This window comes from Planococcus sp. YIM B11945 (genome assembly GCF_050864155.1).
Lineage (GTDB): Bacteria > Bacillota > Bacilli > Bacillales_A > Planococcaceae > Planococcus.
The window spans coordinates 229,275-286,945 of record NZ_JBOZWR010000007.1; the positions used below are offsets into that span (position 1 = coordinate 229,275).

The following is a 57,671-nucleotide window of genomic DNA, read 5'->3' on the forward strand; positions in this document are numbered from 1 at the left end:
AAACTATGATTTGTGGCTCTTCCTTGAGCCGGATGTGAAATGGGTCGATGACGGCACCCGCTCATTTGGCGAACAGCAGATTCGGGAGCGCAACAACGAATACTTAAAAGCCATACTTGACCGGCAAAATATTCCTTATCATTCCATCCGCGGAAACTACAACGAACGGCTGGAGCAGGCGATCGAACTGGTAGACGAAGTGTTGGAAGAAAAGCTTTATAGCGATAGATTGGAATAAAGAACTTCCACTAAAGAAGCAGTTAAACGGTAAAAAAGGCGCTGATTTCTCTTTTTGCTTGAGAAATCAGCGCCTTTTTATTATAGTCCTACTTCACCGGCGGCATAAGTGGCATCTGCGTTACTGAACCCTTCAAATTCCAATTGTTCGATCAAACCGGATCTTGAAAAAGAAGAATAGTCCAGATAATCTTCCGCTTTTTTGACGGCTTGTTCTCTCCAATCGACACTGATGTTTTCCACTGCATAGGCAGCATCCGCATTGCTGAAGCCTTCGAATTCCAACTGTTCGATCAACCCGCTCTTAGAAAAAGCCGTGTACTCGAGGTAATTCTCAGCCATTCCCACCGCCTGGTTCTGCGATTCCGTTTCCGCATCTTTCGCAGCTTGCGCTTTTGCTTCTGCATCCGCTTTTGCCTTCGCTTCTTTCTCGGCTTTCTCTTTCTCTTTTTTCTCTGCGTCTGCTTTTGCTTTCGCCTCAGCATCTGCTTTTTCTTTAGCTGCAGCTTCTTCAGCAGCTTTTTTTGCTTTTTCTTCCTCTTCTTTTTTCTTCAGTTCCGCTTCTTTCGCTTTTCTTTCTTTTTCTTCCAACAAGAAAAACGGTTCCGCTTCTTTTACTTTGGCTTCCAATTCTTTAATTTTTTCTGTTGATTCTTTGTTCGTTGACTCAATTGTTGCGATTTCCAGAGCCAGTTCCTTATTTTCGGCTTCAAGTTTTTCCTGTGTCTTTTGATTTTCACCGGCAGAGGCATCGACTTCTGACTGCGAAGGGCCAAAGCTCGCTCCAATGATCAAAGCAATCACTGCCACGACGATGTACTTCCACTTGCTCTTAATAAACACTGCAAACTTGTCCATTTTTAAATTCCTTCTTCCTACTTCTTTTATTCATCATAGTTTATTTGTCGTTAAATTAATACAGTTATTTACAAATAAAGAGACTAATAACTCAGTAAATTATTATCTTCTATAGAAAGAAGTCATCGCGCGGCCAAAAAAAGGCAGTTATCCTGAATCTACTATTCATAGGACTCATCTATATAAGAACGCAAAAAGCTCCCTGGCCATTTTCAGCCAGAGAGCTTTCTTAATTCTTATTTGTTAGTTAACGTCAACTTCTTCTTCAATCTCCACCATTTTGTACATGGACATCAACTGCCAAAGAGGTCCCGGAATATCGAGCTTGCCGATCCGCTCTTGTGGTATGTTCTCAAAGATCTCGTCTTCTTTGCTGAGTTTCACTTTTGTCGTCCATTCCGGATCCACGAGCGCTTGGCGTCCCATTACGACGATGTCGGCGCCTTCTTCGAGTGCGGCCACTGCGTCCTCCGGTTTTTTGATGCTTCCAACAACGACGAATGCCACGCGTCCTGCAATTTGCTGGGACAGGATTTCGACGATGCTGCCGTTTATCTCTTCGTTATGAGGGCGCTTTTTGAAATCCATTAGCGACACGTGAAGATAATGGATGCCGCCTTCGATCAATTTCTCAGTCAGGATTTTTGTTTCTTCAATCGTGTAGCCGACGCCCAGTTCGCTGTATTCTTCTGGGGACACGCGGTAGCCGATGATGAATTCTTCCGTTGCAAGTTCTGCCACTACTCGTTTCACTTCTGCAAGCACAGCAAGCGGGAATTTCAAGCGGCTTTCCAAGCTGCCGCCCCATTCGTCTTCCCGGCGATTCGTCATTTCCGATACGAATTGCTGGATCAAGTACGTGTTGGCCCCGTGGATTTCGACTCCATCAAACCCGGCTTCAATCGCACGCTGCGTTGTTACGCCGAAGTCGCGGATAATATCCGTGATTTCTTCTGCTGTCAATGCGCGTGGTCCCGGCTTATCAGCAGCCCCTCCGATTGCACTCGGTGCAACCGTTTCATGCGCTGCAATCAGTTCCGGCTGCCCTTGGCGTCCGCCGTGCTGCATTTGCAGGATTGCTTTGTTGCCGCCTGCTTTCATCTCGTTCGCCATTTGCGTCAAACGGGGCAGTACGTCTTCTTTGAACGCAACAAACTGGTTCGGGAACGCGATGCCGTTTTCAGAAACCGCGATGCACGCAGAGATAAACAAGCTGCCGATGTTTGAACGGCGGCGGTAATAGACCAGTTCTTCGTCGGATACGGTTCCATCCGGATTCCCTGAATAAGTTGTCATTGGTGCCACGCCTAAACGGTCGTTCAACACGACGCCATTCGGCAATGTAATTTCTTCAAATAAAGCATTAAATTCTGATTTCATTTCGTATTCCTCTTTTCTTTTTGGCTCATTTATCCAAATTAGCATAAGCTTCCAGCGACTACAAGAATTCTAGCTTGCACGTCAGAAGGGGAACAATAAAAAAGCACGCCTGGCCAAATGCCAAGCGTGCTTCTAGATTTTATTTCCCAGGAAATAGTATATCCTGCTTTCCTGTTGTCTATTCCACCCGAAACCCAGCCGCAAATGCCTGCAGAATCCCAATCAGCTCTTCGGTTACTTCACGCGGCGATTTCAAATACCCCTTCTCTGCCCAGTCCAAAATTAGCCCAGCTGTTCCATGTGCCATATACAGCTTGAACTGCGAAGAGTTGATGTCGTGATTGCCGATCGGCGTGAATGTGAACTGTTCGTTCAGCAGTTCAAAAATCGCACGCGGCAAGTCCTTATACAGCCCGGGAATTGTATCTTCTTTCAAGTACAGGTTGAAAAACGAACGGTTGTCGTAAATAAACGTAATGAGCTCGAACGAATCCGAATCCATCGATTTCGTCGCAATTTCCTTGCCGGGCACGTAGCGCTCCATGCTCGTCCGTTTGATCTGTTCGAACATTTCGGCTTTCAGCTCTTCAGTGAGATCCGGTTTATCCAAATAGTAAAGATAAAACGTCGCCCGGTTATACTGTGCGCGCTGCACGATATCTGTTACCGACACATGGCTAAATCCTTTTTCATTGATCAGCTCGGTGAATGCCTGTTTAATCTGGTGCTTTGTCCGTTCTGCTTGTGGAGACAGCTTTCCCGCCTTGTCTTCCATCATTTCTTCCTCCAAACTCGACACTTCTTCTCGAACTGTCGAATTACTCAACAAACTCTATTTTTTTACTGATTGAGCCCTTTTCTGTAAAGGCTTACACTTAATTTGTACATTAAATCCAGTTTAGCACACGAATATAAAAGGAGAGATACCAGAATGATTAATTACACAGATAAAGTCATTATCATCACAGGCGGAGGCTCCGGGCTCGGACGCGCAGCAGCTGTTGCAATCGCCAAACAAGGCGGCAAACTTGTGCTTGTTGATATGAATAAAGACGGGCTTGAAGAAAGCAAAAACGAAATTTTGGCTGCGGCTCCAGAAGCTGTAGTTGAATTGGTCACTGCAAACGTAACAAGTGAAGAAGAAGTGAAAAACTACGTTCAATTTACGTTGGACACATTCGGCAAAATCGACGGCTTCTTCAACAACGCCGGCATCGAAGGCAAACAAAACCTGACTGAAGATTTCGGCTCGGAAGAGTTTGAAAAAGTCGTCAGCGTCAACTTGAACGGCGTTTTCTACGGCATGAAACACGTACTGAAAGTCATGAAAGAACAAGGCTACGGCTCGATCGTCAACACTGCATCCGTCGGCGGCATCCGCGGCGTCGGCAACCAATCCGGCTACGCAGCCAGCAAACACGGCGTTGTCGGCTTAACCCGCAACTCCGGCATCGAATACGGCCAGTTCGGCGTCAGCATCAACGCCATCGCACCAGGCGCTATCATGACACCAATGGTTGAAGGATCTCTTAAACAATTAGCTGGCGACAACTGGGAAGCAGCCGGCACTGAATTCGTCAGCGTCAACCCGATGAAACGCTTCGGCAAACCGGAAGAAGTCGGCAATCTAGTTGCATTCCTATTGTCGGACGCAGCGAAGTTTATCAACGCTTCGGTTATTCCGATCGACGGCGGTCAGTCTTACAAATACTAATAAAATCAGACACATTAAAGGCGCACTCTTTTTTAGCAGAGTGCGCCTTTTTGCTATAGATCTAATCGGAATTTATATTTGTTTTCTTTTGCTTTTTTCGCATTGAAAGAAACCATCCTTCAATGAAACGCATCTCCATATGCAATGTAAGGCATATATCAAAACCTTATAAGTTGTTTCTTTCCGCTAGTAAGCAGTGTCATTTCGGCACATAAGCATACACTTTCTCTTCCTCTGCAAGTTCAAACAACAACTCCGTAGGAATTTCCTGAGACGCCGCTGTTTGCTGGCTAATTCTCAGAGGAATGACATCTTTCAAGCTCTCGAGATTTCTGTATTTCAAGGCTTTTACGCCGAAGTTCAATCGGACTCGGTAGTTTTCTTCCACCTTTTCCACTTTGTTTTCAATGCCCGCGACCACTTGATTGTTCTCGGCAATCACATCCATTAAGGCATCGGATTTCAAAGCCGTGTGCTCGTAATTTCTTACGGTCGTCAAATACGGCGCGTAGCATTCTTCGATGAATTTGATGTTCAGCAGCACCAGTTCCTGTTTGCTGTTGAATGCCTCGATCAGTTTCTTATAATCCTTAACAACGGCGGCTTCCCCCCATTTCCGGATCGTTTCATGCTCTTTCAAACGGTCGATGCTTTCGCCGATGCCTTTCAGGTCTTTATTCAGCACCTTCAGATCTTGAAGGGCAGCCGCATAAAAATCTTCAATTTTTTGATCTTCCACACCGCCGAGCAGGATGCCGTTGCTTCTGAACCGGCCAATGATTTCGCTGAAATAAAGAAAACGCGATTCGGTCCTGCCGAAAAAGTCGTTATCCCGGTGCTGAATGAGCGTGTCCAATTTTTCTTCCATGTTCTTTAACGAACGTTGAATTTCAATCAATTGCTGCTGGCCAACCACAGCCGTCAGCAAATTTGCGCTTGCGTGGACGACGAGTGCCGGATTAACGTTCTTTACAAGCACCGCCTGCTTATAAATGCCTTGCGCACCTTCTTTTCGCACTGCCGGAAGAAACCCCTTGCCGTCCACTCTTTCCATCAGCGCCATGCTTTTCTCCTTCAGCCCCTTTACCACTTCGGGACTAAATTCCACCTTGTATGTTTTACTGTCCCGGATGACCATTGCCCCGGCCGATAAGGTTTTCAAAATATCGGATTTCAGAATGGACGGGACTTCAATTCTTCGATAACCGCTTTTCACGCTTTCTTCGTTTTCCATTTCCGAAACATAGGGCATAAATTCAACATACGGATCTTCCACTGGTTCCGGTTCGCTTTCAGGGATTTCTGCTGCGTGATCCTCATCTGCTATTTTTTCATCAGCTATTGATACTGCTTTTTGCCTGTTGAAATAAACCAACAGACCAACTGCCACAAGCAATAAAAAAGCTAATAGAAGAATGGTTTCTAAAGTCATATCCTCATCTCTTTCTTGAAGTCTTTTTTCAACGCTTATTAGGGATTGTTTCAATTCACCATACCCCTTTTCACCAATCATCAGCCCAGTCAGAAGCAGAAATAACAAGAGCCCAACCTGGAAGGTCGGGCTCTTTTTTTTATTTACTGGGGATTTGAAACGCACTCTTACCCCGTATGTCTAAGAAAAAGTGAATTCCCGTTTTTAACAAACCGCCACACAACCGCAATCAGGAAGATCGCGATTCCAGCTAGTAGAACGCCTTGTATCGCCGTAGACAAAGCAGGATCGAACCGTCCGCTTCGATCCGAACTGAAGATGCCAAAGAACGCCCAGGCTAACGGAATCGGAAAGGCTGCATTTTTGTAACGAGACAAGTAAAACAGGACGAATGCGATAGCCACCAGCAAAATGATGATGGTCCAGACGGAATCCGAAATCCCAAATCCGTTCCATTCCTGTTGCACCAAAAACAACGAAATATTGACGATCGTCGCAATGAAAACCCACGCCCCGTAAAAGGTGAAACTAAGTCCTGCAAGCGTTGAAGGAAATTCAAAGCGATGTTTATAAATTCTTTCCACGATGATCAGCAGCGAGAACAGCATGCCAAAAATCAGCAGCGTCGATAAGCCGAGTTGTTCATAAGAAAACGCCACAATCCAGCTCATATTGCACAAACAACTCACGATAAATAACGGTGAAATCAATAAAATCAGCTTGCTGATCTTCTGGTCTTTTCTTTTCACAAACAAGTAAACCAACGTCATCAGCAGCAAACTGTAAATGACGCCCCAAATCGAAAAAGTAAAAGGTGCAGGCGATATAAGTGTCATGTATTTGTCCGAGATATCTTTCTGACCCATCCCGTTAAAAAATCCGGAAGATCCGAGGTAATTGACGCCGAGCGTTAAAAAATAAAACACCAGATTTAACAAAGTGAAGATGTTTGTTTTCTTCAACGTCGCTTCATCCATAGCTGCCTCATCCTCTCAGGTATTTTTTTCTACACTCTAACACTTCACAATTGTGCGCCCCAGATGCTCGCCCTTTTTGATGGCATCTATTGTGCTGGGCACTTCTTCAAGCGAAATCTCATCTGCCAAAGTCGTCCCCGCAATGTTCCAGTCGGTCGCCATTTTCGCCCAAATCGCCGGGCGTTTGTCGATTGGCACATTCACGGAATCGATGCCGAGCACGTTCACTCCGCGCAAGATAAACGGCAGTACCGTTGCCGTCAGCCCAATGCCGGCCGCATTTCCACACATGCTCATGCTGCCGCCGTAGGAAATCTGCGGAATCAACACAGAAGCGACGTCTCCTCCGACTGTATCCACTACATAGTCAAACTTTTGTTTGTTCAACGGCTTTTTCAACTCGCCCAAATCGTCCGGGAAAATGACGGCATGCGCGCCGAGAGATTTCGCCACTTCCACTTGATGTTCTTTGCGTACTAACGCCGTGATATTCCCATAGCCGATTTTATTCAGCATCTGAACCGCAATGCTGCCGACTCCGCCTGTCGATCCGGTTACTAAAATCTCGGGATTGTTTTTCGGATCCATGCCGCTTTTCTCTAATGCCAAAATGGACAGCGCGGCCGTGAATCCGGCTGTTCCAAAGACCATTGCGTCCCGCAAGCTTAACCTCTCCGGCAACGCAACAACCCAATCCGCAGGCACTCGTGCATATTCGGCGAACCCGCCTGTATGGCTCATGCCCATCGCAAAACCGGTGACGACGACTTCCTGCCCTTCCTGAAAACGAGAATCTTTCGACTCGACAACCGTGCCGCTCAAATCGATTCCCGGAATCATCGGATAGTCCCGGATCACGCCGCCTTTTTTCTGCACCGCCAACATGTCTTTGTAATTGATCGAAGAGTACGCCACTTTGATTAAGACATCACCATCTGACAGTTTGTCTTCCCCTATTTGTTCTACTCCGTAAATAATATCGTCTTCCTGCTCTTTAATAACAATCGCTTTAAATGAATTCATGCCTTTATCCCTCCTTCGTTATCTCTTCCCGAATTGGCTTAGCGGCAAAACGGTTTTCCAGCAATAGCCTGCTGATGGGAATAAAAAAACGTTCTCAATGAAATTGTTTGATTTCATTGAGGACGTTTTTGTTTCTATGCAATTGTAGTAAATAAACCAAATTGTGTCTGACACAGGGCCCAAATTTCAATTCCTCATACAAAAGCGAGATTTTTGATTTTATGCTCATTACTTACCAATTTTTTTTGGAATCATTTCAATACCCTTTTTTAACAACTCAGGATTTTTGGTAGCTACTGTTACTGCGCCTCCAATTACTACAGCACTAACTGTAGCAGTCATCACGCCTAAATTTGTAAATATATTAGTTCTCCGATCTGCCTCATCTTTCATTCGGTCTAATACTTTATCGATTTTTATCCAAATGCGCTCTTCTTCCTCTACTGTTATGGCCTCTTTACTCTGCACTCTTAAGTCATCTATTAAACTCTGTAACACATCAGTATATTTATTACTTGAATAGTTACCTTTTTCAAAAAAGCTATCTAGTCCGTTTACAAAAGTTTGAAAAGCAACATTAGCTCCTTTCATATATGAGATTAATTCTTCTGTTCCAATATCATCTTTTATATAATGTTCTACTAAGGAACTCACATCTTCATTATTAATATTATTAGTATCGATATTCTTTTTCTTTATTATTTTTGTAAGTTTACTATTTTCCATATATATATTCCCCTCTGTTGTTATATAGTAAATTTCTTATACAGTATTTGATTTCTATTTTCAGCATATTGGAAAAAGAATCGGCCTAGCTACTAAGATATCCCTATATTGTGTAAAAGAAATCCACTTTATAATTAATTAGAACAGATTTCTTAAGTGAAATCACTATATGGCTTAGATTATATTCGACGCACGAGGCAATTCAGTTCCCCAAAGCAATTTTGATATGTTCCAAATGATGCTCTTCGTGCCAACACAGCTTCGCCAGTTTTGTTGCGACGCTGACTTCGCCGTTCACTTCGTGGATAAAGACGCGGTCCAATTGTTCGTCCGTCACGTGCTGGCCAAGTGCAACAATCCGTTCGTTCAAGCCTTCCAGTATCCGGATCGAACTTTCCACCGGCAGTTCATTGTCCGGCAGCGCCGCCCATTTTTCCTGATCAAAAGCGGGAATCGTCGGATTGTCCTCTGTCAACGCCAATTTTAGGCGCTGGTACATATTGAGCTGCGAATCCGCAATATGATGTACAAGCTGGCGCACAGTCCAGCTGCCTTCTCTGTACTTTTTGTCCAATTGCTCATCACTCAATCCATCGACCGCATCCCGCAGCCGTGTCGTGTAACTCTTAATTTTTCCGAGCCATTCCTGGATATGTTCAGCTTTCACGGTTTCAGGAACTTCTAATTGTCCAATAGGAAATCTCACATCCATTTTCCCAACCTCTTTCCCTTATGCGTATTTGGTGACTATCCTGTTCACGCTCAATATACCAATGCCCCTGGGTTTTGTAAACCAGGGCACTGTACAAAAATTTCTTAGAATAGCGCTTTCCCTGGAAAGCAATTTTACAGGCAGATGACATGAATTCCATATGCTGGACTGCTATACTCCTTAATGTGCAAACGTGCTATATAAGAAAGGAAGTTACATATATGAAATTAAGCGTATTGGACCAAGCTCCCGTCACAACCGGAAACACAGCAGAAGACGCCATGAAAAAAGCGGTAGAACTTGCGGTTCTTGCCGACAAATTAGGCTACAGCCGGATGTGGATGGCGGAACATCACGGCTCGGGCGCCTTTTCCAGCTCCGCTCCTGAAGTCACTGCCGCTTACTTGAGCGCCAAAACTGAGAACATCCGAATCGGCACAGGCGGCGTGATGATGATGCATTATTCGCCGTTGAAACTCGCTGAAGTGTTCAAGACATTGAGCGCACTTGCACCGGGACGCATCGATTTCGGTGTGGGACGCGCACCAGGCGGCGATCATCACTCTATCTACGCCCTGTCTCAAGGACGCCAGGCCATGACCAATAATATGTACGAAAAGTTTGATACGGCGCTGAAACTGATCAACGACGAAGTGCCAGAAGACAAACTTTACAATAAAACAATCGCGGCTCCGACACATATCCAACTGCCGGAAGCTTGGCTGCTCGGCTCGAGCGGCGACAGCGCATTGCAAGCTGGTCGAATGGGCGTCGGCTATTCGTTTGCCCAGTTTTTCAATGGCGGCATGACAAAAGACATCTTAGACTCTTACCGGACAAATTTCGTAGCTTCCGATTTTATGGAAAAACCGGAAATCTCCGTGTCGTATTTAGTGACAACGGCTGAAACGACCGAAGAAGCAGAATACGAAGCCCTGCCGCAGGACATTTCGCGCCTGATGTTAACGCGCGGCCGCATTATGCCGCTCATGACACCGGAAGAAGCACAAAATTCCGCGTTGACGGAAATGGACCGCATGCAAATCAAGGCAAGCCGCAAAATCCATTTAGTCGGCTCCGCCAAAGACGTGGCAGATCAATTGCAGCGGGAACAAATGGAATATGGTTTTGAAGAAGCCATGATCTGCAGCATTCCGCATTCCCAGGAAAAACGATTGGATGTCTACCGGTTGCTGGCACAGCAGTTGTTGTAAAAACGACTTATACTTTAACTGAATTTGGCCAGCCGCGCTTTTTCGGCGTGTACTGCAAAGACCAGGTGTTATCCGCACCTGGTCTTTTTTCTATCTATTGATTATCTTCCTTATTCAAACGCATACACTTTCTCTTCAAAATAGCTTGATGATTCATTAGGTGAATCCCCTTGCACTTGCATTCAAATCATTCTTCTAAACCTTAGTTTAAAATTCCTCATGAGTAGCCGGGTCCATATCATTCAATCTGCCATCCGACTTGGACAGCTCAGCTATTGCACTCATTTCGGTTTCGCTTAAAGCAAAATCGAAAATCTTCAGGTTTTCCCGCTGCCGCTCTGGAGAAGTGGAGCGCGGAATCGAAACAGAGCCGATCTGATAATGCCAGCGCAACACAACCTGGGCAATGGTCTTATTGTGGTGCTCAGCAATCTTGCTGATTGTTTCATTCGATAGAATGTCTGACGCCTTGGCAAGCGGGCTCCATGACTGCGTTTGGATGCCGTATTCCTCATGCACTTTCCGCTGCTCTTCCTGGTTAAAGAACGGATGCAGCTCCACCTGGTTTATGCTCGGCGTTATCCCGGTCTCTTTGACAATGCGCTCCAGATGCTCAGGCAGGAAATTGCTCACGCCAATCGACCGGACCAGCCCCCATTTCTTCGCATCAATCAGCGCCTGCCACGCTTCCACGTAATGGTCCTGCTTTGGAAGCGGCCAGTGAATCACATACAAATCCAGGTAATCCAGCTTCGAACGGTAGAGCGATTCCTGAATCGCCACCAAGGCTTTTTCGTACGTATGATAGCGGCCTAGCAGTTTGGACGTAATCCACAATTCCTCGCGGGAGATGCCGCTGCGTTTGATGCCCTCGCCGACCGCTCCTTCGTTCTCGTAGTTATACGCCGTATCGATCAACCGGTAACCTGCATTGATTCCGCTGCTTACTGCGTCTGCTCCGGCATTGCCCCAAAGCCCGTATGTACCCAACCCGGTAACCGGCAGCATTGTCCCATCGTTCAGCGTCACTTCTGGTATTGCTTTTTCCATTGTGTTCCACTCCTCTCGTTTCTGATTTCAAGGTTACTCTTGCCCAGTGGTAAAATCAAACAATTCTGTCATCCGACTTCATATTTGATTTCGGCTTCTTTCCCTGAGACCGCATTTTTTTTCCGTACTGCCTAAATACGCGTTTAACTTACGTATTGCGAGGTAGATAAGTGGCAAATAAGTACTCAGGAGGAATCAGGCATGAAGAAATGGATTCCAATGTTGCTGGCATTCGGGTTATTGGCTGCATTTCCCCTCTCCTCACAGTCGGTGGAAGCTGTAAGCAACGCGTCTGCAGTTCAGGAAGAGAAACTGCCGGAAAGCCTTAGGAATCTTATGGACATTGCGCCCGAGCATCAGTTTATTCTGCGCAAAGGAAGTGTGCGCATTGAAGTGAAACTCCTCCAATGGACATTGAATCAGTATGGACTGAAAACAGCGGTTGACGGAAGCTTTGGACCTAAGACAGAAAAAAATGTCCGGCAATACCAAAAGGATAAAGGCTTGAAAATCGATGGCATTGTCGGTGAGAAGACATGGACGGCAATTTACGGGGAATATTAGATAACGGTACTTCCATAGCATCGCTCATGAATAAAGTCATTTAAGCTTTATACGCTAGGTGGCCATAATAAAGCATGCCCATCCGGAAAGCGGATGGGCAAAATAAATAATACAGAAAGTAATGTTAAAATCATTTATAGGCGTTTCTTTCCTAAGAATACAATCTCTCAAGACATTCTTTCCATTATTTTCTTTCCTTTCACTAACAACCAAATGCCGAATGCCAATTCCGCTATAACAGCTAATACAAAGACAATCAGTGAAAATATTGCCATAAGATCGGTATCGTTAGCTAACAGTACCCACAGGATATTGTCGATAAAGTAACCCAGTCCTGAAAGCAGCATCAAAATCCCGAATACTTTAGGAATAAATCCAGACTTGAAAATGAGGTAACCAAGCAGGAGCAAATGCACGCTGAAAAAAACAAGGCCGATGGTTCCTGCATTGTTGATCGCATCAATGAACGCCATCACTTCAAGGCCTATCTGATTTGTTTCATTGGCCTCCAAAGGGGCATCATTACTCAATACTTGCAAAACACTTAAAAAATTGAAGAGGGAAGCGGAAGATATTGCCGCAAAGACGATCCTGAACAAGATCGCCAGCAATGCAACATTCTTATTTACTTGTTTTAGCAAAACATAAAGGGCCCAAGCTATAACAATATCCAAAATGCACATAATGATAAAACTGAGAATCCCAAAGCGAAAGAGCAACTCATTGGCTGTAATATTATTTACGGTTGCTGCTGCATCATCCGGTATCCACAATCCTCCCATGACGAAAACATTAGCAAATAGCCCGGCCACCACCACGAGCAATAAGCTAAACCCTGCAACTCTTGCATAAAAAGCTAATGGTTTTTCAGCACTGCTGCTGGCCATCCTTCTCCCTCCGATTTTCGTATTAGATTCAATTCGTGTGCCCGGAATTAAGAGTGTTCTATGTAGAATGAAAGAGCAATAGAAGGATTAGGCATGGCTCGTTTTTAAATTTATCAGATTTTTCTGAATTATTATAATTCCATTTTATATCCATTGGGTATTTTTAGCAATCCCAAATATTTCTCTATGCCATACACACGAACGTTAAATATTCATACAAAAAACCCGCCCTATTGTTGAATAGGACGGATTTTTCACTTGGCATCGCGAAATCTGTACAAAGATTCATAAGACTGGGTGCGAGATTCAGTTTCAAAAGAGGAACGGCTCCAGATGCTCGCCTGATCCGACGTTTCTTCCGTCTCGACCAGCTTTAATTCGCCTGGTCCCAGCGTCATGACATCCGACTCCACTTCTTTCAGTTCGTTTTGTTTGGCATCCAGAGCTCGAATGCGTACTTGGACCTCTTTTTGGATGTCTAAATTGTTTTTAAGAAAAAAAGCGTTTTTGTATGTCACATTGTTGCAATTTGACGATGTGGCCCGGAAGCAGTTTTTTTCGGAGCTCATAAACACGACGGTGATTTCCTCATCGGTTTGCTGCTGTTCGGCTGCAGTTAACGCATGTTCCACTTTTTGGACATAAGAGGTTTTCTCCGCCAACGGGTAAACCCACATGGTGAAAAACAGGATCGTTGTGCAGAGCACCGCTGTGATCATCCACACCACTTTAGGGTTATGGAAAGATTTCGGGGCGCCTTTGAAAATTTTGCTTACGATCACGTTGACGATAACAATCACCAGCAGAAACGCTGCAGTAACAATGAGTGCAACGGTGCTTTCAAATCCATTCTGAAAAAAAGAAAGCTGATAGGCATTGGAAATATAATAATTAAACACAAAGCTGCCGAGGACCAATGCCGCAAAGGCAGCCAAGACTATTTTCCAATGCGGTTTCCCGATCTTCCCGCTTTTCACACTCAAGCTGGACCAGACAAACCAGGCGTACGGAATAAAAAAGAGAAAGATGATAAGTGCAACAGTGCTCATTAAATCATGCCTTTCGTAGAGAGTTAGAGAGAAATGAAACGTTAAAAAGTCATTGAATCAGGTCGGAATTTTTAAAGGTGCACTTTCGTAATACGGGCACTTTTCCTATCTTACTATAATTATACGAAACACCTTTTAAAAAGACTCAAAATTTCGTGTAAAGTTTTTGGAATAAGCATCACCTCAGGGATTTCCCTGTAAAGCTGATTATACTATTCCCTCTCATAAACCGCGCTTTCCGTTTCTCCCAAATCCACCGGTGTAATCGTGATGGTTCCGCCTTCTTCAATCATTCCATCATCGCTAAATTCAGTTCCTGGATTCAAAGTGATGCTAAGCGTCGGTTTTGTGTCGTCTCCTAAGATGACAACGGAATAAATCCCAAACTGCTCTGTGTTTCTAATATTGTAATAATGCAACTCGCCACCTTTTACATAAACCAGTTCATTATTATCCGACATGAAATAGTTTTCCTGGTTCCCCTGTTCGATCCATTTGCCGATCAAGCTGACGGCGACATTTTGGTAACGGACATAATCACTGCTTCTGAAATTGAAAAGTTGGTGCCCCAATGCCCCATGAGGACCGGTTTCATACGTTAAAGCGGCAATATCTTCCGCGGTCCATTCGATTTTATACCGCTCTTCTTCCAATGACTTGTAATCCGAAGTGCCTCCAAGGACGCTGTCTTTCCTGCCAAAAAGGACGCCTCTGCGTTTCATACGGACTGTTTCCTTCATTATGTTCGGATATTCTTTGATGATCACTTCGTGCTGGCCGTCTTCCGATTCCGCTATCAGCAAATTCACGTCACCTATGTAATAGAAGAAAGTCGTATTCACTGTCAGCAAGACAATCCCAATCAGCACCAACCCCCATTTCACATAACCGCCTGCAAAAATCAAGGCACCGGCAAAAAACAAGGTAATAATGATTCCATAATTCACGGCATAAAACTGCCATTCATGAATCAGCCAATACCCTTTAGGAGCAGCAACTCCGATCAACAAAGCCTGAAAAACCACCAGGACGACTCCTAAGGCGATTAACATAGTCCCCAGAATTCTTCTTTTATTCATGCGGCGTCCCCTTCAATTCAAAATGCGACATAATTTCCTCGTAAAGCGCATCATTCGCGGAAACAGGATCCCATGTCACACCGGTGTTGACGCTCCGGAAAGCAAAAATTTCTTCGTTCCGAATCGCTGCCAGATATCCGGTCTGCCCCCCATCGATAAAATCGATATGCATTTTCTCGTAGCCCTTTTCAAGGTCATGTGTGGCGGTGCGGGAAATGCTGCCGACACTCCACGCCTGTCCCCGGGCGTCTGTCCTCAGTATGCTGATGTTCTCCGGTCCCCGGCCACCATAGACAATGGAAACTTTCTCACCGGATATGTAAATATTGTCTCTTGAAATGGTATCGATATAGTCGCTGATGCGCGCATATCCCAACTCGGTGTCATCCGGCACAGGAATCCAGGTCTCGCCTTCGTTGACGGTTACAAAAAGTTCCCTTTCATAAATCACAAAATCCTCTTCAGTATCGACCGGCAAAACCGTTTCCTCCGTTGTAGGCGCCGTATGTGAAATCGTCCGGTCGATATCCGGCGGCATCTCTGCATCAGCCATAGGCGTCTTCGGACTCGCCGGGTTCTCCGCCTCGTATTGCGCATTGATGTTTTCGATTGTCCCCACGCTAGCCTTGAACGCGGCGTAACTCAACACAATAGCGGCTGCGCAAAAGAAAAGTACGTTTGAGATTTTCATAGCATTTCCTTTCTTTATATATGGATTTGGTCATAGTTAGTTTTATACTACCATTATTAAAGAAAGAGAAATAATTTGGAAATAAATGTTTGGTTTTTTCCAGAAATCCCTCCCATTATCATGAAAATTAAACAAAACAAGATAGAGGCGATTTATTAAAATACTCAAAAAAATTGATAGATTCCAGCACATTTAGATGTTAATATATAGAAAACTTAACAGAAATTCTTTAATACTGCTACTCATCATCAGCAGGTTTACAGAAGTTACCCATGGCGAAAAAATGGACCAGAGCGATGTTTAACGAACTCCTTTCCTTTTGATCCGGCGGTTATTTAGTTTGAATCAATTTCAAAAGGAAAGTGGAGAATGACATGAAGTTTCTGGCAAAAGCACTAATTTTACTCCTTATATTTATTGGACTGAGCATCGGCAGTTATTGGCTTATATTTAGCCAAGGCCTGGCAGCAGGAATTGGGATTGCTTTTGTGCTGCTGCTCCTTTGCTTAGCAATACTTGCTTTTAGCCTCTATGGCATCGAAATTGGGCAGCTCAAGAAAATCTGGTTGATCAGCCGGATGGAAGTCGCGAGTCTTCTAATCTTGACCGTTTACCTCAGTTCGGCAATCGGCTTGTTTGCTATTGCCAATACATTTTTGGAAACCAAAGAAAACTCAGGAAATTTCACAGCTGCTGAAAAAACCCAAACACTGGCTTCTTCACTTTGGAGCAGCAATACGAATAACACGGCAGGCACGTTGGAGAAAAATGGCGTAACTTATTCGTACACTGCTTCGACGAAAGATGAAATCGATAAGATTGATGAGCTTTTGGAACAGGAAAAAGGGCGGATTGCTGATTTTTTTGGCAATGAAACCACGAGCAACTTGACGATCGTCTTCCATGATGAGGTTGATACATTGGCAGAAGCGACCGGTTTTGATGAAGCACTGGGCTATTATGATTATCACACTCAGGAAATCCATCTGGTTCCTGATGATTATTCTTGGGACATTACCTTACTTCACGAATATAGCCACCACCAAAGTGATCTCTATTCCCGAAAGCATGGATTGGCTGATACCCGATTACCGGCTTGGTTTGAGGAAGGGATTGCTAATTACCTGGCTGGCGAAACGAGTGACTGGTATGAGTTGGAAGACGTTGAAATTATCGATTTCCATTTATTGGATCAATATTATCAATTCCCTGATACATTTACCCGGAATTTTGACCCTTATGCCCAAAGTTTTTTAGCGGTCGAATCGCTTGTTCGTTCATACGGAGAAGAGGTCCTGAAGACATTTCTGCCTGCAAAATTGCCAAGTGAATTCTATGATCTGCTGAAAGAAATAACAGGCATGACACTAAGCGATTTCCAGGCAACTTTCCTTGATGAGATGATTGAAGAAAACAAAACGGAACAAAACAAGTATGACACGGCTTATGAAGCGATGGAAAAAGGCAACTACGAAGAAGCCCAGAACCTCATTGATGAGCTCGCCATTTCTACATCAGAAGAGGATTTAGGTCACCTGGCATGGATGCAGACCGATCTTTATCTAATGCAAGGGCAATTTGATGAAGCGATAGACTTTATGGAGAACCAGCTTGAAAATGGTGATGCTGAAAACCGGATTGATGATTTGATGACTCTTGCGGAAATTTACGTGCTGATCGATCCCGAGAAATCATTGGAATTGATTCAACTAGCTGAGGAGGAATCATCGAAGGCGGAGGAATTGTACGATTTAGAGGCTTATCTTGAAGCCTATGAACTGATCAGTTCCTCTTCACCATACGAAGGATATATGCTTCTTTTGGATGAAGAGCTCGTCTACAATGAAACCATTATCAAGAAACTGACAGAGAAGGTAGAGAAAGAACTTCCGAAAGCCAGTTGATGCTTGTTAAAAAAGAGCTTTCGCATTCGCGGAAGCTCTTTTCATTTTATATGAAATCCTTTAAATTTTGATTAACTTCGGGAATATCTTATAAACGAATCCATAAGTTAACTCGTTCTGGCAATGTTCCAGTCCGTCGCCTGCTCAAACGCATAGGCATACTTGAGTAACGTTGGATCACTGAATGCCGGCCCCATGAACGTGATGCCGAACGGACCGTTTTCTTCTTCGAAACTATACGGCACGGTGATGACCGGCATTCCTTAAACGGAGCCCACACTGCCCCATCTTCCGCTGCTTTAGTGTTCGCTTCCCTAGCGGGGAATCTTGTCTTTACCGCAAAATCTCTTTTTCTTTCGCTTCCTTCAGCCACATTGGAAATTCATTCAGCAGCTGATCATACAATTCTTCATCCGATACTTGGCTGATGTCTTCGAGATGGAAGAAGTTCGCGTTGTCGACCACGCGCCCTGCCATCGTGTCGAGTTTCCGCAGTACATCAAAATTCGAGTCGCCAATTCCGACAAACTGCCAGAAAATCGGTTGATTTGATGATTCCACGATGAACTTCTTGATGCCCGGTTTGCAGCCGCCGTCATTGATGAAAACAAGAAACACCGGCTCATCGCCCGGCTCTTCTTTCGTATACTTGCGAATAACGTCTTCCATCACTTTCGGCTCGTCGTTTCGCCCGAATTTATGGACGCTCTCATTCGACAAGATGTTTTTTTCCACATAGCCCATGAATGTCGCTTCGGTTGCGCCCGGCAACCGGGAAAATTCGTTGTCGTAGATCCAGACATCCAGCTCGCCGTCATCATCGAACTGGCTCGCAACGGCCAGCACCCGCTCCACCACTTCCTGTACGACCCCTTCCTTATACAGCTTTCTCATGGAACCGGAAATATCAAGGACAACGCCGACTTTGGCATTGACACCGGTCAGTTTCTTCTTCTCCAGCACGATTGTAGCTGCTTTTTTCTTTAATTCAATGCCGCTTAAATCCGCTGTTTTTTCCGGCTTCTTAAAAATCTTATCGAATAAACCCACTATGTACGCCTCCTGTATTGTTGTTTTTTAAAGTATAACTGCTTGTCAATTGAAATGACAGCGTTTTCCTATAACTGTAAAGTATTAGAAATTAATAACAGAGGCGTACTTTTTATATTTCATTGCCTCCCCATTCCCTTCCCTGAACGCAAAGTGTATGTTCCCTATGTTGCATATACCCTATAAAATTTATACAGATGAATAAAAAAACACCCACTATGTTGATACAGCGGGTGTGACAATGTGGGGAATATAAATCGTCATGTGCTATTTAGAATCGTTTAGAATTATTTTTAACACAGGGTCGCGCCAATTAATTATTACAAAATTCCCCCAAGAGGTTTTGCCCATATCAAATAGATATTGCCCGCCATATACCGTTCTTCCTTCACAAGCTGCAGCTTAGAATTTTTTACAATTCCGCTAATATCTCGATTTGCATGGCAGCCTGCCATTTTCACTGCCAGTGGATCCAAAGATTTTTGCAGCCATCCCAAGGGTTTGTTGGAACTGATGCCATGTTCCAATAATAGGATTTTACCATCCGGCTTACACCATAGTTGAAAGTTGTTTAAAACTTTTACCGGATTTTGATAGGCACATAACGTTCCCGAGGAAACAATTGTGTCAAAAGTGTTTTCCTCAAACTCACTGGTTTCGACATCCGCCTGAATGAAAGTGGCTTTAAAAGGATATCCTCTTGCGGCAGCTTTTGCCTTTTTCAGCATTTCAGAACTAAAGTCCACTCCGGTCAATTCGATATTTTCCTTGTACAAAGGGAAATTAAGCCCTACACCAATGCCCACTTCCAGAACCTTGCCTCCAGCCTCCCCGAAAATTCGCTGGCGGTACTTATACGTGCTGTCGTCTTCCCGCCGTCTGTTGTATTTGGCCGCTTGTTTATCGAACTTCTTAATCAAGGTATTGTGCATTGTACCTGCCTCTTCCCTATTGAAAGTTCTGTGATTGGTACTTCTTGTTTACCCAAAAAACAGGAGTTCTTCGAGTAGTTGTCTATCTTTTTTAAAAAACTGTTGGGTTCTTTTTGACAGTACTATATCGATGAATAAAATAAAAAACACGCCCGCAAAGTTGTTGCAACGGGCGTGCCATATATCCACAAGTATTTCGTTTCTGTGTTCCATTCAATGATGACTATTTATGTTAAGACATAAAAAATATATGAAGAATCATTTTCGTCTATTTTCTTAACGTGAGTCGATTTTCAACTTCATTACTCATTTATGAACTCCGGTTATCTGCTGCATTAATTCAATCCAGTCTTCCCTTTTAAAATCATAATAGTCTAACTCTGTTTTCCGTAGAACCAGGTGGAGGCTGTCAAACTTCTCATCAGAGCGGAATCTCCACCAGCTTTTCACAGTAGATGCCTTAGGACCGGGCGGATAATAAGTCAAAGTCTCCTCGGGATCGATGATTTTTTCCAACTCCTCAAGTTCTAAGAAATCATGCGGAAAATCGATGTAAAGGCCAAGCGCTGCTTTGTGAGGGCGAATATAGCCAATTTTATACGTTGATTCCGCACCGCTCTTTTCGAGTGAGCCGCTCCAAGGAACTGGGTTATGACTGGCTATTAAATACCGGCCGTCTGCATTCTTTTCAATTTTACAATCAGGGAGACTTTCGAACACTTCAAGCATCTCGTTCAATTGTTCTTCTACTAATTTGTTCATTATGCCACCTCTTTACATTTACCTGCTTTTTCTATTCCTACTTATGATACTACTATTCTGTAGAATTGTTTCTTTCTGTGGGTCACTATCTTTTACTCTACTCGATCTTCCCCAACTCATCCAACAGTGCGGTCCGTTTCGGATACATAAACTTCAGCTCTTCAATCAGTACGGCGGCAGGCTCAGCTCCGAGCGCTTGCTTGTAATCTTTGATTTTTTGACAGGCAGTCCAGTACGCCTTGCGGTTGGAAGCCCGTTCGATCTCGCGGTAAATATAGTTTGTATAGATTTCGTTCACTTCATGCGGATAATCAGCCACCAGATGCGGATGCAGCTGTTCGATTGCAGAGATATTGGCCCGGCAATAGTCCAGCAGCTCTTCGAATCTCTTTTCATCAATCAGAATCTTGAGATACAAAGGCAGCCTCCTTGGATTGTTTTTCATTTCCGCAAGAAGCGCTTCCAATATCTCTGGCCATTGCTCCACATCCACGAAACTTTTCAGCTTGAAGTAATATTCTTCCTCCCCGTTCAGCGCAAACTCAAAGCTGAGGTCGATCATTTCGGCAATGTTGACCATTCCTTCGTAAGCTGCAAAACGCAGCTCCTTCCAGTCGCGCAGGAGTCCTGGTAGGTTCGCATCCAGCCCTTCCGATTCGGCGCACAACTCGATCACCCGCTCAAACTCACCGGCATCCAGCGCCTGCAGGGTCTGTGCTTTACGGATTGCCGGAAAGTGTCGGTACTTCGCGTAAAACGCTTCAACCAATTCCTGCTTCCCTTGTTGCAATAGCTTCAGCTGATACATATGGAACCGCTCTTCTGTGTACGCGTATGTTTTGCTTTGCATCTCGTCACTGGCAATCAAATCAGCGATGTAATTATAGAACTTCTCGGTGAAATCGCCTCTTTCATTCCATTGCAGCACCGCTTCCACCAAATAACTCGCTGCATCTGTGATGTCCTGTTCCAGCGCGAAAAGGATATGCGGATAAAGCAGGACAAGCATATTGTCGACTGTCGCTTCATCCAGTTCTTTCGGCCACTGCGCCAGCGTTTCGCTGATTTCCTCCAGGCTTTCGTAGATCTCTCCACTAATGTCGCCAGAGGAATCATCCGCTATTTGCAGCATTCCGGTACATTCCTCGATGATAATCAAACTGAGGCGAATAATCTTCTCAGCGTCCTGCTGCGATTTCAATCCCTCGATATACTTTAAGACTTCCCAAACCCCTTCGAGTGCCTGGTCCGTCCGGTCCCATTCGATATATCCCATGCGGCTGGCGCGATTTGACGACTTCCGGATAATCCGGCGCGCCATGTTTTCATCCATGCCGCTCAAATCTGCGAACTTCTCTGTCAAATAGAGGTGAACGGTTGGCTGCTTCTCCACCAGCTCCTCCAGAATTTCCAGCAGCTCCGCTTTTTTCAGCGTCTTTAATTGCGTCAGCACATCTATAGCCGGCGAACGGTTTCCTTCCTTATATTCACGAATCGCCAGGCACACCGCCACTTCATGCTTGCACAGCGAATCCGGTTCGAACGGGCAGGTGCAATAAGACTCCGCAATCGTTCCATCTTTCGTCAAATTGATTGCCACCCCGTAATCCTTCGTACCCGCCACAACCGCATAAAAGCGATTCGGTGCGTCTTCCTTCAGACCCTCAACAAAACCCTGCTCAAAATAATCAAGGCCCCGCTTATAAAGTTTTGCCGGCACGGATGTTTTCAGGTTGTTTAAGTTCATGAGAATTCCCCCTGGGTTGATTATAACCTGTGGGGTATTGGGGTTGAATAGGGAGTTCTTTTTAGGAGTACGGTAGTTTTGATCGCGATGATAACTCGACTCCTATTGCCGAGTACATTATCCCCAGTAGTTCTCAATCGTTCCCTTTATCGCGCGCAACTATGAATATTTAACTTTACACTTATAAATATAAAAGCCCTATTCGGTAACCCTTGAGGGCATTGGATACGGCTTCTTCTAGATGTAATTGTAGTTAATAAACTGAGTTAGTTTTGAAACAGGGAGACAATTTTCACAAAAATTAAATTGCGTTGTTACTCAATTTTCAGTAGAGAAATACATGTGATAAAATATTCAGTAAAGGAGGTGTAAATATGGCGTATAAGATATTTATGAAAAATAAATTTGATGGAAGTCTTGAAGAGGCTGATGATGAAAAATATTACAGTAAAGAAGATGCTGAAGTCGCTTTAGACGAAGCAATTAACAATTTTATGACAGGAGCAGAAGTACTTGAACTGTCCGGAGATAGCCATGAAGATTCAAATGATTATGAATTCATGATAAAGGAAATTTAACGTTAGGTAATGAACTAAACCCCAAATGGGGTCACTTTTTAAAGTGTCTACCATTTGGGGTTCAGTTTACTAGCGGGTGTGGCAATGTATAGTGAATAAATTGTGATGTACTTTCAGCATCATTTGGAATTTATTTACACTGGGTGGCAATTTTTTTAAATAAGGAGCTTTTGAATAGTTATTACTTTGTATTTGTTAATTCTAATAAATTTCCACTAATATTCGAATAGTCCGGCTTAATATTCAGCAAACTATAAACCTCAGCAGCAAATTCATAAGCTGTTGTTAGCGCCCACTTAGTACTCCCATATCCTAAACATTTGTCTGGATAGAATGGGTTACTTGTGTATTCAAAAAACTTACTTGGCTTTATTCTATCCCGCAATTCATCTTGAAACTTCTGTGGAGAGACCTGGATGTCATCTATTTCAGATTCTGTAGTATTCCATTCTGGTTTATAATGTGTAAGATCGTTTTTCAATCGAATTAGCAAATTTATACTTATAAACAGTTCACTATTTTTTTTAACTGTTCCCTTTTCACATAGTTTCAATAGTTGAAGATACTTTTGGATAATCGATAAACTTCTATTCGATTTGTTTTTATTCCACTAGCTAATTATATCTTGCTTGCTCTCTTCAGAAAGGCTAGTATAATCATCAGGTTTTTCAACAATTTTCTCAAATAATTCATTTATGTTTCCTTCAAGAAATGCAACTGAAGCCAAAATAGCACCTAATGCATATGGTTTAACAAGTTCTTGGGTTGGTTGACTTTTTTCTAAGATGAACTTTCCCTCTAATTCCCTACTCAATCTCGTTATTTCATTAGCTAATCTTAAATGAGAAAATGACAAGCTATGCCAAAAGCTTATTGCAACCGAGTCTACAACCTTCATAAAGCGTCCCCCTTTAAATGATTCCTATATATTTTATTACAAAGAATTTATAAAACTAGTTTTCAGTTAACTTTGCTTTTCAGGATATCACTTCCCAGGGAGCTACACAATTCCCACACAATTTATATCGAAAAAACTGCAACGAAATGTTGATGTGATTGGTTTGGTTATTTAAAAAGTACAAAATGAAGTTGTTTAGCATAATCGTTTAAAATTATTTCTTTCCCAAGAAAGCAAGATTAACAAAATCGATTTTGCCTCAGTGAAAAATTTGGCTTTTAACAATTATTACTATCGTGTTTTCTTATAATTACAAAAACATAGGATTGCATTTGTTCCTCCTCTATATAATGGAGATTAGATTGAATACGGCATCGACATATGTCAAAATACATAATAAAAAGATTTTATCATTTTGTGTTTAATATATATATCATCAGGAGGTGAACTACATGTCTATTAATTCGAATAGGAACGAAGCAAGGTATCGAAAAGCAGAAATTCAATATTCAAAAATAGCATTATTTATATCAATTATTTCATTATTAAGTTCATTCATTACTATTGGCTATACAATATATACGGATAATGAAAGAGCTAGAGAAAATATATATTTCGCAGTAAATTCAAACTTACAAGAGGGTAATTTTGATACTACTTTAATCCCTGCAAGACTTCCAGACTTTGAATATGACGGAGACATACTGGGGGTTGTACCTGTAAATTACGAAATTATCCTTGCAAACAATGGAGAAAATACTGTTTCAATTATTTCATATGACCTTTGGCAAATAGATAACCAAGTACCTATTCAGTTTTCGCACTTAAAAAATGGTATATATGAAAAGAATGACTTGTTAGAATTTCCATTAACCATAGAATCAGGAAAAAGTAGAAAAATAACAATAAAAGTAGGAATTCAGGTTAAAGATTTTGTTTTCAAGATATTAGAAGAGGAGTTCGGAGAAGGTAAGCCTATTAATTTTAATACTTTAGAAACAACTCTACTAAGCCAAAATACTGACTTATTTGGTAATAAGGTTGTTAAAAATAACAATAATATATATTCAACTGACTTAACTAATGAAAAAATATATAAACTTAGCTTTACAACTTCTAAAGGGAAAACTTTTGAAAAGTATTTTAATACCCATACAATTGAGTACTAAAAGTAAATATTTGAAATTAATTAAAGACGATCGCTCTTTCAGGGTGATCGTTTCGTCGGATTTGACGTATATAGATAGTGTTGCAATAAGCAGTTGTATTTAAATGACGTGACCAAGATATAATTTTTCATAAAAAAGCCACGAATCCCTTCGCAGTTCTATATTCTTATTCCCTATCCTATTTCATTCCAAATACCCAACAATCCTCTCCATCACCCCATCCATCAGCGGTAAATCCGGATTATTGCTGTATGCCGCCTCATTTTTGCTTTCATCCGCACAGTCTTCAGCACATGATTCATATCGTCAATTATCAGCAGTTCTTATTCTGGATGTGCCGCGTGTAAACTTTCCGCATCGGATGCTGGCACTTCCGAATCAGCTGTGCCACTAATAACCAGGACTGGAATCTCAAGAAGTGCCACCACTTCTTGCTGCGGATCATACGCCAGCCAGGAAATCATATATGGCTGGACTGAAGGACGAAAAACACTTTGCAATTGTGGGCTGACTGTTTTCCCTGCTCGCCTTCCTTCAACTGGTTGATAATTCCACGGGCTTCCTCCAACAGATTCTCCTGAAGCAGTACAGCCAGCTGCTCCATCAGTACTTCATCAATAGGGCGTCCCGCTCCCGAAATGGAGATAAACGAATCGGCTGAAGCTCTCTCTGCTGCTACCATGCCGATCAGCGAACCTTCGCTGTGTCCGATGATCCCGACTTCCGTAAATGAGTCATCCGATTTCAAATGCTCCACCCAGGCAATCGAATCATCAATATAATCATCAAAACGGAGATCCGCTTCACTGCCGCTCAGTGCCTGGTTCATCCCAACACCGCGCTTATCATAGCGGATACTTGCAATGCCATTTGCCGCCAATTCTTCTGCCTTCATTTTCAAACTGTCGTTTTTGCTGGGAATCATCATTGAGTTGCCATTGCAATCTATCGGTCTGAACCGGCTAAAATCAGCATTGTCGGAAACGGCCCTTCCCATTCAGGCATTTCGACTTCAGCTTTCATCGTTCCTCCTGCAACTTCAAGTTCAATCAAATCTTCTTCGTCAACTGTTTCTTCAGCTGTAACCTGCGTTAATTCGAAAGGAAAGGTCTGGCCCTGCTTTGTAAAATTACCGGAAATTTTTCCGTCTTCAAGTTTCCCGGCGAAAACAAGCCTTTGTTCCTGAAGATTTATCTCAAAAACTAAATCCCGATCATTAAACTCTACTGTCAAAAAGGGGAAATCGCTCAGCCCATGCAGCGGAATACTCAATGTGCCGTCATCTTCTCCAAACTCTACAATGATCAACAAGGGCTGTGAGTTGAACCTTCCCAACCCCCTGTAATTTCCTTCAGTGAACTTGCCTCCTCAATTGTTGCGGCTTTACTGTTTCTACTGGAGGCCACCAATAAAAGCAGCATCACGAGTAAACTTCCTATCCATATATTTTTCTTTAATACGTCTCCTCCTGCGTGTTTTCAATTCTTTCTATATCTTTTCTTTAATCGTAGCGGAGTTTGCTCGGGGGGGGGGGGGCTCGGGGGGCAAGGAAAGAACTGGTGATTAGAGAGTACTGTAAAACTTTATATGGCGATGGATATGTTAATAAAGAAAATTTTAAGTCTAAAAAAATAGAATTGTATTTCTCCTTTTTAGCAGTTTTCATATGTTCTCTGTCTCAAATAGAACAATGAATATTTAACTCTCAGATAAAAATATGAAAGCCGTATCTGATAACCCTAGAGGTTAACGGATACGGCATCTTATTCATGTAATTGTAATTATTAAATTGAATTAGGTTTTATACAGAAAGGCGATTTTACTATTCCATCTAACTTTAAATAAGTAAGTAGCGAGCTCAATAACGCTTAGGGTTTAATTACATCTTTTAATTCCGTCTCAGTAAATATTGATTTCAAATCTTCTACTGTAAGTTTTTCTTTAACAATAGATTTCCCAAGATATAATTTAGCTTCATCAAGAGAATCATGTTTAATTTTCAGTAAAGCAGTTCGTAATATATTACCGAACAAATTAGTTAACTCTAAAAATTCTTTAGGAGATTTAAGGAATATATCATCTGCTACATGTTCAGCATAATCATAGATATTGCTTTTTTCGCATAACATAACTGCCTTTATTTCTGCTTCGCTTCCTACTTTATAATTAGTAGTCACCCATCTTGAATGATATCCTGCTTGTCTCATGTCATCCAAAGATATAGGAGTGTTGGGGTCTTTAATATTCGTCTTCGCTTCAAAAACAAACCATTGATTATTTATACTCCACGTTCCATCTGGAGTGCCATTGCCAGTCGGTCTCGTAGTTTCAAAACCATAGAATTCTCCCACTTCTTTTAATGCTATTTCATATATGTCAGAATCCTTATTTTCTAACCCCTCTAGAATAGCTTTCCAATCCCTTTCAAACTTATTGTCTCTATCACCATAAGATAAAAGCTTATCAAGTATTTTTTCTAATTGCATTTCAACTGAAATATCGAAAAATTGATCATCACTAATTTGTGTATCAAATATTTCTCTATCAAGCCAGAGTTTATTACTTGAAGAACTTAAAGCCTTCTTCAAATATTTAATACTCTGATCAGTGTTTCCTTGTTGTTTTTTGACGCAGGCAATATTGTAATTCCACCATGCCCGATAACCTTTATATTCTTCTTGTCTACTAAGCTTTTCCAATACTTTACTTGCTTCGCTATTAGCTACTTCGAAATCCTTATTTATAAGCTTATTCTGAAATTCAATTTCAGGTGTTGCACACTCTCTTAAGATTGTACTTACTGTTTTCGTTTTTCTTTCTTCTTGTATTGCTTCAGTCTCGGATTTTAAATATTCTTCAACACTTTTCCAATCATCGTCTTGATCATAAAAACTTTGAAGTGATTTTTTCCATTCTTCTATATCTGTAATATTATCTATTTGTTCAAAACCGAAACTTAATTCAGCATCAACTTCTGGTGGCAATAATTTTCTAAACTCATTTTTAAAAAGATATTCTCCAACTCTACGACCAATAAACAGAACTGCAGAATAATCATTTTTATCTCTAGTACACCTCCCTAAACCTTGTATCACTCTTGTAGCGAGTCTATTTTGTAGAAGTTCCGATACTCGTAATCTAGATTGTAGGAATTGTTCAGTTACCCCAACTGCAATTGGTAAATCTACGAAAATTTGCAATCTACAGTCATCATCTTTGAGGTCAATCCCTTCATATCTTCCAGCTAATAATAAAATTCCCTTTTGACTAGCTTTAAAGACCTCAAGTGACTCTTCAACATCATGATTTAAAAAAATTTCATACTCTGGTAAATTTTCTTCCAGAAATTTTTTATCAGCCTCTAGTTGAGCGTGTGAAGGGAACAAGATTAGTACCCTTGGCTGCATTCTGATAGTTTGAATAATCACATTTGATAAATCTTCTCTTCCAAAATGATCTTCTGGAAATAAAATGAGTCTTTTTCCTGAGACTTTATTTGCTCCTTCTGTAAACTCCGATATCCTCTTTATTTCTGTTACTCCAAAGACCCTTTCAAGTTCTCCTTCCGCTCCGAGAGTAGCTGACATATATATTCGTTCTTGAGTATTACTAAAAGCATCATGAAGCCAGTTAGGGGATATGGACGGTTTGAAAACAATTTTTTTCGGTGTCATAAATATTTGGCAACCATATAAAAAATCTCTAATTTTAGACCAAGAGAAATACAGATTTGTTTGATCGGTTACAGAATCCATATATGCTCTTATATCATCAATTCTATCAATCCATAAAGGCTGCGGAATAAGATCAACACCATCGATAAGTGGATTATAAATTCCATGATCAATTTTATCCTGAAGTTGTTTCGGAATTGAATCCCTTAATATGGAATATAGTCCTTCGAAGATATTTTTATCTCTACGGTTATCAATATCTAAAGACCATAAATCATTGATAGAATATTCAGTAGCGTGAGCGTCATCAAATATTATTAAATTAGCATCTTTGAAAGCAGAATTGGTATTAAAGATATGCGAATACGTGGTCACAGCAATAGAAACTGAACGGGAATATTGTCTATAAGACTTTTCATCAAAGTCTTTTCTTTGATTAATCAATAAAACGGAATTTATACCATAGGATATTAAGAGGTCATTAGTTTGTGATGCAAGTTGCTTGGTTGCACAACAATATACAACTCTTTTATCTTTTGTAATTCGATTGTATTCCCCAATTAAACCCCCAACCAAAGTTTTACCTTGTCCGGCAGGCATTTCTATAGCGATATCTCTATGTTCATCGGATACCTTTTCGTATGTTTCCAAAGACTTCCCCTGCTCTAACCCTAACCTATCTACTTTTCCCAATTGATTAAAAAGTTCAACCGGACTTTTCGGTTTCACTTTAATTTTAGTCGGTATTTTGAATGCCATAATTACCTCTACTCCTTAAACACAATTTTCTTATTTTTCTAATGATAACATTTTTTTCTATTTTTAGAAATTAATTATAGGTAAAATCATTAAAGAAAAAATCCATTTTTAAATCAATATCCTAAGTTCCAAAAAATGTGCTACCATCTTCTATAATGTAAAAAATCATTCAAATGAGATATAAACGTTAATACAAAAGTTGACCACCTTTATCATGTTTCCAGCATTATTATGTTTGTCAAAAAAATAATATGTAGAAAAAAAGGAATGATAAAGATGGCTAATATTGAGCTTATCAGAAAACTTTATTATGTGAAAAAAAGGTGAATCTGACAGTTATCAAAAGACTTGGTGTATTCTCAACAGACGATTCGAAAAGAATTGGAGCAGAACGAGATTCCACACTATATTCAAATCGCACCCATAAAAAGGCTAGTAGTTGATGCAGTCAAACCCTTTACTCTTCAATGGATGTAGAAAGATCAAACAGCCCCTTTAAAGCAATGCTATTCAGCTGCACAAATCTATCACTATCTTGCGAACGAATACCATTTCACCTGTGATGAATAAACGATCCGCCATTTCGTTCGCTGAGTAAAATAGGAGTGAAATTTATTGTCCCGTCATTCTCAATTCCAGTTAAATTTCAAATTGTACTTTTTAAATTTTACACGCTATTAATAAAGAAAATTAACTTAGCTGCCCAGGGAACGACTCAATTCCAAACAATTAATATGGATGAATAAAAAGAAAAAACCACAACCGAAATGTTGATTCATTCGGTGTGGCCATGTATTAAGTATAAATGTAGTGTAGTGCCAAAATCGTTAATAATTAGTTCTTTCCCCGGGAAGCAACTTCTTACTCCTGTATTTCTAGTTCGAGTCATCAATATATTTCCGTAAGAACCTATGATAGAATCAGTTAGCTTTTCGATGTAACGCTCAAATTTACTTATTCTTTAAAAAACAATTCGTAATGCAGAAATATCTATCATAATTTGGTTCTAAAAAAGCTCTGAAATTGAAATTTAAAGTCCATAATTAACTTTTACGACCTCTTATAATTTTCACTTGTCATACAACTTCAAACCCATCTAATCTCAACTAAAATATGCACATTTAAAACACCTTCCAATAACCCTCAAGCTTCAGATCAATCTCTTCAATCTAGTCAATCTCTTAGTCTTATCTTTTGCTATAGTATATGCATTTCATCCAATAAATAATTCCAATTAATCATTTATTGGATGAACTTTCATGAAAGAAAGGATTGAAACCAGTTTTAAATTCATTCACAAGATTATCACTATGATTAGGCAGTATCGATAATTCCTTATAGTCTTTGTCATCAAATAAGAATATTTGTACATCTTCAAGATTTATGTTCTTATAAAATTTTTGTAAAATCGCGCCTATAGCTCTTCTATTCTTTGAATCAAAAGGCTTGGAAATGTGATCAATAATTAGTATTGGGATTAATGGATATTTTTTCTCTTTTATTAACATATCTAAAAATCCAAGATATCCGCAAAATTGAATTAGTGTATGACGGGCCATACTTCCAACATAATAATTTTCAAGCTGATTTTTTTCTTCAGATTCAGTATTAATTATTTTAGGTTGTAATAAGTTTCCTTTTTTATAATACTGAATATAAAAACCTTCTATTTCGGTATCATTTTTTATAATATCGGAGACGTCACTAGCAGACTTATATAGTGAAGTTATATAACTTGAAAGTTCATCAATTTTTTTCTCATCATTACTGTTTTGCAGTCTTTTTATTTCTTCTTTTAATCTTTTAACTTCTTTATGTTTAATCTTCAGGCCTTCTAAATCATAAGAAATTTCCAAATTTAAATATTCTTCCACAAGAGCCAAAAAACGAGACTTTTCAGAAATTTCATAAGTAGAAGTACGTAAATTATTTAATATAATTTCGTCTTTCACTTCTTGCCTTTGTTTTTTTAAATCTTTAACTGTATTATTTGTAATTACATGTTTATTAAAAGAAATTCTTCGATCTAAGTTTTTCACCATAGTTTGTATTGGCTCTATTAAATATTTATATTCATCATTTTCAATAATTAATCTCGATAACTCTTCAGTGATTTTTTTCCTATTTTCATTTTCAATCTCAAACTTTTTATTATCCTCAATTGTTGTTAAATAAACTTTAATTTGCTCAGTCAAGCTATTATATATTGATTCAAGTTCAGAAATTGTTTTTGGTTTTTTTCTTTTATTATCTAACTCTTCTAATAACTTAATTTTATTAATTTCACTAAGAATTTCCCTTTTATTTTTTCCATTGTAAGACAAATTAATATCAATTTTTTTTAAATTCAAGTTAATATTATTTTTCACAAATTCATATTTTTGTATAGAATTTTCTTCCATATTTATTTCACTTTGAACTTCTTTCAATTCTTTTTTCAACGTAAATATATCTTTTAGATTGTCATTAAAAATATAATTTAAAACTGAAGAGAGCTTTGTAGAGTATTGAATATTTTTACTTTTAGTAAAAAAATCGTTTAAATTCCCTAAAGTTTTTTCTCCCAAGAAATTAAATATTGTAAAAGTTCTGTAAGATAGATTTTCCTCGGAAAACTCTCTAATATTATTGAGAGCTAAAAAATCTATAGTAAAGACAGAATTAATTTTATCTTTGTAATCTGATAAATTTATACTCATACCCCAGTCTTCGTCTTTGTATCTGAAGTAGTTCACATCTTTATTAAGTGTTCTCTTTAATAAATAAGAAATTTCATTATACTCAAACTCCATGATTGCAAACTTTAATGAATCTTTGAACCAAGCTTTATTTTCAATACTTTGAGAAGAACCAAACATGTAATCAATGAAATTGTAGAATTCGGTTTTACCAGAACTATTCTTTCCTTTAAAATAATTTATTCCATTTTTAAAGTTATAACTGTATTCTTTGTCATTTTCTCCCGTCATACTAAGTCTATTTATTTTAAACATTTCTGACCAGCTCCTTTAAGAATTGTTCATCTGAGTACTTTTTACTTTCCATTATTGCAAGATTAATAAATGTCTTTTCCTGAATAAATAATTCGTTTGTTTCTATGTATATTAATTCTCCTTCGTGTTCAACTATTTTCTTATTCTTAATTAATAAGTGGATAGCACCTATAATGTACTTCGTATTGTCAATATAATCATCGAATAAGCCACTGAACATTGATAAAGATTTAAGTACCACATCATTTTTATTTGAATAATTGTAGACATTCGAATGCATATATTTATTTTTTTTAGTTAGATATGAAAAAGCCATTACTTTAAGAACGCTCAAATTTTTATTATTTTTTAATATTTCTAAAACAATATTACAATAAGTTCCCAATAAAATTATTTCCAATTCATGACTGTTTTTGTTCACGATTCATCCTCCCAAGAAATTTTTAAATCTATATCCGTATCGTCCCTAGTTAAATAAATACAAGAACCAAATCTCGTTTGATCTACTTGAACATAAGCATTATTCATTTTCTTAGTTTCTGATAACCTTTTAATAGGAAAATCTTTTTGTTCAACTTCTAATTCTTCTTTTACACTACAAAAATTGTCATAAGTAGTTCGTTCAATGTTATTGACTTGATTTAATTTGTTATCTTCCAAAAATCTATCTTTGATGTTTTCGTAGTATTGTTGATAGATTAAGTGTTCTTCCATTCTTTTTTGATTAAGATTACACTTTTCTAGCTGTAAGTATTCCCGAGAATTCAAGATTAAAGAATCCTTTAAATCTAATTGTCTAGTTTTTCTAAATGCCGTATAATCCGGTTCAAAAACTTTTTCGCTTATGCGTTCGCCGATTTCCTCAATTTTTTGGACCATTTGTTTATGTTTAATACTATAAGAATTACCAGCATAGATAGCTGACATAATTTCACCTTGGATGTATTGAATAAGTTCCTTTACTCTTAATTGATATATTAAATCACTTACACCTTCCTTCCTAAAAATCACATCAAATCCATTTATTATTTTTTCATTTAAACTTTTTTCTGAAATAAATTCATGCTTGCTGTAAATTTTATTAAATATCCGCTCAAACTCTTCGTACTTATTTTCAAATTGTAATTTTACTTTACTTATTAAAGCACTAGACTTCTTGCTTGATTTAACAACTAAATCAAATAATTCTTGACATGAAATATCAAATAATGTATTCGAATTTTTATATTTATCATCTGTGAACAAAATAAATTTTTCTATATTTCTTACTGCGGAGTATTCTAGCAAAATCCAATTGAATAATATTTTATTTCGTGTTGCATTGCTTACTGTGGTTCTTTTTACTTGGATGGCATGATAACATTCTACTTTATCTTGATAAAAGCTATTAAACAATTCAGATTTCGAATCTAAAAAACTAGAATCAATTTTATCTTTAAAAACAATATCTTCAAGTGTTTCAAACTCTACTTGCCCTCCAGTTTTCATTTTTGACATATAATATACAAAGACTCTTATTTGATATGCAAAACCACTCAAACTCCTGATTCCACTCTCATCAATTGGTATATGCTGTCCTTGATTCATTTTCTTTCCCCCTTAACTACTATAAAAACTTTAACAATACAAGTTAGTATAAATATTTTTTCAAAACTATATTTCCTATCTCTTTTGTAATTTTGAAAAGTGCTCCCTCAACCCCTCATCACTAGCAAAAACATAAAGCCCCTTTATCCCCCTCTTCATCAACACATTAATCGAATTCAATACGATCTGTTCTTTCGCTTTTTCAACATCCTCAATCCCTTCTTTTCCTCTGAAAGCTTCGGTGTCACTATATCTTTCAGTCCTAATCTTCAAGCAATCATTCTGCTCATCATAAGTTACGGACGGCCCCAATATCACGCCAACATAATTCAGATCGAAGCCTTGAATTGTATAGATGGATCCAGCTTCTTTGATTGTTTCCGGCTTTTCGGCCCATGTGTTTTTGGTGTCGGTTGAATTCCAAGGGATTTCGAGACTGTCTTCTCTAATGTAGTACTGCTCGCCGTCTTTCTTATGTTCATAATCGAATGTCGAAACCACTCTTGAGAGGCCGTGTTCTTTATTCTTTTCCACTATGGCATCATGCATTTCCTTGGCAGAATCAAATATTCGAAAATCATAGAGTTCATCTTTTGGTAACTTTAGAATTCGCTTCTCTACAAAATTATCGATCCAGTCAATTACATCATCTCCAGCATTCATGCGGAACTGTTCTCTTAAAACATAAGGCTCTTCTCTTTGATAGCCTGACACTATTTTCTTGAGCCGCTCCTTGTCCCAATAGCTTTTCAGTTTTAAGACCTGTTTTTCGTCGTAGACCACGATGACGACATTGCTGTGCTTAATGATTTCTTCCAATTGATTGTCTTCATTGAATCCATTGAATGCATCCGCTCTGCTCAGCAATAAATGCGCTTCGTCGACCAAGACAATGTCCGCTTTTTCTGCAGCTTTCTTTTGTTTATTAATAAAACTTGTGGGCTTGTCAAAGTTATTCTTTTTAAGAAACTTCACATTGGCAGCGATATTTTTGTAAGTCTTCAGCATTTCTGAATGATTGACGAGTAAATAATTCTTCGTTTGATGGAGATTCGAGTTTTTATCAGTCGCCAGTTCCTGGATGCTGTTGAACACGGAACTCAGGACCACACTCTTCCCAACACCGGCTTCACCCTTGACCATGAATACAAACGTTTCATCATCATTAATGTGTTCTTCGCATACTTCCAGGATCTTTGTCTTAAGCTCGAGTTGCGTCATCGTCAACTCTTTAAAAGGAGATAGTTTGAATATGTCCCTGTTTTCAATGACGTGAGCAGGGTTATTCACCATTTTCCTTTTCAATAATTCTTTCCATATTTCGTTAAAAATCTCTTTGTCATAAAGTTTTTTATTATGGTAGTTGTGGGTTACACTTTGCGCAGTCTGACTTTTATTCAGCAACTTGTAGCGATCATCACCCAAGAAATAATTGATAAGTTTGGTTTCGATATTGTATGTGGCTGAACGATGAAATTTTTTATGAATGATAAGAGTCATCTTTTCTAATTTCTTTCTCTCTTCATCTTTCAAGTGATCCTTCATCCGATTTTTAAAAGCCACAGTCTCTCCGATATATACCGTCGTATTGTTGTTCAAGAAATAAACCACTGGATAGTCAAAATAAGTATTGTTCTTAATTCTTTCCAACGTAGATTTATTAAAGTCCCAGGTTTTTAGTTCAGTTATCCCCATATGTAGTCAGCCTCTCTAGATGTAGCAAATTTAATTGCGATTACATGAGTTTCAAACGCTTACAATTTCATTTATTATGTTGCCTTAAAAACAAAGTGAGTATACTAATGTCTTAATATTAGCATTTTTTCACTATTAACTGTCTTCTTTTGGAAAAAATAATAAAGCGATTTAAAGTAAATTTGTTCCCTATCTATCCGTATTTATTAAAGCGATTTCCGAAAAACACTTCAATAGATTCTTTAGAAAAGATTTATTTGAACAAAGCACTCGGTATTACAATTCCGTAATTCTACTCTTCCGCATTATTCCAATATATGCCATACTGTAAGCAGAAACCAAAGGGGGATTTATTAAATGGCAAATTTAAACGCAATGATGGCATGGACGTTCACACAGGAAATCGATGTTCCGGATTCGGTCACCGACTTGCTGATTGCTGGAGAAGTGGCACAAATCGCGTATAAAACTATCCGGGACACGGCGGTAGTGACCAACAAACGCATCATCATTTCCGACAAACAAGGGTTGACTGGGAAGAAAGTCGAGATTTACTCGATTCCTTTTAAATCGATCATCATGTACTCTTCTGAAAATGGCGGAACGTTTGATTTTAATACCGAGTTGGAACTGTGGACAAAAGCCGGCACGTTTAAATTGAATTTGAATAAGAAAGTCGATATCCGCAAGCTTGATAAACTGATTGCGGAAGCGATTTTGTAATTTTATATGGCAGCTCCTTTTTCGATGAGGAACTGTTTTTTTTTATGTATATGATGTCCATTCGGTAGATGATATTTTGGTAACGCCAATTGCCATAATGCATTTGCAAATAGAAAAAGATTGGACCAGGTGAACCGGTCCAATCTTTTTTTGCTTCTATAAAGATGACTACAACAGTGAAGCTCCAACCTACCCGACATAGTGAAAAATGATTTGGTAGAAAGCGATCGCAAGCCCCAATACACTCGCCTTCATTTTTGAAGGATGGTTTCTGTCGCCGAAGAACAAGTATAAGAAAATCAGCACAAATCCCACTGGAAACCATAATTGAAAGTCGCTGTCTATTGTACTGCGCGAATAAATCGGCATTATGTAAGCACTTATCAAAAAAATAGAAAAACACCTTATAACGGTCTGTTTCTAATTCTTTGCTCCACTTTACTAGCAAGTAAATAATGACAATGGCCATAATCGTAATATGTAAGTTTGGAAATACAATCGCGCCGTTCCCAATTTCAAATTCCATTGAGGTTCTCCTGTCTTTTTTATGTAACTCTTTACAGAAATTGCTTCTTCAAATCTCTAAACTTGTCTCAGCAAAAGTTTTCTGTTCATTAAACTGAGTTTTATACATGTCGGTTATCCTTACAACTTTCCCATTCTAAAAAGCTCTCCTAAATTATAGCCCACCCAGGCACCAAAAAACGGAAAAGCGCCAATAGAGTTGTTCCTGTCTGCAGGGTCAATATCCGTATTGACGATTAATACTGTAATCGAAATACTTAGAACAATGAGGAATACTGCCTCAATTATTTTTCTGCGTGTCCAGCGTTTCTTTCCCAAACGTTCTTTGTCAAATTGCTGCACCCGTTTACTTGTCTTCGTGCCGACAAATCTCCCTGTCATTAGGACGTACAATGTAAAAGCAACATAGATCAAGACAATTACATAAAATAAGCCAATGAGAAAGAGGGGCTGTCCACTTTTTGAAAAATAAACAAACAGCACGAATATCAATAGCATAAAGAAATTGGACTGAACTAATTGCTTCTTTTTCAACTGCTTAACTTCTTGTATATCCCATTGCGTTTCATCCATTCTATCTCCCCTTTCGATCTAACACTTAATAGGCCCTACTGCTGAGTTAGTTTAAGTGTAAACATTCCCATTCTCTGCATTTATAATAACACGAATATTTAGAATAAATTACAAATTAAAGAAAAAAATACCTTTTTCAATTTAACGGGGCATTCATATATCAATTTGCTTCTTGGAATACATACTTACAGCCCAACCTATTGATATCTAGCAAATCGGTTTACAAATGACACGGCATCTTTCAGGAATTTTAAACCAAAATCCCTTTTTGCCAATAAAAAATAACCATCAAATTTATCCACAATTTGATGGTTATTCTAAGTTGCAATTCATCTGCCCAATCTTTTTTCATTTTCTATACCGTATTTTTCTATCAAAAGCTCATCAACTATTCGAAACAAGCTCCTTTTCAGGCTGCGCCGCCACTTTCATCCCAACCACCACTTCATCTCCTACTCTAAACCGTGTCGAATAGACCGTCTCGTGGACAGTCCAGGTTTCACCGGACACATCGACCGTATAATGGATTTCATGTCCCTGGTACTGGACAAACGTTACGGTGCCGTGCACGCCATTAAGACCTGCTTTGGACAGCTGCAATTGCTCGGGGCGCACTGGATAAATGCCTTTCTTTTTTAAGCTTTTTGCGACACCGAGATCTGGCCATTTGCTTTGCGGGTTGATAGCCGGGATGAAGCTGCCGTCCTGCCACTGCCCTTTTACCATATTGCATTTCCCGACGAACGTCGCGACAAATTCGGTTTCTGGCCGGGTATAGATTTCTTCTGGTGCTGCAATCTGTTCGATCCGCCCGGCGTTCATTACGACGATCTTATCCGCGATGGCCAGCGCCTCGCTTTGGTCGTGGGTGACGAAGACGATGGACGCCCCGGTTTCCCGGTGCAGCTTCTGGATTTCTCTTCGCATCTCCATACGGAGTTCCACATCAAGTGCGCTGAACGGCTCATCCATCAGCAGCAAATTCGGTTTCGGCGCAATTGCCCGTGCGAGCGCAACCCGCTGCTTCTGGCCGCCGGACAGTTCGGACGGATAGCGTTCCGCAAACGATTCCAAGCCGACCAAATTCAGCACGTTACTGACTCTCGCCTGCACCTCGTGCTTGCCTTCTTTTTTTCGGTTCGGGTGGTGATGCAGCGGAAATTTGATATGCTCCGCAATTGTCATGTGCGGCCACAGCGCAAACGATTGAAAGACCATGCCGATATTGCGTTTTTCAGGAGGGACGACGCCTTTGGCCGTTGCCACTGCCGCATCGTCCATAACGATGGCGCCTTCCGTCGGCCCCATGAATCCCGCCAGCAGTTTCAATAGCGTCGTTTTTCCGCAGCCTGAGGGCCCGAGCACCGCAACAAATTCCCCGCTGCCGATTTCAAGATCCACTTCATGCAAAGCCGTAAACGAGCCGTATTTTTTTGACACACCCAACACTTCGATCATTTCGTCTTCAGCACCTTTCTGTCCCATAGTTTTCCGAGTGCCATGAACAATCCGCCGCCAAGCAAAATCCCGAGCACGAGCACAGTCGAGAAGGCCGTCGAATACATCGAGTAGCCCGCCTGTTCATAGCCAAAAATGACAACGCCAACCGTTTCCGTCCCTGTGGACCAAAGCAAGCTCGATACCGTCAATTCCGTCAGCGCCATTAAAAACACCAGCAGCGCACCGCTTAAAATTCCCGGGAACAACAGGGGCAATAATATTTTCCGCCACTTGGTCCAGCCGCTTGCACCAGACGTTCTCGCCGCTTCATCCATTGACGGATCGATCTGCAATAATGCGGTATAGCTGCCTCGGATCTGCAGCACCATGAACCGGGTCGCATAGGCGATATATAAAATTAGGACTGTTCCGTAAACGCCCGGATTCCAGCCCGGCACCGGCTCCATCCACATAAAAATCATGCAAAGGGCAAATACCGTACCCGGCAATGCGTACGGAATGGTAATGAAAAGTTCCGCCGTCTTTGTGCTCCAGTCCGGGTATTTAAACCGGAGATACGCAATCATGGTTCCTAGAAATAAACAAATCGCCATCGTAACAAGTGCCAGCTGCAAGCTGTTTGAAAGTGCTGACAGCGGCTTCCCGTCCGTCAAAAAGACATATTCGTAATTTTTCAAAGATAAGTTTTCAAGCGCAAACGGCACACCGTACGCAGAAATGAGCGACAGTGCCCCCATTGCAATTAACGGCATCAAGCTCGTCACGAGCAAAAACGCCCAAAGCGTTCCTTCCAGCAGTTTTTGCTTTAGTGGCTTCAAGAAAATGCGCGGATTCATATCGCTTTGCACCGTTTCCAAAACCCGGCTCTTCCGCAGCAAATACCACTGAAGCAGCGTGCCGATCAGCGCGATGATGCCCAGTATGACCGACAGCACAGCTGCCCGCGAGAATGCCTCCGGGCCGAATCCCACAACTTGCTCGTAAATGTACGTGCTGAGGACGCGGATATTCGATGGCGTCCCAAGAAAGGCGGGAATGCCGAAGTTATCAAGATTGGACAAGAATGCAATCAACCCGCCGCTCGCAATTCCTGGAAGCGCAAGCGGCAGCACAACTTTCCGGAACGTCTGCCATTTTGACAAGCCGGACGTCGCTGCCGCATCTTCCAGTTCACGGGGCAGTTTGCGGAAGACATTGACCGTAAACAGGTAAACGAGCGGGTAATGCGATAATCCCAAAAGCAGGATGATGCCGCCGATGCTATACAGGTTCGGTACTTGCAGATTGCCCGGCAGCCAAGCGAGCAGCGCCGCAACAGGCCCCGCTCCGCTGAAAAACTGCGTCCACGCAAGCGTCGTGATGTAAGAAGGAATGATGAACGGCAGGAAAATGAATAGCTGCATCGCCCGCTTTCCTCTTACTTCGACATACGCAACAATCCAGGAAAACGCTACGCCGAGGGCGAGCGCAAGCAACGTAGAACCCATCACAACGAGAAGCGTATTCTGGATGGTGCTCCATGTTGCTTGTTCCCGCAGGATTTCTGTGTAATAGTGCAGCGTCAGCGAGCCTTCATTGACAAAACTAAGCAACACAAGCCGGAGCACCGGCAGCAAGAACAGCAGAAACACGGCCAGTAAGCCGATTCCTTTATACAGATTTTTCTTTTGAAAAAAGAGAGAGAAAGAGGGCATGCCCTTTCTTCTCTCTCCGCTCGCGTGTTGTTTAATGATCATACCGTTCGCTCCTCATATCCGGAATCCGCGATGCCGGTCATTGCCCAAAAACGTCGCCAAACTTCGCTTTGTCTTCGTTGCGGGTTGTCAAAAGTTCAGCCGAGTCAGCTTCCAGTACGTTCATTTCGTCCAGCGTTTTCAAGCCCTCCGGAGCATCGATGCCTTCGCGGATTGGTGTATAGCCTTGGTCTGCTGCAAGTTGCTGCCCATCTTCTGACAAGACAAAGTCGACAAATGCTTGTGCCGCTTTTTCGTTGTCGGTATTTGCCATGATGCCTACCGGTTCCGTAATGACAGGCACGCCTTCTTTCGGGTAAACGAGTTCAACTGGGCTGCCTTCGCTCTTTGCCCGTGCAGCGAGGTAGTCGACGATCATGCCGTAGTTTTGTTCGCCCATCGCGACGCCTTCAAGGACAGCGCCGTTTCCTTGCGTAATGGTGATATCATTTGCACGTAAACTTTCGTAATAGTCCCAGCCCATATCTTTTTGCTTTGTAATGACGCCCAGGTTGTACGCAGCTGCTCCGGAATAAAGCGGGCTCGGCATAATGCCCTGCCCTTTTGCAGCATCACTCGCCAAGACGCTCCAGCTGTCCGGCACGTCTTTTACGTTGTTTGTATTGACGACAATGCCAGTCGCCATCACTTTGGTTCCGGTGTACGTTCCATCCGGATCGACAAATGCCTCATCAATCACTTCCGCTTCCTCAGATTTATAGGAAAGCAGTAAGTCCTCTTCTTTAAAGTTCTCAAACGTCACCGAGTCCGCTACAAGCAGCACATCTGCCTGGATCTCGCCTGCCTGGTGTTCCGCTTGGATCTTCGACACCACTTCTTCCGTGCCGGAGCGGAATACGTTCACTTTCACGTCTGGATTTTGTTCATTAAAAGCACTGACCAAAGCCGTTGCATCCGCATCTGGCTGCGATGTATAAAAATCAAGAGCGCCGGAAACCGCTGAGCTATCTGCACTTTTCGCCTCTGCAAGGTTTGATGATTCATCCTGCTCGCTTCCGCATCCCGCCAAAAGTGCCGTAATCGTCAATACGCCAATTCCTGAAAATAGTTTGTTCATGTTCAGTTCCCCCTCTAATCGATTATTCAGCTTATCTCCGTGTCTATGGGTTACTCATTCAGTGTAGAGCTTCATTGTGAAGCCATCGTTAAGGAATTATTAAGAAATGCCAAAAGTCTGTAAAGCGAATAAAACAAAAATCGGCTTCTCATCCATTCAGTTGAGAGGCGCAACAATTCGAACCATTATTCCATCGTGCTCGATGTGCCAGAAGACAGTGCTTCCAAAAACCCTCCTTACAAAACTGGAAAAGGACTATAAACTTTTAGTCGATCCTGCTTCACTGACTCAGAAAGATTTAAACCGGCTGAGTGGCTGCTTCCGATTTAAAAACAAAGCCGCTTTAGCTAATCTAGTTGCTGCAGGTGTGTTGAAAGAAAAGTAGGTTACTCTCGTTTTTCTTCATAGCTGTAGAGTAAAATCACGAGCAGATTCTTCTAAGCATAATAAAAAGATTGGGCCGGTTTTTCTGCCCAATCTTTTTTCCTTCTATCTATATAATGCCTTGCCAACTGCTTACGTCGCATTGCCCTTCAACATTCCGGCCCGTTGCCACCATCCTGCCGTCTGCTCGAAGACCTAGCGCATGCGCGCAGCCCGCCGAGACAGCTACAATATCGCGCCAGCTGCTTACATCGCATTGGCCATCCGTATTGCGGCCTGTTGCTACTACTGTCCCATCCGCTTGAAGGCCGATGGTGTGATTACTGCCTGTAGATACCGCCACAATGCCACGCCAGTCGTTCACATCGCACTGGCCGTCTTTATTCAACCCTACAGCTATTGCGGTGCCGTCCGCTTTCAAACCGATCGTATGAAGGTAGCCTGCTGACAGGGTGGTTATCTCCTGCCATTCGCTTACATTGCATTGGCCATACCGATTATTGCCTGCAGTTATCACGGAGCCATCCTTTTGGAGCCCGACGGTATGCCAGTCTCCTGCCGCAACCGCCACGATATCACGCCAGCCAGTTACGTCGCATTGGCCTTCGTTGTTTTGGCCCATCGCCATCACGATGCCATCCTTTTTGAGGCCAACAGTCCGGCGCCACCCAGCAGCGATAGCTAAAATATCGCACCACTCTTCGACCTCGCATTGATTGTATTTATTCCATCCAACTGCAACTGCCGTGCCATCCGTTCGCAGCCCGACAGTATGGGAGCTTCCGATATGGGCACTTCCTGCCGCTACCGCCACAATATCACGCCAGCCGCTCACTTCACATTGGCCGTATTTATTATCTCCTGCTGCGACGACTGTGCCGTCACTTTGAAGTCCGACGCTGTGGCGATAACCCGCAGCGATCTTTCCTTTCGGCCATCGATCCGCCATTCGCACCACTTCTTCCCTGGAAATGTTCTTTGCTTTTTTTGATAGCTTCTTCTTATGATTCAATTTCCAACAATTCGATCAACCGAATAACTTCCTCATCCTCGCCCACATCAACAGGCACGAGCTCGGTATTTTCAATCAGCTCTTTATAAAATTCTTCACCAGCCGGATACTCCCCGTCCCAGCGCAGTGGAACGTTGTACACATTAATCGTTCCGTCTCCGTTGCCGCTGTAGGTGACCGAGCCATCAACTAAGCGGGAACCGGCCAGTTGAATCACGTCTTCCGGGTAGACACTGCTCGTTTCGTCATCGGGATTGAGCGGTGTGCCGGCCGGAAGGATGTTTGCGTACAAGCCATCAATAGCCTGGTTTGGCCCGAGCTGCAGCCACACTCTGGCGTATTCGATTTGTTCGCTCGAATACTCGGATAAGGCGTCGTTGTCTTGCTCAGTGCTGGCCGGTTCGCTTTCAGTGGTTTCTTCTGAAGAGACATCGTTTGTTTCTTTCATGTCTGATCCCTCCGCATCAATTGTTGAGGTGCTTTCTTCTTTTTCTGCCGCGCTGTTTTCGGAATTGCCATCTTGCGTAGTGCCATTTCCACATCCTGCTACCATCAGTAACGCCGCCAGAATCCAAACCAACTTCGCTTTTGTTTTCATTGTGCGCATCTTCCTTTCACTTGCCGCTTTAGTTAAGACCATTTTAGCAGGTATGTTCTGCGCAATCATGCACTTTTTAAGGCGGTTTCATTTAACGAATATAATTTACAATTTTTTGAAACCTTTCTTCAGTTTTTCCGTAATTTAAGCTAAGGGAGGTTTGAGTATGTCTAATTTATTTAGCTTGTTGCCCATCATTTCCATTTTGTTTTACTTGCTTCCATTCGCTTTTGGAATTTATGCAGTGGTCGTTTTTCTGAAGCAAGGCAAGGAGCGCAATGTCCTTTTGAAGGAAATCGCGGAAGAATTGCGGAGAAAATAGCCGATAGACCGAACAAAAGCCCGCATTGATGAAGGAAATCAATGCGGGCTTTTCAATCCATTTTTTATTAAAGAATCGTTTGAAGCAAAATGATGATAAAGAGCATGCCCAATAGAAACGAAGGAAAGCTGCTTTTCTTTTCTTCCGGCAGTTCGTCGTTGAGGATGTTCAACACCACGCCGCCTATTAGGAACGAGGAGAGAAAGGCCAAAGTCAGGTCGCTTGCGTGCGTTGTCTCGGACAACACCCATCCGATCAACACAGATATGGCCAAAATCCATTTGCCCGCCCGGGTATAGAGGTCTTCATGCGTTAAATGAAGAATGCGGTTATTGGCGATAAAGTGGAACGAAAAGACGACGAAGTATGCAGCATACGCGCCGATATTGTCGCCGCTCAGCTCGGGAAGCAAATAGCCGATCAGCATGTTGTACAGGGCAAAAGCAGTAATTTCAATTGCGAAAACCGGTTTGGCTGGCCGCGTCAAGTTTTCTTGCTGCCGATTTTTTTGTTCGGACTTTACACTCAAGTGGTTGATGCCGTAAAAGACGGCAATTCCGAGCAATGCCGAGATATAGGTAATGTAGTCAACGTTTTCCAGCCACGAGCCTAAATGCGCTTTTTCCGCCACTTCCTGGTAATGTGTCAATTCCGGAACAAGATGCAAAAAAACGTAAGCGATCGAACCGCCGGAAACTACAGACATGAGCCGGTTCGTCATGCGCTCATGCAGAAGCCGGATAGCATCTGAAAAAATATGGACAAGCATGAACCCGAGGATCACAAGCAGACTGGGAATGAACATGAAACCCCTCCTTTGGGAGATTTTCTGAGGAATGTAGTTTCTTATACCCTTATCCGGGACATTCTAGTTGTTATTGGGAGAACAACTTTTGAAACTTTCACGGCTTGGTTCCGTAGTATAAAGAAAAGCAACATCAAAAAGGGGTGCAGTTGGGATGGGCTTGGTTCGATTTTTGTTTATGAAGAAGAAATGCTTGGTGCATACAGCGTTTGGCAATGAACAGTATTTCAAGGCCGTCCAGAAATTCAGCGAGCACGGCGTTTCATACGACGTCGGGCGAAAAACGGATAACGGCGGCATATTGTCGATGGCCTTTGGCGATTCCAACCGAACGGTTATGCCTTTTGCCGACAATGCACGGATCGACAATACGCAATACGATTTCTACGTGACAAAAGAAGACGAGCACTTGGCGATTCGTGCGCTGCGTTAATAAACCCGCTTGGACAATTGCTGTCTAAGCGGATTTTTTAATTGATAGAATTTATAGGGCCTCCTCTTAAACTTAAGAAAAACGGGTATAGAAACTTCATAAACGTTATTCCTGGAGGAGGAAAGCCCATGCATTATCAGTTAAACCTGCATTTGGCAGATCAGAAAAAGGATTATTATTGGCTGTTTAACAGCGAAGAAGACACGATTACCGTGTTTAACGACGTCATTCAGACGTTCAAGCAATATGAACCGCGCGACGCGGAAGCGTTCATGAAAGAAAAGAAGATTGAAATCGACGAAACCGGCAAAAGCAATACGGTCCAGATCGAAGTAGTCAAAGTGGATAAGGAAGCCATCATCCGTTCTGCTTCCTATAACGAGATGTGGTACGAAGGCCAGCATTTCGAGGACATTTATAAAACGTTAACCGAGAAGCACGGCACGCCGGAAGAAGATTCGGTTGTATAAATAGGAAAAGGAGGCGCCGAATGGCTGCCTCCTTTTTATCTGCTCTTCATAAATTCGTAATACCCGCTCTTGAAAAAGTCGTACCATTCGTCGATCTCTTCTTGCGGCGCGGACTCGAGTGCCGTCATTACTTCTTTGCCAAACTCCAAAAACGCGGAGCCGTTCGCCGTGATGAGATTGCCGCTTCTGACCGCTTGCTGCTCGAGGTAGTTTGCTTCGTTCGTGTAGTTGTCCCCTGCCACTTCCTGCAGTTCCGGCAAATAGTTGCTTGTGTGCGGGGCATCGTTTAGAATGCCGTTCATGCCAAGGAACACGGTTCCGTCGCAAATGGCACCTAACACTCTATTGCCATCGAGCGCTTTTTGCACAAGTTTCATGACCGCTTTGCTTTCTTCTTTGCGCCACGAGTTTCCGCCGATCAACACGAGTCCCGCAAAATCATCCCCGACTTCATCCACCGTATAATCCGCGACGACGCGGAAGCCGCCAATCGAACTGACCAGCTCTTTGCTGAGGGATACTGTCTTCACTTGGTATTTTTGCTCGCCGTTGTCCGGCTTTTCGTTCAACGCCGCTGCAAGCGCCGCCGCTTCCCAATCCGCATACTCTTCAAGCACCACAAACAATACTTCATCCAGCTTCATCCAACTCTCTCCTTTCGGTATAAACAGCCTTTATTCCGTGCCCCTTCTTTTACTTACTTTGCATTATAGCATCAAAGAAAAAGCTAATATACAGATTATTCTTTCATTTATTGATTATAATAAAGCTATGGAGCAAACTAAGTGAGATTCGCGCAGGTCTGGAGAGTTGTTTTGCGAAATATCGATGTATGTTCAATACTCTGACACTCAAAATTGATATTCAATTTATATTCGTCCGCTATGATGGCAGGGACATTATTTTTAAACTTGAAGAGGAGTGGCATACATGAACAAATTTTTGAACCCGATCACGGATTGGGTCTCCACGAAACGCGGCATGTGGATTACCATCATTGCTTGGGTGGTCCTGGCAATCGGCTTGACGTTCGGCCCCACACTGAACGACTACAAAGTGGCAAACTTCCAGTCGCTTCCGGACAATGCGCAGTCGATCATAGCGGATGGCAAACTGAAAGAATATTTCCCCGATGACCAAGGAACGCCGGGCATTCTCGTCTTCTACAACGATGAAGGCGAAGTAAATAGCGAAGAAGTCAAAGAAATCCTGGCAGGCATTACGGAAGCGGACCTGGAGGGCATCGACTCGATCGTCGACATCAGCCAGCTTCCCCCTCCAGCACTTGAAGGCTTTTATTCCGAAGACAAAACGACGATGATCGTTCCGATGACGCTTGCTGCGGGTCTTGGCAGCGCCGACTTTGCAGAAATTAACGACGAAGCGAGTGACATTGGAAACGACATCGCAGCAAATTTCGACAACATGGAATTCTACATCACAGGGCCTGCCGGGATTGCCGGCGACACAGTGAAATTGTTTGAAGAAGCGGATTTTGTGTTGTTGATTGCGACAGTACTCATCATCTTGGTGCTGTTGATCGTCATTTACCGATCCCCGCTTTTAGCAATCATTCCGCTTCTAGCGACGGGAATCGTTTATCAAGTCGTGAACCAGATTCTGGCCTTTATGGGTGCGGGCGGCTTGGAACTGACGAGCCAGACGACGTCGATCATGAGCATTCTGCTTTTTGCGGCGGTTATTGACTACTCCCTGTTCGTGTTCTCGCGCTACCGCGAAGAACTGAACCATTATGCAAGCAAATACGAAGCAATGAAATTTGCCATGCGCGCAACGGGTGAACCGGTGTTCTTCGCGGGCGGCACGGTGCTTGCAGCAATGCTTGTCTTGTTCTTTGCGGACTTCCGCGACTATGCAAACTTCGCACCGATTTTCGGTACAGCGGTGTTTGTCATCATGATTGCATCCGTAACGTTGATACCGGCTTTATTTGCCTTATTCGGCCGTAAAGCGTTTTGGCCGAAAGTGCCGAAATACGGCGATGCCAAAAACGTCAAGCACGGCATTTGGGGACCAGTCGCGAAATTTGTTGTCAACAAGCCGCTCTTTTCCGGCGGGCTCGTCGCCATTTTGATGCTCGTTTCGGCATTCAACGTGCTGAACTTGGATTTTGAATTTGATACGGTGAAATCGTTCCCAGATGATATGCCGTCTCGAGTCGGCTACGAAATTGTTGAAGAGAAATTTGAAAAAGGCGAAATCGCCCCTTCTTCCTTACTGGTGGTGAGCGACGCGGCCATTTCAGAAGAAGCAGCGGCAAGTTTGACCGATGCGTTGAACGGCTATGATGAAATCGCTTCAGCTCGTCCGTCCGGACAAACCGAAGACGGCGGGGCTCTCAAATACAGCATTGCGTTGTCGATGAATCCGTATTCGACAGAAGCACTGGATTTTGTAGAAGATCTTCGCAGCGACAGCGCTGCATTGCTTGAAGATGCATCGATCGACGGCGAAACGCATTTTGGCGGCATTACGCCGAAACTCGTCGACGAACGCAACGTCAACAACAGCGATATCGTCCGCATTGTGGTACTTGAGACGTTATTAATCTTGGTGCTGTTGTTTGCGCTGACGCGCTCATGGAAAATGCCGATTTATATGATGGCGACGATTTTATTCTCTTATTTGTCCGCTCTTGGCCTAGGGATTTTCCTGATCGATGTATTGTTCGGCTTTGAAGCCATCAGCACCCGGGTTCCGGTTTATGCGTTCATCTTCCTTGTCGCGCTTGGCATCGATTACAACATCATCTTGATTTCACGCTTTATGGAAGAGCGGAAAACGCAGAAAGTCAAAGATGCGCTCGAAGTGGCCATCCGCAATACCGGCGGCGTCATTTCTTCAGCCGGCATTATCTTGGCTGCCACGTTTGCAGCACTGACGACGATGCCGATTGCCGACTTGTTCGTCTTCGGCTTTATGGTAGCGGTCGGAATCTTGATCGATACGTTCTTGGTCCGCGGAATGCTGCTTCCGGCGTTGATATTGTTTTTTGAAAAAGATCGCTAAACCCTGCATACTAAGAGTATTAAGAAGCCCGGCTATTCTTTTGCCGGGCTTTTACGTACCGGGGAGGAATTTGCATGAAAATACTCGTCGTTGACGACGATCTTTATATTCAGCAGCTCGTGGCCATTCACCTTAGCAAAGAAGGCTATTCGGTGCTGCGGGCAGATAATGCGGAACAGGCGTTGAAGCTGCTCGAAGACGAAACGGTGGATCTCGCGATTGTCGATGTCATGATGCCGGGCATGGACGGCTTCGGCTTGACCCGCATTTTGACGAAAGATCTGGACATTCCAGTGATTTTATTGACCGCAAAAGACCAATTGGCAGATAAGGAAAAAGGCTTTTTGTCGGGGACCGAGGATTACATGGTCAAGCCGTTTGAGCCGAAGGAATTGCTGTTCCGTGTGGCCGTCGTATTGCGGCGCTACGAACGCGCCGTCTCCGAACAGCTGCAAGCCGGCAATGTGGCAATCAACCGGAAAAATTTCGAAGTGGCGATCGGCAGCGAAACGCTCATTTTGCCGCTGAAGGAATTTGAAATCTTGTCACTGTTGGTGTCGCGCGCCAATATGGCGACGCCGCGGAGTTTGCTGATGGATTATGTTTGGGGCGAAGAGCACGAAGGCAACGAACTGACGCTCAACACCCACATCAACCGCATCCGCGACCGCTTGAAACGCCATGGCGCCAATGTGGAAATCCATACGCTGCGCGGCATCGGCTATAAATTGGAGGCTTCGAAATGAAGACGCTGTACCGGCAATTTATCGTTGCGACGCTGTTCATTTTGGCGCTTTCCGTATTGATTGGCTTTACGCTGGCGAATATTTTTTATTTGACGGTGACGAAAAAAGACGCGATCGAACAAAACACCGGCATTGCGGAAGAGATTGTCACGACGCTCAATTTGGTGCCGCATGCAAACGGGGACTTTGACCAGTATTTGCATGCAGTCGCGGATCTCGGTTATCAAATTGCCGTGTTCGACAGCAACGGGCAGAAACAATTTTACGGCAAACCGTTTGACGACGGCGAGCTTCCAAAAGAAGCGGAACGCGTGATAGCAAACGGCGAGGTGTATACCGGCCTGGACAATGTCTCCAGCCAAATTTTCATGATCGCTCATTTTACGAACAAGCTCCACAATACGGTCGGCGTGCCTTTCACGTATAACGAAGAGCGGTATGGCCTTTTTATCCGGCCGGATACTGAACTTGTGGCGACCGATATCCATTCGGTGCTGATCGGCTTTGTCGGCGCGATCGGCGTCGTCAGCATTCTCGGGATGCTGTGGATGGCCCGGCAGTTGACGCGGCCGATTGTCCAACTGACCGAAGCGACCAAATACATTGCCCGTGAAAACTACAGCTACCCGCTGGAAATCCAGCGCAACGACGAGATTGGTCAGCTGTCGGAAAGCTTCAACTTGATGCAGCAGCAATTGAAGCACAACGACATGGCGCGGAAATCGTTCATCAGCAACGTGTCGCACGATTTCCAGTCGCCGCTCATGAACATCCAAGGCTATGCGGATTTGTTGAAGTCGCCGAATTTGGCGGACAGCGATCGCCTTGCCTACACGTCGATCATCGACCAGGAAGCAAAGCGGCTGTCGAGCTTGACCCGGCAATTGCTGCTGTTGACGTCGCTCGACCAAGGTGTCTATCCGATGAAGCACAAACCGTTTCAGCTTGATGAACAGCTAAAAGCGGTCGTCCAGAAATACCGCTGGCGCCTTGATGAAAAAGACCTCACCATTTCGTATAATTTGGCGCCGACCACGTTTCATGGCGACGTTGAATTGCTTGAAAACGTTTGGGAGAATTTATTAACCAATGCCATTAAGTACAATAAACCCGGCGGCAGCATTGAAATCAGCTTGCGCTCAACCGATGCGAGTGTTGATGTTTCGTTTACAGACAGCGGCATCGGAATTACTGAAGAATCTATTCCGCAATTGTTCGAACGCTTTTACCGGGTAGACGCCTCGCGGAAAAAAGACGGCACGGGATTGGGTCTGTCGATTGTCCAGCAGATTGCGAAGCTGCATCACGGAGAGATCGCAGTGGAGAGTGTAGTTGGCGAAGGAAGTATGTTTACGGTGCATTTTCCTTTTGTTGAAGTGAAGCGGTAAGTGAGGAAGGAAGCTGTTCGCCTGCGCGAACAGCTTTTTATTACGGGGGCGTCGTTTTGGGAGAGTGAAGATGGCTGCTGGAAATATTTGCTTCATGAAGTTTTCGTGTTTTAACATGCAGTTTTGAAGTTTTAACACGCAGTTTTGCGATCTTTACATGACGAATCGACTTTTTATCCTGCACTTTCCAAGTTTCTATCGCACTTCTTCGTTTTCATCAAACCAAGATCAAATTACAAAGAAGAAAGCTGTTCGCCTCTGCGAACAGCTTTTTATAAGGATGAGAATGTATTATTCTATTGCTATCCGTAGAAATCACACTTCCTTCAAAGAATGGTTTTCTGCGAAATTTCCTGCTTCTACATCTTTGATAAACGTTATAAGGTAATCGAAATAGGCTTCTGGGTCATCCCACATCGCCAAATGGCTTCCATCTTCGCAAATGCCAACGCGTGAATTCGGAATGCGGCGCCCCATTTCTTCAATGTCGTCAGGCGACATGCTGTCATGGCGTCCCACAATCAGCAGCGTTGGATTCGTAATGTCTTTAAGCGATTCCCACCGATTCCAGTCTTTGAACGTGCCGGTGACGACAAATTCGTTTGGCCCTTGCATGGTATTGTAGACTTGCTCGCTCATATGTGAAAACGAACGGATAACTGCATCCGGCCACGGATCCAACCGGCAAATGTGTTTCTCATTTAAGTGTTCTTGAACAATTTCTTCATACTCGGGTGCGTGGAAATCCCCCTTCTCTTCGTAGCTTTTCATCGTATCGATCAGATTCTGAGGGAGTTGGTTACGCAGTTCATTAATGTGTTTTACATAAGATTCAATGCTGGCCGTCATGTTGGAAACAATCAACCCTTTGATTCCTTCTCCATATTTCAACGCATATTCAATTCCTAGCATTCCGCCCCAAGAAGATCCGAGAAGATAAAATTGGTCTAATCCGAGAGCTGTGCGCACTTCTTCGACTTCTTCCCGGAAGCGGTCTACATCCCAAAGGTTCGGATCGTCAGGTTGGTCGGAATAATAGGAGCCCAGCTGGTCGTAAAAATAAATTTCGACGCCCTCCGGCGGCAAATAGTCCTCAAAGATTTCAAAGTATTCATGTGTACAGCCTGGACCTCCGTGAAGTAAAAGCAATTTAATCGGGCTTTCTCCTACTTTACGCGTCCAAACATGAAAACCGTTTTTTAATGGAATAATTTTTGATTTGCCAGTCATTCTCTCATCCCCTTTGGTTTGATTTTTTCATTACATTATATATTGTCGGAAACTTGCTTTCACTTATTCTTTAAAAATTCCAGTAATTTCACGTCGATGATGCTTTCTTCCATCCACCGATCATCAAAATTCTCGCTCAGCGCAAATGTTTTCAAGGCTTCTTTTACTGCGCCTTCATATGCCGGCTGATCGGCTTTTTCCAGCAGACCTAGGCTCACCAATTTCGTTTTTACTTCATTGAATACTTCTCCTTCAATAACGAGAACTTCTTCTGTAGGAGTATTGAACAATTTATGTAACTCAAATAACCGGTGCAGCTCTTCGATGGGTTCTGGGTGGTCATCAACGCGCAAATCAACTTTGACGTCGTTGTAGCCGCCATAGCCTGCTCCTTCTTGAAGAACATAGATTGCCGCCGACTGCTTTCCACGGCTGTCTCCTCCTGCATGTTGCGCTGCCGCTAAAGCTGCAAGCAGCCGCTCAGTTAAAGTGCCTTCGGTTTTTTCGAACGTTCCGCTCATCGCGGTTACTGTCTTTTCGCTGACCAGGATGTTGCCTTGGCACGAATGATGTTTGCCCACTTTATGCCCTGCCCAATCGAAACATTCTTCACCAGTAAATGCACTGGCTTCACCTTTTTGATTGATAATCGCGACTTGCCGTAAATTTTTCCCTGGATCATTAGACACGAGCTGCTCGATCACTTTTTCAGGAGCTACTCCTTGTTCCAGCAATTCCAGTCCTTTGGGGCCGTATTCTGTATTCGCCCACGACTGTGTTGCCACAGCTCCAACATTTGCTTTTGCCCACGGCACAACAGCACCAACAGCGAGGAATTTGGATTGGACGGCTACACCCACTTCCCCGGTTTCCGGATCAGCACCAATAATCGAAAATGTTGCGACTAGCTTTTCTTTGTCAATCGTTCTTTTCATTTTCTTCCTCCTGACTATTAAGCGTAATGGCAAGCAGCTTCATGTTCGTCTCCTACACTTCTCAACTCTGGAACTTCGACTTTGCAAAGATCCGTTGCGAAAGGGCATCTTGTGTGGAACCGGCATCCGCTCGGCGGATTTTTAGGGCTCGGCACATCGCCTTTCAAAATAATTTTCTCAGTTTTCTTCTCTAAAGTCGGCTGTGGAATGGCAGATAGCAAGGCTTGCGTATATGGGTGTTTTGGATTCAAGAATAATTCATCGCTTCCCGAGACTTCTACTATTGTCCCTAAATACATTACGATGATTCTGTCGCTAATGTGCTTTACTACACTTAAATCATGTGAAATAAATAAATAGGTCAATCCCAACTCTTCTTGCAAGTCTTTCATCAAATTAAGCACTTGCGCTTGGATAGATACGTCTAAAGCAGATACAGGCTCGTCACAAACGATGTAACGAGGATTGACGGATAATGCTTTTGCAATTCCAACTCGTTGTCTTCTTCCTCCGTCTAGTTCGTGCGGATATCGATTCACCCATTTTGGATCGAGTCCAACTCGCTCCATTAATTCAAGCACTCGTCCAAATCGTTCTTTAGGAGGCACAATTTTATGGATGGCCAATGGCCGGGCAATCGTTTCTCCGATTGTTTTTCTCGGATCCAATGATGCAAAAGGATCCTGGAAAATGATTTGCATATCTTTTTGGTGCTGTTTCATTTTTCTTCTGCTAATAGTCGTAATTTCTTTTTCATCAAATTCAACGCTTCCAGAAGTGGGTTCAATCAACCGCAACGTAAGGCGCCCTGTAGTTGACTTTCCACATCCGCTTTCTCCAACCAAACCTAAAGTTTCGCCTTCTCGAATAGTGAAAGATACGCCGTCTACCGCTTTGACCAGTTGATTTCCTGAAGCGAAATGCTTGGTTAAGTTTTCTACTTTCAGCAATTCTTTTTGTTTAGTTTTTTCATTTACCGATATAGCTTGAGTCATTCATTTCCACTCCCTTCAACGGGTTCTGGTCAAACAGATGGCACGCCACATGCTGAGAGTTTCCGTTCTTATAGTTTTTTGGGACTTCTTCGGCACAGCGGTCGAAACTATAAGGGCAGCGCGGGTGGAAAACACACCCTGAAGGCAATTCTGTCGGATCCGGCATTAAGCCTTTGATAGCTTGCAATCGTTCTTCCCGGATTTCCAATTTGGGAATAGAGGCAAACAAGCCTTGGGTATAAGGATGGCTAGGCGTTAAAAAAATCTCTTCTACGGTGCCGTACTCGACCACTTCTCCTGCATACATGATTGCAACTGTATCGCATACTTCTGCAACAACCCCTAGATCATGCGTAATCAAAATCATGGCAGTATCCAATTCGTCTTTTAGTTTTTTCATCAACTCCAACACTTGGGCTTGGATGGTTACGTCTAATGCAGTTGTCGGTTCGTCCGCTATTAACAATTCTGGGTTGCAAGCGAGCGCAATGGCGATTCCTACCCGTTGGCGCATGCCTCCGGAGAATTCGTGCGGATATTCGCCTCCGCGTTCAGCGGGTATGCCCACCAATTCTAAAATGGATCCGGCTTTTTTTCTCGCCATGTCTTTTGTCACTTTTTCGTGTGTCCAAATCACTTCGGCAATTTGATCCCCTACAGTATAAACCGGATTTAGTGAAGTCATGGGATCTTGAAAAATCATGGAAATTTCATTTCCCCGAATCTTTTTCATGTCGTTTTCTTTCAAGCCTAATAATTCTTGATCTTTAAATCGAATTTCTCCTTGAACGTATTTCCCGGGAGGAGTTTGAATCAATTTCATAATTGATAAGGCAGTTGTCGTTTTTCCCGCTCCAGTTTCACCGACGATTCCAAGCGTCTCGCCTTTATTCACTGTTAAGTTGATTCCATTGACGGCTTTGACTATTTTGCCTTCTGTTGAATAATGAACGTGCAAGTCTTTAATTTCAATTAATCGTTTATTCAAAGGTCTCACCTCTAGGTTATTGTTTTAATCGGGGATCAAGGGCATCTCTCAGTCCATCGCCAAAAATATTTAGCGCAAGGACGACGATAACAATTGCTAATCCTGGGAAAGTCGTAATCCAATAAGCATCAAAAATATACTGACGCCCTTCACTTAGCATCGCTCCCCATTCAGGAGTTGGCGGTTGAAGACCTAATCCCAAAAAGCTTAAACCAGCAGCAGATAAAATTGCCCACGCAACTCCTAGAGTTGCTTGAACAATAATCGGTGCCATGCAGTTCGGCAAAATATAGCGGAAAATGATTGAAAAGTCATTTTCACCAATAGCCCGGGCTGATTCCACAAATTCTTGTTCCCGTATGGATAAAACGGAAGCACGGACGATGCGCGCATACGTAGGAATACTTGCAATTCCTACCGCAATCATCACATTGATCAGCCCTGTTCCTAATACGTTTACGATCGCAATTGCCAATAGAATACCGGGTATCGCAAGCACAATATCCATCGCCCGCATTAAAATATTGTCGATTTTATTGCCGTAATAACCAGCAATTGCACCAATAATTCCTCCGAGAGTCACTGAAAACACCACTGCTACAAAGCCTACTTGCAAGGAAATGCGAGAGCCGTAAATGATGCGGCTTAAAATGTCCCGGCCGTATTCATCTGTCCCGAACCAATGAGCTGAACTTGGAGGAAGCAGCATTTCTTCTAAATTTTGTTCTGCGTATGGGTATGGAGATAAAATGTTTGCAAGAATCGCTACAATGACCAATCCTACCAGTATGATCATTGATAAAACTGCCATTTTATTTTTTCTCAATCGGTTCCACACATCGGCAAATGCATTTCTCTTTTTTTGTTTGACAGGCAAGTTTACCGTTCCTGTTCCTAATTCCTGATCTAACTCCATTGTTCCAACCCCCTACTTGTACTGAGATTTAATTCTTGGATCAATATAGGCATACATAACATCAACCAGTAAATTCACGAATACAAATATGAAAGCCACAAATACTACGCTTCCTTGAACAATTGGATAATCTTTGGCATGGATGGCATCAATCATGAACCGGCCAATGCCTGGCCAAGAAAATACCGCTTCCGTTAAAATGGCGCCTTCCAGCAATGCCCCTACCTGTAATCCAGCTACTGTAACAATCGGTATAAGCGCATTGCGCAAAGCATGGGAATACGTTATTTTTCGGTCCGCCAGCCCTTTCGCTTTTGCTGTACGAATATAATCCGACCTGAGAACTTCCAACATACTCGAACGAGTCATGCGCAGAAATACTGCGGCTGTCTGAGTTCCCAATGAAATAGCAGGGAGAATTAGAAAAAGTATACCGCCATAGCCCGACACCGGCAGCCACCCCAGTTGAACGGCAAACAATAGAATAAGCATCATACTTAACCAGTAATTGGGCATCGAGAACCCTACTAGCCCGCCTAAAGTAGAAACGTTATCAAAAAATGAATATTGCTTTGTTGAAGAAATGATGCCAATTGGAATTCCAATTGCAAGAGCAATCAACATAGCAAAAAAGGTGAGTTGGATGGTGGCTGGAAAATGTTCAAGAATGCTTTGCAATACAGGTTGTCCTGTTTGAATGGAAGTACCAAAATCCAATGTAAGAATGCCTAGAAGAAAACGTCCATATTGAAGATATAATGGATCGTTTAATCCCATTTGCTCCCTAAGGTTCTGTACTTCTTCTTCCCCCGCTTGAGCGCCCAACATAATTTGTGCAGGGTCTCCAGGAGTAAATTGCATTAATATAAAGACGATAAAAGAAACGCCTAAAATAACAGGAATAAGCATCAATAATCTTTTTCCGATAAAACGCAGCATTCTCTTGCCTCCTTCAAATAGTAAATTGATTCCAGCTGCCCGAAATCGGACAGCTGGAAGCTTTTAAGACTTTTTATGAGCCAAAGAGACTTTCATAAAAATTCTTCGGTTATTCAAGTGTCACACTATAGAATTTATAAGTAGTCGTCGGCATATTTTCAAAGCCTTTTACTCGCTTATTAACTCCAACAATGTTTTCACTTACCGCTAAGAAATCCCAAGCCGCGTCATCCACAATTGTTTCTTGTGCCTGTTTGTAATAATCTTCACGTTTGGCGGCATCTGTTTCTGCACGGCCTTGGTCTAGCAACGTATCAACTTCTTCATTTTTGTAGAAGCTTCTATTTCCTGGTCCGCCTGCATTTTTTGAATGGAATAACGCATACATGCCGTTATCTGCGTCGCCTGTTACAGTTGTCCAGCTCAATACAAACATTGGAACGCCATTAGCTGTTTCATCAAGGAATGCTCCCCATTCCATAACTTTAAGTTCCAAATTAATGCCGACTTCTTTTAATTGCGATTGAAGAATCGTTCCGATTTTTGTATCAATATCTGCATCACTAATGTAAAGAGTGGAGTCGAACCCATCCGGCATTCCAGCTTCTGCTAGAAGTTCTTTCGCTTTCTCTACATCATAGCTATAGCCTTCTAGCTGATCGTTGTATCCATTAAGCCCTGGAGCTAATGGGCTTGTAGCGGTTACAGCAGTTCCTTGGTATGCCGCTTTTATAATCGCATCTTTATTAGTTGCGTAGTTTATAGCTTGACGAACTAATGGGTTATCAAATGGCGCTTCTTGCATATTAAAGCTTAAGTATTTCACTTGGAAACTTGGAACTTTGTTTACTTCAACAGTATCGCTGTTTTTAAATTGGCTGATATGTTGAGAAGGCAATTGCAGCATCATATCAATGCCTCCTGTTTTCAATTCCGCTACCGCTGTCCCGCTTTCCGGAATGATGCGGAATACGATTTGCTCTAGGCTAGCCGGTCCTTCGAAGTAGTCATCATATCGCTCAAATGTGATTTTCGAGCTTTTTTCC

At 42.3% G+C, this 57,671-nt stretch carries 58 protein-coding genes (2 of these 58 cut by a window edge); 14 read left to right on the forward strand and 44 right to left on the reverse strand.

Features of this window, described 5'->3' with window-relative positions; all coding sequences use genetic code 11:
- Positions 1–238, forward strand: the final stretch of a protein-coding gene (nadR, locus tag ACRRQV_RS14610; RefSeq protein ID WP_432532148.1) for a multifunctional transcriptional regulator/nicotinamide-nucleotide adenylyltransferase/ribosylnicotinamide kinase NadR. It extends 815 nt beyond the left edge of the window; 238 of the gene's 1,053 nt are visible here — the last part of the coding sequence; the start codon falls outside the window, past its left edge; its stop codon occupies positions 236–238.
- An 80-nt stretch (positions 239–318) separates the two neighbouring features.
- Here the strand turns inward: nadR and ACRRQV_RS14615 are convergent, their stop codons facing one another.
- From ACRRQV_RS14615 to ACRRQV_RS14625, 3 genes are all read right to left on the reverse strand, one after another.
- Positions 319–1,095: an Ltp family lipoprotein gene (locus ACRRQV_RS14615; RefSeq protein ID WP_432532150.1), complete on the reverse strand. Its 777-nt coding sequence runs from the start codon at positions 1,093–1,095 to the stop codon at positions 319–321.
- A 243-nt stretch (positions 1,096–1,338) separates the two neighbouring features.
- Positions 1,339–2,475: an NADH-dependent flavin oxidoreductase gene (locus ACRRQV_RS14620; protein ID WP_432532152.1), complete on the reverse strand. Its 1,137-nt coding sequence runs from the start codon at positions 2,473–2,475 to the stop codon at positions 1,339–1,341.
- A 178-nt stretch (positions 2,476–2,653) separates the two neighbouring features.
- Positions 2,654–3,301 (reverse strand): TetR/AcrR family transcriptional regulator, encoded by a 648-nt coding sequence (locus tag ACRRQV_RS14625; RefSeq protein WP_432532154.1) that lies wholly within the window; start codon positions 3,299–3,301, stop codon positions 2,654–2,656.
- A 105-nt stretch (positions 3,302–3,406) separates the two neighbouring features.
- On the opposite strand from ACRRQV_RS14625, the gene ACRRQV_RS14630 reads away from it, so the two are divergent.
- Entirely contained in the window at positions 3,407–4,189 is a 783-nt protein-coding gene (locus ACRRQV_RS14630; RefSeq protein ID WP_432532156.1) for an SDR family oxidoreductase, read from the forward strand.
- A gap of 199 nt (positions 4,190–4,388) precedes the next feature.
- On the opposite strand, the gene ACRRQV_RS14635 is transcribed toward ACRRQV_RS14630, so the two are convergent.
- From ACRRQV_RS14635 to ACRRQV_RS14655, 5 genes are all read right to left on the reverse strand, one after another.
- Positions 4,389–5,621 (reverse strand): DUF1572 domain-containing protein, encoded by a 1,233-nt coding sequence (locus tag ACRRQV_RS14635; RefSeq protein ID WP_432532158.1) that lies wholly within the window; start codon positions 5,619–5,621, stop codon positions 4,389–4,391.
- Between the two features lie 167 nt (positions 5,622–5,788).
- Positions 5,789–6,598 carry a TspO/MBR family protein gene (locus ACRRQV_RS14640; RefSeq protein WP_432532160.1) on the reverse strand — a complete coding sequence of 270 codons (810 nt, stop codon included), beginning with the start codon at positions 6,596–6,598 and terminating at the stop codon, positions 5,789–5,791.
- 36 nt (positions 6,599–6,634) lie between these two features.
- Complete coding sequence (locus ACRRQV_RS14645) at positions 6,635–7,621, reverse strand: YhdH/YhfP family quinone oxidoreductase (protein ID WP_432532162.1); 987 nt, start codon at positions 7,619–7,621, stop codon at positions 6,635–6,637.
- Between the two features lie 228 nt (positions 7,622–7,849).
- Positions 7,850–8,347, reverse strand: a complete 498-nt coding sequence (locus tag ACRRQV_RS14650; protein ID WP_432532164.1) for a hypothetical protein — start codon at positions 8,345–8,347, stop codon at positions 7,850–7,852.
- A gap of 202 nt (positions 8,348–8,549) precedes the next feature.
- Entirely contained in the window at positions 8,550–9,059 is a 510-nt protein-coding gene (locus ACRRQV_RS14655; protein WP_432532166.1) for a YfiT family bacillithiol transferase, read from the reverse strand.
- Between the two features lie 221 nt (positions 9,060–9,280).
- On the opposite strand from ACRRQV_RS14655, the gene ACRRQV_RS14660 reads away from it, so the two are divergent.
- The gene (locus ACRRQV_RS14660; protein ID WP_432532168.1) at positions 9,281–10,273 is read left to right on the forward strand and encodes an MsnO8 family LLM class oxidoreductase; all 993 of its coding nucleotides are present in this window, start codon (positions 9,281–9,283) and stop codon (positions 10,271–10,273) included.
- Between the two features lie 207 nt (positions 10,274–10,480).
- Here the strand turns inward: ACRRQV_RS14660 and ACRRQV_RS14665 are convergent, their stop codons facing one another.
- Positions 10,481–11,323, reverse strand: coding sequence for an aldo/keto reductase (locus ACRRQV_RS14665; RefSeq protein ID WP_432532170.1), 843 nt, complete (start codon positions 11,321–11,323; stop codon positions 10,481–10,483).
- Between the two features lie 201 nt (positions 11,324–11,524).
- Here ACRRQV_RS14665 and ACRRQV_RS14670 point away from each other — a divergent pair, with 201 nt between their 5' ends.
- The gene (locus tag ACRRQV_RS14670) at positions 11,525–11,887 is read left to right on the forward strand and encodes a peptidoglycan-binding domain-containing protein (RefSeq protein WP_432532172.1); all 363 of its coding nucleotides are present in this window, start codon (positions 11,525–11,527) and stop codon (positions 11,885–11,887) included.
- A gap of 167 nt (positions 11,888–12,054) precedes the next feature.
- Here ACRRQV_RS14670 and ACRRQV_RS14675 read toward each other — a convergent pair whose 3' ends face one another.
- The 4 genes from ACRRQV_RS14675 to ACRRQV_RS14690 all read right to left on the reverse strand — a co-directional run bounded on the left by ACRRQV_RS14675 (position 12,055) and on the right by ACRRQV_RS14690 (position 15,593).
- Positions 12,055–12,774: a DUF4386 domain-containing protein gene (locus tag ACRRQV_RS14675; protein ID WP_432532174.1), complete on the reverse strand. Its 720-nt coding sequence runs from the start codon at positions 12,772–12,774 to the stop codon at positions 12,055–12,057.
- Positions 12,775–13,028: 254 nt separating this feature from the next.
- Positions 13,029–13,823 (reverse strand): hypothetical protein, encoded by a 795-nt coding sequence (locus tag ACRRQV_RS14680; protein ID WP_432532176.1) that lies wholly within the window; start codon positions 13,821–13,823, stop codon positions 13,029–13,031.
- 212 nt (positions 13,824–14,035) lie between these two features.
- Positions 14,036–14,902, reverse strand: a complete 867-nt coding sequence (locus ACRRQV_RS14685; protein ID WP_432532177.1) for a hypothetical protein — start codon at positions 14,900–14,902, stop codon at positions 14,036–14,038.
- A complete protein-coding gene (locus ACRRQV_RS14690; protein ID WP_432532179.1) occupies positions 14,895–15,593 on the reverse strand; it encodes a hypothetical protein in 699 nt (232 codons plus the stop codon). The genes ACRRQV_RS14685 and ACRRQV_RS14690 overlap by 8 nt, the downstream gene beginning before the upstream one ends.
- A gap of 374 nt (positions 15,594–15,967) precedes the next feature.
- On the opposite strand from ACRRQV_RS14690, the gene ACRRQV_RS14695 reads away from it, so the two are divergent.
- Positions 15,968–17,497, forward strand: a complete 1,530-nt coding sequence (locus ACRRQV_RS14695) for a hypothetical protein (protein WP_432532181.1) — start codon at positions 15,968–15,970, stop codon at positions 17,495–17,497.
- Between the two features lie 107 nt (positions 17,498–17,604).
- Here ACRRQV_RS14695 and ACRRQV_RS14700 read toward each other — a convergent pair whose 3' ends face one another.
- The 5 genes from ACRRQV_RS14700 to ACRRQV_RS14720 form a co-directional block, all read right to left on the reverse strand.
- Positions 17,605–17,757, reverse strand: a complete 153-nt coding sequence (locus ACRRQV_RS14700) for a hypothetical protein (protein ID WP_432532183.1) — start codon at positions 17,755–17,757, stop codon at positions 17,605–17,607.
- 73 nt (positions 17,758–17,830) lie between these two features.
- Positions 17,831–18,547 carry a vWA domain-containing protein gene (locus tag ACRRQV_RS14705; protein ID WP_432532185.1) on the reverse strand — a complete coding sequence of 239 codons (717 nt, stop codon included), beginning with the start codon at positions 18,545–18,547 and terminating at the stop codon, positions 17,831–17,833.
- A gap of 320 nt (positions 18,548–18,867) precedes the next feature.
- Positions 18,868–19,479, reverse strand: coding sequence for a class I SAM-dependent methyltransferase (locus ACRRQV_RS14710; protein ID WP_432532187.1), 612 nt, complete (start codon positions 19,477–19,479; stop codon positions 18,868–18,870).
- A 306-nt stretch (positions 19,480–19,785) separates the two neighbouring features.
- Positions 19,786–20,241, reverse strand: coding sequence for a hypothetical protein (locus ACRRQV_RS14715; protein ID WP_432532189.1), 456 nt, complete (start codon positions 20,239–20,241; stop codon positions 19,786–19,788).
- Between the two features lie 97 nt (positions 20,242–20,338).
- Positions 20,339–21,988 (reverse strand): SWIM zinc finger family protein, encoded by a 1,650-nt coding sequence (locus ACRRQV_RS14720; protein WP_432532191.1) that lies wholly within the window; start codon positions 21,986–21,988, stop codon positions 20,339–20,341.
- A 374-nt stretch (positions 21,989–22,362) separates the two neighbouring features.
- Between ACRRQV_RS14720 and ACRRQV_RS14725 the strand changes: the two genes are divergently transcribed.
- Positions 22,363–22,566 (forward strand): hypothetical protein, encoded by a 204-nt coding sequence (locus ACRRQV_RS14725; RefSeq protein ID WP_432532193.1) that lies wholly within the window; start codon positions 22,363–22,365, stop codon positions 22,564–22,566.
- Between the two features lie 181 nt (positions 22,567–22,747).
- Here the strand turns inward: ACRRQV_RS14725 and ACRRQV_RS14730 are convergent, their stop codons facing one another.
- A complete protein-coding gene (locus tag ACRRQV_RS14730) occupies positions 22,748–23,047 on the reverse strand; it encodes a hypothetical protein (protein WP_432532195.1) in 300 nt (99 codons plus the stop codon).
- A gap of 129 nt (positions 23,048–23,176) precedes the next feature.
- On the reverse strand, positions 23,177–23,464 hold the full coding sequence (locus ACRRQV_RS14735; RefSeq protein WP_432532197.1) for a hypothetical protein: 288 nt from the start codon (positions 23,462–23,464) through the stop codon (positions 23,177–23,179).
- Positions 23,465–23,916: 452 nt separating this feature from the next.
- Here ACRRQV_RS14735 and ACRRQV_RS14740 point away from each other — a divergent pair, with 452 nt between their 5' ends.
- Positions 23,917–24,633, forward strand: coding sequence for a hypothetical protein (locus tag ACRRQV_RS14740; RefSeq protein ID WP_432532199.1), 717 nt, complete (start codon positions 23,917–23,919; stop codon positions 24,631–24,633).
- Positions 24,634–24,956: 323 nt separating this feature from the next.
- Here the strand turns inward: ACRRQV_RS14740 and ACRRQV_RS14745 are convergent, their stop codons facing one another.
- From ACRRQV_RS14745 to ACRRQV_RS14780, 8 genes are all read right to left on the reverse strand, one after another.
- The gene (locus ACRRQV_RS14745; protein WP_432532203.1) at positions 24,957–25,097 is read right to left on the reverse strand and encodes a hypothetical protein; all 141 of its coding nucleotides are present in this window, start codon (positions 25,095–25,097) and stop codon (positions 24,957–24,959) included.
- Positions 25,094–25,561: an alpha/beta hydrolase gene (locus ACRRQV_RS14750; RefSeq protein ID WP_432532205.1), complete on the reverse strand. Its 468-nt coding sequence runs from the start codon at positions 25,559–25,561 to the stop codon at positions 25,094–25,096. Before ACRRQV_RS14750 ends, ACRRQV_RS14745 begins: the two co-directional genes overlap by 4 nt.
- A gap of 17 nt (positions 25,562–25,578) precedes the next feature.
- A complete protein-coding gene (locus tag ACRRQV_RS14755) occupies positions 25,579–25,944 on the reverse strand; it encodes a hypothetical protein (protein ID WP_432532207.1) in 366 nt (121 codons plus the stop codon).
- A 557-nt stretch (positions 25,945–26,501) separates the two neighbouring features.
- Positions 26,502–29,066, reverse strand: coding sequence for a helicase C-terminal domain-containing protein (locus tag ACRRQV_RS14760; protein WP_432532209.1), 2,565 nt, complete (start codon positions 29,064–29,066; stop codon positions 26,502–26,504).
- Positions 29,067–30,304: 1,238 nt separating this feature from the next.
- Positions 30,305–32,059 (reverse strand): hypothetical protein, encoded by a 1,755-nt coding sequence (locus ACRRQV_RS14765; protein WP_432532211.1) that lies wholly within the window; start codon positions 32,057–32,059, stop codon positions 30,305–30,307.
- Positions 32,052–32,480 (reverse strand): hypothetical protein, encoded by a 429-nt coding sequence (locus tag ACRRQV_RS14770; RefSeq protein WP_432532213.1) that lies wholly within the window; start codon positions 32,478–32,480, stop codon positions 32,052–32,054. Before ACRRQV_RS14770 ends, ACRRQV_RS14765 begins: the two co-directional genes overlap by 8 nt.
- The gene (locus ACRRQV_RS14775) at positions 32,477–33,646 is read right to left on the reverse strand and encodes a hypothetical protein (RefSeq protein ID WP_432532215.1); all 1,170 of its coding nucleotides are present in this window, start codon (positions 33,644–33,646) and stop codon (positions 32,477–32,479) included. The genes ACRRQV_RS14770 and ACRRQV_RS14775 overlap by 4 nt, the downstream gene beginning before the upstream one ends.
- Positions 33,647–33,721: 75 nt before the next feature.
- Positions 33,722–35,341, reverse strand: coding sequence for a DUF2075 domain-containing protein (locus tag ACRRQV_RS14780; protein WP_432532217.1), 1,620 nt, complete (start codon positions 35,339–35,341; stop codon positions 33,722–33,724).
- 357 nt (positions 35,342–35,698) lie between these two features.
- Between ACRRQV_RS14780 and ACRRQV_RS14785 the strand changes: the two genes are divergently transcribed.
- Positions 35,699–36,064 (forward strand): PH domain-containing protein, encoded by a 366-nt coding sequence (locus ACRRQV_RS14785; RefSeq protein ID WP_432532219.1) that lies wholly within the window; start codon positions 35,699–35,701, stop codon positions 36,062–36,064.
- Here the strand turns inward: ACRRQV_RS14785 and ACRRQV_RS14790 are convergent.
- From ACRRQV_RS14790 to ACRRQV_RS14820, 7 genes are all read right to left on the reverse strand, one after another.
- Positions 35,994–36,590, reverse strand: a complete 597-nt coding sequence (locus tag ACRRQV_RS14790) for a hypothetical protein (RefSeq protein ID WP_432532221.1) — start codon at positions 36,588–36,590, stop codon at positions 35,994–35,996. The genes ACRRQV_RS14785 and ACRRQV_RS14790 overlap by 71 nt on opposite strands.
- Before the next feature lie 119 nt (positions 36,591–36,709).
- Entirely contained in the window at positions 36,710–37,162 is a 453-nt protein-coding gene (locus ACRRQV_RS14795) for a hypothetical protein (RefSeq protein ID WP_432532223.1), read from the reverse strand.
- 384 nt (positions 37,163–37,546) lie between these two features.
- Positions 37,547–38,620, reverse strand: coding sequence for an ABC transporter ATP-binding protein (locus ACRRQV_RS14800; protein ID WP_432532421.1), 1,074 nt, complete (start codon positions 38,618–38,620; stop codon positions 37,547–37,549).
- Positions 38,617–40,359 (reverse strand): ABC transporter permease, encoded by a 1,743-nt coding sequence (locus tag ACRRQV_RS14805; RefSeq protein ID WP_432532225.1) that lies wholly within the window; start codon positions 40,357–40,359, stop codon positions 38,617–38,619. Before ACRRQV_RS14805 ends, ACRRQV_RS14800 begins: the two co-directional genes overlap by 4 nt.
- 37 nt (positions 40,360–40,396) lie before the next feature.
- Positions 40,397–41,434, reverse strand: a complete 1,038-nt coding sequence (locus ACRRQV_RS14810; protein ID WP_432532227.1) for an ABC transporter substrate-binding protein — start codon at positions 41,432–41,434, stop codon at positions 40,397–40,399.
- A gap of 493 nt (positions 41,435–41,927) precedes the next feature.
- Positions 41,928–42,767, reverse strand: coding sequence for an RCC1 domain-containing protein (locus ACRRQV_RS14815; RefSeq protein ID WP_432532229.1), 840 nt, complete (start codon positions 42,765–42,767; stop codon positions 41,928–41,930).
- 52 nt (positions 42,768–42,819) lie between these two features.
- Positions 42,820–43,428 carry a hypothetical protein gene (locus tag ACRRQV_RS14820; RefSeq protein WP_432532231.1) on the reverse strand — a complete coding sequence of 203 codons (609 nt, stop codon included), beginning with the start codon at positions 43,426–43,428 and terminating at the stop codon, positions 42,820–42,822.
- A gap of 166 nt (positions 43,429–43,594) precedes the next feature.
- On the opposite strand from ACRRQV_RS14820, the gene ACRRQV_RS14825 reads away from it, so the two are divergent.
- On the forward strand, positions 43,595–43,750 hold the full coding sequence (locus ACRRQV_RS14825; protein WP_432532233.1) for a hypothetical protein: 156 nt from the start codon (positions 43,595–43,597) through the stop codon (positions 43,748–43,750).
- Between the two features lie 67 nt (positions 43,751–43,817).
- Here the strand turns inward: ACRRQV_RS14825 and ACRRQV_RS14830 are convergent, their stop codons facing one another.
- Positions 43,818–44,555: a hypothetical protein gene (locus ACRRQV_RS14830; RefSeq protein ID WP_432532235.1), complete on the reverse strand. Its 738-nt coding sequence runs from the start codon at positions 44,553–44,555 to the stop codon at positions 43,818–43,820.
- Between the two features lie 178 nt (positions 44,556–44,733).
- On the opposite strand from ACRRQV_RS14830, the gene ACRRQV_RS14835 reads away from it, so the two are divergent.
- Together ACRRQV_RS14835 and ACRRQV_RS14840 are read left to right on the forward strand one after the other, a co-directional pair.
- Positions 44,734–44,988 carry a hypothetical protein gene (locus ACRRQV_RS14835; protein ID WP_432532237.1) on the forward strand — a complete coding sequence of 85 codons (255 nt, stop codon included), beginning with the start codon at positions 44,734–44,736 and terminating at the stop codon, positions 44,986–44,988.
- A 128-nt stretch (positions 44,989–45,116) separates the two neighbouring features.
- Entirely contained in the window at positions 45,117–45,458 is a 342-nt protein-coding gene (locus ACRRQV_RS14840; protein WP_432532239.1) for a hypothetical protein, read from the forward strand.
- Positions 45,459–45,493: 35 nt separating this feature from the next.
- Here ACRRQV_RS14840 and ACRRQV_RS14845 read toward each other — a convergent pair whose 3' ends face one another.
- A complete protein-coding gene (locus ACRRQV_RS14845; protein WP_432532241.1) occupies positions 45,494–46,102 on the reverse strand; it encodes a DJ-1/PfpI family protein in 609 nt (202 codons plus the stop codon).
- Between the two features lie 286 nt (positions 46,103–46,388).
- Between ACRRQV_RS14845 and ACRRQV_RS14850 the strand changes: the two genes are divergently transcribed.
- The 3 genes from ACRRQV_RS14850 to ACRRQV_RS14860 all read left to right on the forward strand — a co-directional run bounded on the left by ACRRQV_RS14850 (position 46,389) and on the right by ACRRQV_RS14860 (position 50,622).
- Complete coding sequence (locus ACRRQV_RS14850; RefSeq protein ID WP_432532243.1) at positions 46,389–48,488, forward strand: MMPL family transporter; 2,100 nt, start codon at positions 46,389–46,391, stop codon at positions 48,486–48,488.
- Between the two features lie 74 nt (positions 48,489–48,562).
- Positions 48,563–49,234, forward strand: a complete 672-nt coding sequence (locus tag ACRRQV_RS14855; protein ID WP_432532245.1) for a response regulator transcription factor — start codon at positions 48,563–48,565, stop codon at positions 49,232–49,234.
- Positions 49,231–50,622, forward strand: a complete 1,392-nt coding sequence (locus tag ACRRQV_RS14860) for a sensor histidine kinase (RefSeq protein ID WP_432532247.1) — start codon at positions 49,231–49,233, stop codon at positions 50,620–50,622. The genes ACRRQV_RS14855 and ACRRQV_RS14860 overlap by 4 nt, the downstream gene beginning before the upstream one ends.
- A 315-nt stretch (positions 50,623–50,937) precedes the next feature.
- Here ACRRQV_RS14860 and ACRRQV_RS14865 read toward each other — a convergent pair whose 3' ends face one another.
- The 7 genes from ACRRQV_RS14865 to ACRRQV_RS14895 form a co-directional block, all read right to left on the reverse strand.
- On the reverse strand, positions 50,938–51,852 hold the full coding sequence (locus ACRRQV_RS14865) for a proline iminopeptidase-family hydrolase (RefSeq protein WP_432532249.1): 915 nt from the start codon (positions 51,850–51,852) through the stop codon (positions 50,938–50,940).
- A 59-nt stretch (positions 51,853–51,911) separates the two neighbouring features.
- On the reverse strand, positions 51,912–52,787 hold the full coding sequence (locus ACRRQV_RS14870) for a DUF1028 domain-containing protein (protein WP_432532251.1): 876 nt from the start codon (positions 52,785–52,787) through the stop codon (positions 51,912–51,914).
- 17 nt (positions 52,788–52,804) lie between these two features.
- Positions 52,805–53,782 carry an ABC transporter ATP-binding protein gene (locus tag ACRRQV_RS14875; RefSeq protein ID WP_432532253.1) on the reverse strand — a complete coding sequence of 326 codons (978 nt, stop codon included), beginning with the start codon at positions 53,780–53,782 and terminating at the stop codon, positions 52,805–52,807.
- Positions 53,757–54,770: an ABC transporter ATP-binding protein gene (locus ACRRQV_RS14880; RefSeq protein ID WP_432532255.1), complete on the reverse strand. Its 1,014-nt coding sequence runs from the start codon at positions 54,768–54,770 to the stop codon at positions 53,757–53,759. Before ACRRQV_RS14880 ends, ACRRQV_RS14875 begins: the two co-directional genes overlap by 26 nt.
- 16 nt (positions 54,771–54,786) lie before the next feature.
- Positions 54,787–55,686, reverse strand: coding sequence for a nickel transporter permease (gene nikC / locus ACRRQV_RS14885; protein ID WP_432532257.1), 900 nt, complete (start codon positions 55,684–55,686; stop codon positions 54,787–54,789).
- A gap of 12 nt (positions 55,687–55,698) precedes the next feature.
- Positions 55,699–56,625, reverse strand: coding sequence for a nickel ABC transporter permease (nikB, locus tag ACRRQV_RS14890; RefSeq protein ID WP_432532259.1), 927 nt, complete (start codon positions 56,623–56,625; stop codon positions 55,699–55,701).
- 109 nt (positions 56,626–56,734) lie between these two features.
- Positions 56,735–57,671: the 3' portion of a glutathione ABC transporter substrate-binding protein gene (locus ACRRQV_RS14895; RefSeq protein ID WP_432532261.1), read on the reverse strand. The gene runs 614 nt beyond the window's last position; 937 of the gene's 1,551 nt are visible here — the last part of the coding sequence; the start codon falls outside the window, past its right edge; it ends in the stop codon at positions 56,735–56,737.

Coding starts and splice junctions, on each gene's coding strand:
- ACRRQV_RS14655 (WP_432532166.1), bottom strand. CDS start 9,059: ATGGATGTGAGATTTCCTATTGGACAATTAGAAGTTCCTGAAACCGTG.
- ACRRQV_RS14635 (WP_432532158.1), bottom strand. CDS start 5,621: ATGACTTTAGAAACCATTCTTCTATTAGCTTTTTTATTGCTTGTGGCA.
- ACRRQV_RS14815 (WP_432532229.1), bottom strand. CDS start 42,767: ATGGCGGATCGATGGCCGAAAGGAAAGATCGCTGCGGGTTATCGCCAC.
- ACRRQV_RS14765 (WP_432532211.1), bottom strand. CDS start 32,059: ATGTTTAAAATAAATAGACTTAGTATGACGGGAGAAAATGACAAAGAA.
- ACRRQV_RS14805 (WP_432532225.1), bottom strand. CDS start 40,359: ATGATCATTAAACAACACGCGAGCGGAGAGAGAAGAAAGGGCATGCCC.
- ACRRQV_RS14740 (WP_432532199.1), top strand. CDS start 23,917: ATGTCTATTAATTCGAATAGGAACGAAGCAAGGTATCGAAAAGCAGAA.
- ACRRQV_RS14715 (WP_432532189.1), bottom strand. CDS start 20,241: ATGAACAAATTAGTAGAAGAACAATTGAACGAGATGCTTGAAGTGTTC.
- ACRRQV_RS14645 (WP_432532162.1), bottom strand. CDS start 7,621: ATGAATTCATTTAAAGCGATTGTTATTAAAGAGCAGGAAGACGATATT.
- ACRRQV_RS14795 (WP_432532223.1), bottom strand. CDS start 37,162: ATGGATGAAACGCAATGGGATATACAAGAAGTTAAGCAGTTGAAAAAG.
- ACRRQV_RS14660 (WP_432532168.1), top strand. CDS start 9,281: ATGAAATTAAGCGTATTGGACCAAGCTCCCGTCACAACCGGAAACACA.
- ACRRQV_RS14785 (WP_432532219.1), top strand. CDS start 35,699: ATGGCAAATTTAAACGCAATGATGGCATGGACGTTCACACAGGAAATC.
- ACRRQV_RS14680 (WP_432532176.1), bottom strand. CDS start 13,823: ATGAGCACTGTTGCACTTATCATCTTTCTCTTTTTTATTCCGTACGCC.
- ACRRQV_RS14810 (WP_432532227.1), bottom strand. CDS start 41,434: ATGAACAAACTATTTTCAGGAATTGGCGTATTGACGATTACGGCACTT.
- ACRRQV_RS14840 (WP_432532239.1), top strand. CDS start 45,117: ATGCATTATCAGTTAAACCTGCATTTGGCAGATCAGAAAAAGGATTAT.
- ACRRQV_RS14780 (WP_432532217.1), bottom strand. CDS start 35,341: ATGGGGATAACTGAACTAAAAACCTGGGACTTTAATAAATCTACGTTG.
- ACRRQV_RS14860 (WP_432532247.1), top strand. CDS start 49,231: ATGAAGACGCTGTACCGGCAATTTATCGTTGCGACGCTGTTCATTTTG.
- ACRRQV_RS14850 (WP_432532243.1), top strand. CDS start 46,389: ATGAACAAATTTTTGAACCCGATCACGGATTGGGTCTCCACGAAACGC.
- ACRRQV_RS14700 (WP_432532183.1), bottom strand. CDS start 17,757: ATGCCGGTCATCACCGTGCCGTATAGTTTCGAAGAAGAAAACGGTCCG.
- ACRRQV_RS14745 (WP_432532203.1), bottom strand. CDS start 25,097: ATGATTTCCTGGCTGGCGTATGATCCGCAGCAAGAAGTGGTGGCACTT.
- ACRRQV_RS14640 (WP_432532160.1), bottom strand. CDS start 6,598: ATGGATGAAGCGACGTTGAAGAAAACAAACATCTTCACTTTGTTAAAT.
- ACRRQV_RS14790 (WP_432532221.1), bottom strand. CDS start 36,590: ATGGAATTTGAAATTGGGAACGGCGCGATTGTATTTCCAAACTTACAT.
- ACRRQV_RS14690 (WP_432532179.1), bottom strand. CDS start 15,593: ATGAAAATCTCAAACGTACTTTTCTTTTGCGCAGCCGCTATTGTGTTG.
- ACRRQV_RS14695 (WP_432532181.1), top strand. CDS start 15,968: ATGAAGTTTCTGGCAAAAGCACTAATTTTACTCCTTATATTTATTGGA.
- ACRRQV_RS14720 (WP_432532191.1), bottom strand. CDS start 21,988: ATGAACTTAAACAACCTGAAAACATCCGTGCCGGCAAAACTTTATAAG.
- ACRRQV_RS14865 (WP_432532249.1), bottom strand. CDS start 51,852: ATGACTGGCAAATCAAAAATTATTCCATTAAAAAACGGTTTTCATGTT.
- ACRRQV_RS14735 (WP_432532197.1), bottom strand. CDS start 23,464: ATGAAGGTTGTAGACTCGGTTGCAATAAGCTTTTGGCATAGCTTGTCA.
- ACRRQV_RS14710 (WP_432532187.1), bottom strand. CDS start 19,479: ATGCACAATACCTTGATTAAGAAGTTCGATAAACAAGCGGCCAAATAC.
- ACRRQV_RS14845 (WP_432532241.1), bottom strand. CDS start 46,102: ATGAAGCTGGATGAAGTATTGTTTGTGGTGCTTGAAGAGTATGCGGAT.
- ACRRQV_RS14835 (WP_432532237.1), top strand. CDS start 44,734: ATGAAGAAGAAATGCTTGGTGCATACAGCGTTTGGCAATGAACAGTAT.
- ACRRQV_RS14750 (WP_432532205.1), bottom strand. CDS start 25,561: ATGATGATTCCCAGCAAAAACGACAGTTTGAAAATGAAGGCAGAAGAA.
- ACRRQV_RS14615 (WP_432532150.1), bottom strand. CDS start 1,095: ATGGACAAGTTTGCAGTGTTTATTAAGAGCAAGTGGAAGTACATCGTC.
- ACRRQV_RS14825 (WP_432532233.1), top strand. CDS start 43,595: ATGTCTAATTTATTTAGCTTGTTGCCCATCATTTCCATTTTGTTTTAC.
- ACRRQV_RS14875 (WP_432532253.1), bottom strand. CDS start 53,782: ATGACTCAAGCTATATCGGTAAATGAAAAAACTAAACAAAAAGAATTG.
- ACRRQV_RS14830 (WP_432532235.1), bottom strand. CDS start 44,555: ATGTTCATTCCCAGTCTGCTTGTGATCCTCGGGTTCATGCTTGTCCAT.
- nikC (WP_432532257.1), bottom strand. CDS start 55,686: ATGGAGTTAGATCAGGAATTAGGAACAGGAACGGTAAACTTGCCTGTC.
- ACRRQV_RS14820 (WP_432532231.1), bottom strand. CDS start 43,428: ATGAAAACAAAAGCGAAGTTGGTTTGGATTCTGGCGGCGTTACTGATG.
- ACRRQV_RS14685 (WP_432532177.1), bottom strand. CDS start 14,902: ATGAATAAAAGAAGAATTCTGGGGACTATGTTAATCGCCTTAGGAGTC.
- ACRRQV_RS14665 (WP_432532170.1), bottom strand. CDS start 11,323: ATGGAAAAAGCAATACCAGAAGTGACGCTGAACGATGGGACAATGCTG.
- nikB (WP_432532259.1), bottom strand. CDS start 56,625: ATGCTGCGTTTTATCGGAAAAAGATTATTGATGCTTATTCCTGTTATT.
- ACRRQV_RS14630 (WP_432532156.1), top strand. CDS start 3,407: ATGATTAATTACACAGATAAAGTCATTATCATCACAGGCGGAGGCTCC.
- ACRRQV_RS14800 (WP_432532421.1), bottom strand. CDS start 38,620: ATGATCGAAGTGTTGGGTGTGTCAAAAAAATACGGCTCGTTTACGGCT.
- ACRRQV_RS14760 (WP_432532209.1), bottom strand. CDS start 29,066: ATGGCATTCAAAATACCGACTAAAATTAAAGTGAAACCGAAAAGTCCG.
- ACRRQV_RS14870 (WP_432532251.1), bottom strand. CDS start 52,787: ATGAAAAGAACGATTGACAAAGAAAAGCTAGTCGCAACATTTTCGATT.
- ACRRQV_RS14650 (WP_432532164.1), bottom strand. CDS start 8,347: ATGGAAAATAGTAAACTTACAAAAATAATAAAGAAAAAGAATATCGAT.
- ACRRQV_RS14855 (WP_432532245.1), top strand. CDS start 48,563: ATGAAAATACTCGTCGTTGACGACGATCTTTATATTCAGCAGCTCGTG.
- ACRRQV_RS14670 (WP_432532172.1), top strand. CDS start 11,525: ATGAAGAAATGGATTCCAATGTTGCTGGCATTCGGGTTATTGGCTGCA.
- ACRRQV_RS14620 (WP_432532152.1), bottom strand. CDS start 2,475: ATGAAATCAGAATTTAATGCTTTATTTGAAGAAATTACATTGCCGAAT.
- ACRRQV_RS14675 (WP_432532174.1), bottom strand. CDS start 12,774: ATGGCCAGCAGCAGTGCTGAAAAACCATTAGCTTTTTATGCAAGAGTT.
- ACRRQV_RS14725 (WP_432532193.1), top strand. CDS start 22,363: ATGGCGTATAAGATATTTATGAAAAATAAATTTGATGGAAGTCTTGAA.
- ACRRQV_RS14775 (WP_432532215.1), bottom strand. CDS start 33,646: ATGAATCAAGGACAGCATATACCAATTGATGAGAGTGGAATCAGGAGT.